We start from the raw sequence: 57,671 nt of genomic DNA on the forward strand, positions 1-57,671 counted from the left end.
GATCAGGTGCCGTTGCGTAGGCGACGAAGGAGCAAGCAACGGCACCTGATCGACGGGACCGCCATGGGCGCGAACTCGAGCGCGCCAGCGCTCCAAAAGTTACTGTGCGGGGATGGAGATAGCAGGCAAGGTCGCGATCGTCACCGGCGCGGGTGCGGGTATCGGTGCCGCACTCGCCTATCGTCTCGTCGCCGGTGACGCGAAGGTCGTCGTCGCCGATCTCGATGCGGACAGCGCGGCGAAGGTAGCGGCCGACCTCGGTGACAACGCGATCGCGGTCGGCGGCGATGTGGCCGACGAGCAGGTCGTGGCGGAGTCGATCGCCACCGCCGAACGCGAATTCGGTCCGGTGGACCTGTATTTCGCGAACGCGGGCATCGGCGGCGGTCCCGGCCTGGACAGCACGGAGGCCCAGTGGGCGAGCACCATCGAGGTGAATGTGATGGCCCACGTGCGGGCCGCGAAACTGCTCGTTCCCGGTTGGCTCGAGCGTGGCAGTGGCTACTTCGTCTCCACCGCCTCCGCCGCGGGGCTGCTCACCCAAATCGGTTCCGCCCCTTATTCGGTGACCAAACACGCTGCGGTGGGCTTCGCCGAATGGCTCTCGGTGACCTACGGCGACAAGGGCATTCGCGTGAGCTGCCTGTGTCCGATGGGTGTGGACACCCAGCTGCTCACCGGTGCGCTCATCCCCGACGACCCGGAGGCGGGCGCGCTGGCGATCAAGGCCGTGAAGACCGCGGGCGCGGTGCTCTCCCCCGAAGAAGTCGCCGAAACTGTCGTCGAGGCGATGGCCGCCGAACACTTCCTGATCCTGCCGCACCCCGAGGTACTGCAGATGTACCGCAACAAGGGTTCGGACTACGACCGGTGGATTTCCGGTATGCGCCGGTTCCAGACCATGCTGCGCGCGTGAACAGCGGACGGTGCGCCCGAAAAAATTCGGCGAGGTAGCGGCGAGATCGCTCGATTCCTGCCACGATAGTCTCCAAGCCGCCGGTCACGATCCGCTGATCGGTGAAGGTCTACGCGGAGATCCGGCGATGGCGCACCTGATGTATTTCAAGAAGATTCGCGACGAGCTCACCGAGGTCGAGTACCTATGGGGGCCGAGCCGAGAACAACTCGACTCGTCCCTGGTCATCGACAAGAAGACCTTCGCCGCCCTCCCCGGACCACCCGACTCGCCCGCGGGCCAGATCATCCTGCGCGCCCGCCGCGGCAGCGAGTGGCCCGAGGTCGGCGTCATAGCATCCTGAACGCTGTGCCACGACGGGCTTCAGAGTCGACACCGCCCCGAGGTCGGCGTCATAGCCGCGTAAACGCTACTCGGTGACGAGCTCCGCGGCCGCTGTCCGCACCACCTCGGGGATCGCCACCGGTTTGCGGGTGTCGGCGTCGACATAGACGTGGACGAATTCGCCGGTGGCGGCGAGCTCGAGCCCGCCGTCGCCCGCGCGGAAGATCGCCAGGTCGTAGGTGATGCTCGAGGTGCCGAGGCGGGCGATCCGCAGGCCCACCTGGAGCTGGTCGGGAAAGCTGACCGAGCCGTGGAATCGGCACGACGTCTGCGCGACGACGCCGAGCGCGGGCAGCTCGGTGATGTCGGTACCGGTGGCGCGCATCAGCCAGGCGTTCACCGCGGTGTCGAAGTAGGAGTAGTAGGTCACGTTGTTCACGTGGCCGTACTGGTCGTTGTCGGCCCACCGGGTCGGCATCGGCCACAGGACGGGATAGCTCATCGGGCCATCATGCCGCGCTCCCCTGCCGGTGGTCGCGCGGGCTCACCCCGAAGTGCCGTTTGAAGGCGGTGCTGAGGGCGAAGGCGCTGCCGTATCCGACCTGGTGAGCGATGGATTCCACCGTCGCGTCGGATTCGGCGAGCAGATCGGCGGCGAGCGAGAGCCGCCATTCGGTCAGAAAGCTCATCGGCGGTTCCCCGACCAGCTCGCTGAACCGGCGGGCCAGCGCGGCCCGGGACATGCCGACCGCTTCGGCCAGGGCGACCACCGTCCACGGATGGGCCGGATTGTGCTGGAGCAGGCGCAGGGCCTTGCCGACCAGCGGATCGCTGTAGGCGTGGTACCAGGCGGGGGCGTCGTCGCGGGCGAACCAGGCACGCAGGGCGGCGATGAGCAGCAGGTCGAGCAGGCGGTCGAGAACGGCGGTTTGCGCGGGCAGGTCCTTGGTCGCTTCGTCGACGAGCAGATCGAGCAGGCGGGTATCGAGCTCGCCGCGCGGCAGCACCGCGACCTGCGGCAGCGCACGCAGCAACCGTCTGCTCACCGCGCCCGCGGATTCGTAGGTTCCGGTGACCATCAGCGTCTCACCGTCGATATCGGTGCCCCACTGGCGCACGCCCAGACTCAGTGTCTCGCACAGGATCTCGCCCTCGGGCGTCGTGGTGACCTGCCCCGGCTGGATGACGACCTGGGGTTCGGTCGCCGGATCGTCGGCCACCGTATACGGCTGCGGCCCACGGAAAACCGCGACGTCGCCCGCGCCGAGTTGCCGCGGCGGCATGGAATCGGTGCTGACCCAAGCCTTTCCGCGGATCATCGCGAGCACCGTGAGCGGGGCTTCGTCCTGCACGCGCAGCGACCACGGTGGGTTCAGCAGCGAACACATGAGGAACGCACCGCGGGCGCGTGGACCTTCGAGCAGACCGGCTAACGCATCCACCACTCCACAGTAGACGACAACCCGTAGACGACAACGCATGTTCGTGAGCGGCACGACGATGTCGCCGCGGGCCGCGCGACGGTGTACTTGTCTTATGACAAACACCGCTTCTCACCAGCAGCTTTCCCTCATCACCGGCGCTACCGGCAAGACCGGCAGCCGGGTGGCAGCCCTCCTCGAAGCCGCGGGCCGACCGGTCCGCCACGGCTCACGCACCGCGGCGATCCCCTTCGATTGGACCGACCGGCAGACCTGGGCGCCCGCGCTCGCCGGCGTCGACTCCGTCTACCTCGCCTTCCAGCCCGACCTCGCCGTACCCGGGGCCCCGGACATCATCCGCGCGTTCACCGCCGCCGCCCGAGCCGCGGGCGCGCGCTCGGTGGTGCTGCTGTCCGGTCGCGGCGAACCCGAAGCGCTGGAATGCGAAGAGATCGTGCGGAATTCGGGTCTGAGCTGGACCATCGTGCGCTGCGCCTTCTTCGCGCACAACTTCAGCGAAGGCGCCTTCGTCGACGACGTGCTCGCCGGTGCGGTGGCGCTGCCCAACGGCGATGTGCCGGAACCGTTCGTGCACGTCGACGACATCGCCGAGGTGGCGGCGGCCGCGCTCACCGACGCGCGCCACGCGGGTCAACTCTACGAACTCACCGGCCCCCGCGCCCTGACCTTCGCCGACGCGGTCGGCGAGATCGCCGCGGCCACCGGTCGCGAGATCGCCTTCGTTCCCGTCTCCCGGCCGGAATTCGTTGCGGCGCTGAGCGAATACCAGGTCCCCGATGACGTGATCAGCCTGCTCGACTACCTGTTCGGCACCATCCTCGACGGCCGCAACACCGCCACCGCCGACGGTGTCCGCCGAGCCCTCGGGCGCGAGGCGCGCGATTTCACCGACTACGCCAAGGAAACCGCCGCCACCGGCGCCTGGACGCCTCGGCAGTAGTCGGACAGTTGATCACCAGGCCCGCACCGAGACAGCGCCCGAACGGCGAACTCGTAGGGCCTGGTGATCTTGAATTGCCGGGTACCCCCGCGCCGAGGCGGTACCGTCGAAGTGGTGGGTTCAGCGACGATCGACCGCAAGTTCCGGACGGCCCGCGCCGCCGTGTTCGCGGCCTTCACGCTGAACGGGGTGCTGCTCGCGATGTGGGTGGTCCACATTCCGGCGATCACCGACAGAGCCGGGGTGTCGGCCTCGATGCTCAGCGTGCTCGTGCTGCTGATGGCCGGCGCCGCGCTCGTCGGTATGCGGCTCGCGGGCCCGGCTGCCGACCGGTTCGGCAGCCGCACACTGGTCGCCACGGCCGCGTCGGCGATCTCGGTGACCGTGCTCGGCCCAGGACTGGCGACCAGCCCGATCACCTTGGCGATCGCTGTGGCGTGCTTCGGGTTCGGCATGGGCGCCCTCGACGTGTCGATGAACACCCAGGCGGTGTACGTCGAACGGGCGTATCACCGGCCGATCATGTCCGCCTTCCATGCGATGTTCTCGGCGGGCGGGTTCGTCGGGTCGTTGGCGGGCGCGGCCGCGCAGTACGCGCAGTGGCCGCCGCAGCTGACGTTGACGTGCGCCGGGATCGCGGGATTGGTCGTCACCGCTGCCCTGGTGCCGCACCTGCTCGGCCGACAACAGCCCGAATCACCCTCGCACCTCGAAGATTACGACAACGAGGGTGCGCGATCCGCGAACAGCGCGCGAGAGCGGCCGACAGCCGACGCAAGCGAACCGGCGGACCTGCGACACTGCACCGACGCGAGCAGCTCGACAGGTTCGCTGCCCGGAACCTCCGGTCCCGCCGCTTCTGTTCGGCCCCGCGCCGAGAATCGCACCGACCAGCACGGCGAACGACACCAGCGGGCCCGAAAAGTGCTCTCGCTCGGGGCCGTCGCGTTCGTGCTGCTACTCGCGGAGGGCGTGGCGGCCGACTGGAGCGCGCTCCAGGTGCGCGAGCGCCTCGATACTTCCGAAGCCGATGCCGCCCTTGCCTTCGGCGCCTTCTCCGCGACGATGACCCTCGGACGATTCCTCGCGGACAGGGTGACCGGTGCGATCGGCCCGGTCGCTATCGTTCGCTACGGAAGTCTCCTCGCCGCAGCGGGATTCGCGGTGGTCATCGGATCGCCGTGGTTGCCACTCACCCTGCTCGGCTGGGCGATGTGTGGCCTCGGCCTGGCGGGCGGCGTCCCCCAGATCTTCTCCACCGCGGGCAATCTCGGCGGCACGACAGCAGCCACGGACATGTCGCGCGTCTTCACCATCGGCTACCTCGGCCTGCTCGCGGGCCCCGCGATGATCGGCTGGCTCACCGCCGTGATCCCGCTCACCGCGGCGCTGACCGTTCCGCTGGTCCTCACCCTGGCCTGCGCGGCCACGGCGAACGTCGTCAGTCGGTGAAGGTGATCCGGACCGAGACCGGCGTGCTCTGCAATGCGCGGAAGGTGGCCGCGGTCAGCCCGGCGAACACCGGATTGGGTGCGAAGGTGCGAGCCCGCGCGACGACATCGTCGGCCGGGCGCAGCTCAGCGGTCCCGGTTCGCCACCGTTTCCCCTGGCGGACCCGCACTGTCGGTTCCGCGCCGATATTGGCGGCCCACCCCGACTTGGTCCCGTGCTGGCTGATCACCCACGCGCCGCTGTCGTCGAACGCCACCGAGACCGGCACCACCCTGGCCTGCCCGGATTTGCGTCCGATCGTCTCGAGCTCGGTCGCGAACGAGGTGCGGATGCCGATCCGGCTCAGCGCGCGGACCGCCGGGTTGGCGACGTAGCGACCCACCGCCCGCTCGACCTCGAACTTGCGCCGCTTCGGGTCCTTGTTGTTCATGGTCGATCCCCTTCTGCTTCGAAACGCGTCGACGCCGTGATGCTTCAGCATGGCCGCTACCGTGAGCCACGGTGTGCGGTCGGGGTCGGGCTCGTCGCCCGCCCCGAGCAGATGCAGCTGATCAGTGTGCCACTGCAGGTCGAGGGCACCTTCGAGGCTCTTGACATTGGACAGTGTGGATACGCGCGCGGGCAGGCGCAGCGAGATCTGCGGGGAATGCAGTCGCGCGGTGCGCTCGTGCAGGATGTCACCCGCGGCATTCGGTGCCACCGCACTCGGCCTGCCGAGGCCGACCACATCGCACTCTCCCGACTCGACCGCGTCGACCATAGCGACGCGGGAACGGAATCCGCCGGTAACGGCCAGCGGCACCGACCCGGCGGCCGCCCGGACCGACTCGGCGTACTCGAGGAAGTACGCCTCGCGCGCGACGGTGCTCGCCGAACGCGCCGCCGGCCTGCCCATCATCGCCGGCGATTCGTAACTGCCGCCGCTGATCTCGATCAGATCCAGCTGCTCGGCGGCGAGGCGGCGCACCACCTCGCGCGACTCGTCCTCGGTGAAGCCGCCGCGCTGGAAGTCCGCGGAGTTGAGCTTGATCGCGACGGCGAACGACGTCGATACCTCGGCCCTGATCGCGCGCACCACCTCCAGCACGAATCGCGCCCGCCGTTGCGGGTCGCCACCCCAGCGGTCGTCGCGCTGATTGGCCAGCGGCGAGAGGAACTGCGAGACGAGGTAGCCGTGCGCGCCGTGGATCTGCACGCCGTCGAAGCCCGCGCGCTCGGCGATCCGCGCGGTGGCGGCGAATCGGTGCACGATGTCGACGATCTCGGCGTCGGTGAGCGCGCGCGGCGCCGGGATGCCGGGCAGACCGAGCCCGATCGCCGAGGGCGCTACCGGCTGCGACCGGGTCGCGAGCGGATTCGCCTGCCTGCCGGGGTGATTGATCTGCATCCAGAGCCGGGCGCCACCGTCCTTGGCGGTTCGTGCCCAGCGGCGCAGGTCGTCGAGGTGGCGTTCGTCGGCGATCACGACATTGCCCGGCTCACCGAGGTGGTCGTGGTCGACCATCACGTTGCCGGTGACCACCAGACCGAAACCGCCGGTGCCCCAACGGCTGTAGAGCCGCTCTAGCCGTTCGTCCGGCGCACCGGCGGCGGTACCGAGCCCCTCGCTGAGCGCGGCCTTCATCAGCCGGTTGGGCAGCACTTGGCCGCACGGCAGGGCGAGCGGATCGCTCAGGGCTGTCATCGTCGGCTCCTCCGCGGATCACGTCGAGTACACCGATCGGTGTACTTACTCGACGGTAGTACACCGATCGGTATACTTCAATCGGACCGATCGAAAGGATGTCGATGGCAGCGCGCGACGGACTCGTCCAGAGCACGATCGACCTGGTGCGCCGCAACGGCGTCGCCGGGACCGGTGTCGCGAACCTGCTCGACCACAGCGGGCTCTCCCGCCGGACTATCTACCTGAACTTCCCCGGCGGCAAGTCCGAGTTGATCACCGAGGCCACCCGAGTCGCGGGCCGGGCGATGACCACGCTGATCGAGACCTTCAGCAAGAACACCAAGCCGGAGGAAACCATCGCGTCGTTCGCCGACGCGTGGAAACAGGTCGTCGAGTCCAGCGACTTCCTCGCCGGCTGCCCGATCGTGGCCGCGGCACTCGGACGCTCGGAGTCACCCGCGGCGGCCGACGCGGCAGGCGAGGCGTTCGACGACTGGGAGCGGACACTGGAGACCCGGCTCCGCGCGGAGAACATCGACCCCGACACCGCCAGCTCCCTGGCGACGACCGTCATCGCCACGATCGAGGGCGCGGTGGTGATGTCGCTGGCCAAGCACAGCACCGAGCCGCTCGACCGCGTCGGCCGTCACCTCACCGAGCTGGTCAGGGCGCACATCCGCCCTGTCGGCACACCCTGACCCGCACGCCCGACGGCTCTCCGGCCGAGGCCGGAAAGGCCGTCTGCGCACGGGAACGCTAGAGGTACATGCCGACGTCGGTCGGGTGGTCGATGGTGGATCGGATCTGGATCCCGCCGTCGCGGTGAGCGACCAGTTCGGCCAGGGTCGCGCCGTCGGGAAAGCTCGACTCGGCGGGAACGCCGTCCTGGCGGGCCAGCCACTCGTCGGCTTCCGTCGCCGAGAGCCGGCCGACCTCGAGTTGGGCCAGGCAGCGGCCCGGCCGCACCACGGCGGGGTGCAGCCGGGAGAGGTCTTCGTTGGTGGTGATCGCGATCAACACATTGCGGCCCTGGCCCAGCATGCCGTCGGTGAGATTGAGCAGACGCGAAAGCTTCTGCCCCGCTGCTTCTTTCGCCTCGCCACGGATCAGTTCGTCGCAGTCCTCCAGCACCAGCAGCCGCCAGCGGCCGTCCTCGTCGTCGCCGTCGGCGCCCGCCGCGACTTCCATCAGGTAGCCGGGATTGCTGAACAGTTCTTCCGGATCGACGACACAGTCGACCTGACACCACGGCGCCCACGACCGCGCGAGCGCACGCAGCGCGGTGGTCTTGCCGGTGCCGGGCTCGCCGTGCAGCAGCACCAGCCGTCCCTTGATATCGGCGACGCCGAGTCCCATCAATCGCTCCATGCTCGCGGACACCGAGCCGGTGTAGTTGCCACGGATCTCCGCCCACGCGGGCGCCGCGATCTGGCGCCGTCTGCGCGCGGGGCGCCGGACGTCCATGTGCCAGAATCCCATCTCGACCGTGGCCGCACTGTCGCGTGACAGTGCTGCCCCGTCGGTGGCCTGCGCCAGCACATCGACGGCGAGTTCGTCGCTCACCGCGGTCACTTCGATCGTGGCCGAACCGCTCGCCCACCGCACGGCCCGCAATGCCCAGCCGTCACCGGCGGCGAGCAAGGCGCTGCTGTCGTCGTCGGCGACCGAGCGCACGATCCGCGAGTCGGCGGGCCGCAGCGCCGCGTCGGGGCGCACCCGGTCGAGGTGGGCCTGGCGGGCGAACGGCTGGTCGCCGCGCAGGAACGGGGCAAGGGCTAGCGCGTCGATCGCGTCGCGGGTCGAATAGGTGGAGTCGATGGTCGCCGACCACGGAAACGGCTCGCCCTGATCCTGCGGCTGACGCGGCGAATCGACGAGCCTGAGCTGTTCATTACGTGTGGACACCGAGCCCATGATCGTGGCCCCCGGCCCGGAATGTCCAATGACTTACGGCGCGCACCGGCGCGAAAACTCGCTGGCACCGTAGGCGAAGGCGTCGGTACGGTCGTAGGGTGACGTCCACTCAGCGCGACCAGTCCCCGCCGGAATCCACCACGACGGCCGGGATCAAGGAGTGGATCGGACTGGCCGTCCTCGCCCTGCCGACGCTGCTCATCTCGATGGACCTGAGCGTGCTGTACCTGGCGATCCCGCGCATCAGCGAAGCACTCGAACCCAGCAGCTCCCAATTGCTGTGGATCCTCGACATCTACGGCTTCCTGGTCGCCGGCTTCCTCATCACCATGGGCACCCTCGGCGACCGCATCGGCCGGCGCAAACTCCTGATGATCGGCGCATTGGCCTTCGGCGTCGCCTCCGTGATCGCCGCGTACTCGACCAGCGCCAACATGCTGATCGGCACCCGCGCGCTGCTCGGCATCGCGGGCGCGACGCTGATGCCGTCCACGCTGGCGCTGATCCGCAACATGTTCCACGACGACCGCCAGCGCACCGCCGCGATCAGCGTGTGGATGACCAGTTTCATGGTCGGCATGGTGATCGGACCGCTCGTCGGTGGCGCGATGCTCGAGAACTTCTGGTGGGGTTCGGTATTCCTGGTGGCAGTGCCCGCGATGGTGCTGCTGCTGGCGACCGGCCCGTTCCTGCTGCCCGAGTACAAGGACCCGAATCCGGGCAAGCTCGACATTCTCAGCGCGGTCCTGTCACTGCTGTCGGTGATGGGCGTCATCTACGGCATCAAGGAGCTCGCCAAGGACGGCTGGTCGATCGAGGCCGTCGGCGTGCTGGTCGGCGGACTGGTACTCGGCACGGCGTTCGTCCTGCGTCAGCAACGCCTGACCGATCCGCTGATCGACCTGCGCCTGTTCGGCAATGTCCGGTTCAGCGGATCACTGATCGCGTTGATGGTCGCCATGCTGGCGATGGGTGGGCTGTTCCTGCTGCTCGCACAGTATCTGCAACTGGTGCTGGGCCTTTCGGCGTTCGAGGCCGGTCTGTGGACCGTGCCGCAGGCGGCGGCGATGGTCGTGGCTGCCGGGGTGGTGAGCGCGCTCGCGCCCAAGATCAGGCCCGCGTACCTGATGACCGGCGGCCTGATCATCGCCATGGCCGGGTACGCGCTGTTCACTCAGCTCGCCGGCGCCGACGACCTGGCACTGATCGTCACCGGCATGGTGGTGTTCTCCCTCGGCCTGAGCCCGATGTTCGTTCTCGGCCTCGACCTGATCGTCGGCGCGGTCGACCCGGCGCGCGCCGGTGCCGCCTCCGCCATCTCCGAAACCGGTCAGGAATTGTCGGCGGCGCTGGGCGTGGCGGTGATCGGCAGCATCGGTACCGCCGTCTACCGCGGGCAGATGTCGGAGCAGCTGCCCGCCGGACTCCCGCCGGAGGTCGCGCAGGTGGCCGAGGACACCCTCGCGGGCGCCCTGCACGTCGCGACGACACTGCCCGAAACGCTGGGCGCCGAGTTGTCCACCGTCGCCCGCGAGGCCTACACCCAAGCGCTGCAGGTGAACTCGGTGGTCGGCATCGGGCTCACCGCCGTCGCCGCCGGGCTGGTCATGGGGCTGCTCCGGCACATCCCCGCGCCGAACGAGAAGACATCCGACATCGACTGACCGAGGTGGTTCGGACACAACAAATCCCGCCCGATGCTGACCGGGCGGGATTCGTCTCTCGCTGAGTTGTCCCCTCCGCGAGGTTCGTAGTCGGCCGATTCGGCCGAGGCCCTGACCGCTACTTGGTGGCCGGGGCGGGGTTGTTCGGCATCGGGGAGTTGATGGTGGTGAAGTACTGCACCGCGGCCATGATCGCGACGGGGGCAGTGATGAAGATCTGGCCCGCGAGGGTGCCGAGCGCGCCGATGGCCATGATGCCGGCGATGCAGCCGACGGCCGCAGCCGGAATGAACGGGCCGAACATGCCGACGATGGTGGCCGAGGCGATGGTGGCGCCCGCGATGCCGCCGAGCACACAACCGATCGCGCCGCCGCCGAGGCCGCCGACCAGGGTGGCGATGCTGGCGCCCAGGGAGATGGTGCCGGTCATGCGGCTCCAGGCGGCCTGCTCACGGTCGTACTCGCTCTTCCACGGAGCCACGTTCTCGTAGGGCAGCGCGACCGGCTTGTAGGTGGCGTGCGCCAGGTCGAACTGCGGGGTCAGCGTGGCGGTGCGGCCGGAGATGTCGGCGGCGATCGGGAACACGAATTCGTCTACGCGGAAGGCCAATTCGGTACCCGCGACGGTGGTGCCGTTGGCGGCCTTGATCTTGAAGACGCCGTCCTCGACCACCATCGAGCCCGCGTCGGTGCCGATGATCGTCGAGGTCTCGGTGGTGGTGGACGTGTAGTTGATCGGCTCATCCGCGGCAGGTGCTGCGTGGCTGGTTCCGGCAGCGATGCCGAGGGCAACGCTCACGCTGGAGGCCAGCAGGGCGAACTTGGTGATTTTCACGGGGGTGAACCTTTCGTGTTCCTCGTGGTGAGATGCGCGGCGCACAAGCTGCGGTCCGGGCGAGATGTGACCATAGCGAGGTAAGCCTCACCTATCAAGACCTTGCTTAGGCTAACCTCCAAGACGACCCAGTTTCGCCGCGAGAGAGAACCCTGATGAGAAATCCGCGTTGGTGCGGGTGGCTTCTTGCCGCATTCGCGCTGGTCGCAGTCTGTGCTCTCAGCCTGCTGGTCGGCACGAAAGCCATTGCGATCGGCGATGTCTGGCAGGCACTGTTCGGCGTGAGCACCACTCCCGATCACGTGACCGTCACCGAGTACCGCGTGCCACGCACTCTGCTCGGACTACTGGTCGGGCTCGCGCTCGGCGTCGCGGGCTGCTTGATGCAGGGCCTGACCCGCAACCCGCTGGCAGACCCCGGCCTGCTCGGCGTCAACGCGGGAGCGGCCTTCGCGATCACCATCGCCGTCGCGATGTTCGGCGTGAGCGAGATCACCTCGTACGTCTGGTTCGGGTTTCTCGGCGCCGCCCTGGTGTCGGTGGTCGTCTACCGCGTGGGCACCGCCGGACGATCCGGCACCGACCCGGTGCGGCTGACACTGGCAGGCGTCGCCGCCACCGCGGTTCTCGGCGGCCTGACCAGGGGCTTGATCCTGATGCACCCCAAGGCTTTCGACGAAATGCGTCAATGGGATTCCGGCGGACTCACCGGACGCGGATTCGAGATCCTCTACGGCGCGACCCCGTTCATCGCCGCGGGCCTGATCATCGCGGCGCTGTGCGCGCGCTCGCTCAACGCGGTCGCGCTCGGCGACGATCTGGCGCACTCGCTGGGTGTGCACGTGGGGCGCACACGCCTGTTCACCGCGCTGGCGGTGGTGCTGCTGTGCGGCACCGCGACCGCCGCGGTGGGCCCGATCGCGTTCGTCGGCCTCGCTGTTCCGCATGTGGCCCGGTGGCTGATCGGACCCGACCAACGCTGGATCTTCGCCTATTCGCTGGTGCTGGCGCCGATCCTGGTGCTGTCGGCCGACATCGTGGGCCGCCTCGTCATTCGTCCCGATGAAGTTCCCGCAGGCCTGGTCACCGCGTTCCTCGGGGCGCCGGTACTGATCTGGCTGGCCCGTCGCGCAAGAGTAGGTGCCGCCGCATGAGTTCGACGATCGATTTCGGCCGCGCGATGCTGGTGGTCCGGCCGCGCGGAACACGCTTCTCCGCCCGGATCGGCGTGCGCACCCTGGTGGTTTGCGCTGTCCTGCTCACGATCTCGGTGGTGACAGCGGTGCTGGCCCTCGGCAGCGGTGACTACCTGATCCCACCCCTGCGGGTGCTCCGCGCGCTGGTGATCGGCGACGAGCGATTCGACCGGCTGGTGGTGTGGGACTGGCGGCTGCCGCGCATCCTGCTCGCGCTGATCCTCGGCGCCGCGCTGGGCGTGAGCGGCGCTATTCTGCAATCGGTGACCAGGAATCCGCTGGGCAGCCCGGACATCGTCGGGTTCAACACCGGCGCCTACACCGGCGCGCTGATCGCCATCCTGACCCTGGGTGGTGGGCACCTGCAGACCGCGACCGGTGCGGTGATCGGCGGGCTCGGCGCCGCGCTGGTCATCCACCTCCTCGCGTTCCGGCACAACGTAGCCGGGTTCCGGCTGATCATCGTCGGCATCGGCGTCAGCGCCATGCTCGCCTCGATCAACACCTGGCTGATCCTGCGCGCCGACCTGGACGCGGCGATGTCGGCGGCGGCCTGGGGCGCGGGCACGCTCAACGGACTCTCGTGGCCGCAGGTCGGTCCCGCGGTGGTGATCCTCGCGCTGCTGGCGATCGCGCTCATCCCCGCGGCCCCCCGCTTACAGATCCTCGAGCTCGGTGACGACACCGCCCGGGCGTTCGGCCTCGACGTCAGCCGGGCGATGCTGTGGCTGATCGTGCTCAGCGTCGCGTTCACGGCGGTGGCGACGGCGGTCGCGGGCCCGATCGCGTTCGTCGCCCTCGCCGCACCGCATCTGGCGCGCAAGCTGGCCCGCACACCGTCGATCGCGCTCGCGCCCTCGGCGGCGATGGGAGCGATGTTGCTGATCACCTGCGACTGGATCGCCCAGCACGCGTTCGCCCCGACGACCGTGCCGGTCGGCCTCGTCACCGTCTCGGTCGGTGGCCTGTACCTGGCGTATCTGCTGGTCGCCGAGGCGCGACGGAACTAGGAAAGCGAAAAGATGAACGACACTTCACGCCTGCGCGCCGACCGGGTCCGCCTCGGCTACAAGGGCACCACGATCAGCGACCAGCTGTCGGTGGATATCCCGGACGGCAAGTTCACGGTGATCATCGGCCCGAACGCGTGCGGCAAGTCCACGCTGCTGCGCGCGCTTGCCCGGCTGCTCACCCCCGAGTCGGGGACCGTGCTGCTCGACGGCAAACCGATCAGTTCCTACCCGGCGAAGCAGGTGGCCAGGCAGATCGGTCTGCTGCCCCAGACCTCCACCGCGCCGGACGGCATCCGGGTCGCCGATCTCGTTGCCCGCGGCCGCTATCCGCATCAGACGCTGCTGCGGCAGTGGTCGAAGGCCGATGAGGAAGCCGTCACCTCGGCGATGACGGCGACCGGTGTCACCGAGTTGTCGGCGCGGATGGTCGACGAACTGTCGGGCGGTCAGCGCCAGCGGGTGTGGATCGCGATGGTGCTCGCCCAGGACACCCCGCTGATCCTGCTCGACGAGCCGACGACCTACCTCGACATCGCCTATCAGATCCAGTTGCTCGATCTGTGCCGGTCACTGAACCGCGAATCCGGGCGGACCGTCGTGGCCGTGTTGCACGACCTCAACCATGCCTTCCGCTACGCCGATCACCTCGTAGCCATGCGCGACGGGCGGGTGGTCGCGACGGGTGCGCCCGCCGACATCGTGACCGCCGAGCTCGTCGACGAGGTCTTCTCGTTGCGGTGCCGCATCGTCGACGACCCGGAAACCGGTACGCCACTGGTGATTCCGCTGGCGCAGGATGCCGCCAAGGTGCGCTAGAGCTGCGGCGATGCGGCAGCCGAACATAGGTATTCCACAATTAGTTAAGTTAGGCTAACCTAACTGATTGTGAATGTGACGAGGGAGGGAGTTGCCGTGACAGATGGTCTCGAGTTGCCGCTGACCGGACCGCAGCTCGGCATCTGGAACGCGCAGCGCTTCGATCCCGAGTCCGGGCGCTACCTGGTCGGCGAGGTCCTGGAGATCACCGGGGACGCGCCGATCGATGTCGACCTGCTGAGCGAGGCGATCCGCCGCACCGTCACCGAGGCCGAGAACATGCGGCTGCGGTTCACCGAAACAGCCGACGGGCCAAGGCAATTCGTGAGCGATGCCGAAGCGGTGCTGCGACCGACCGTCGATCTACGGGCGGCCGCGGAGCCGATGGCTCTGGCCTACGAGGCTGTCGCGCTGGAGCGCGAGCAGGCCGCGCAACGGTGCCGAGGCATGGTCGACCGGCAGCTGTACAACTACACGCTGATCCGGATCTCCGACTGCGTGGTCTGGTGCGTGCAGCTCTACCACCACCTCATCGTCGACGGTTACAGCGCGGCGCTGCTCTCGCGCCGAGTCGCCGCCCACTACACCTCCCTCCGACGCGGAACACCCTCGCCGAAACAAACTTTCGGAACCATCGCCGAGCTGGTCGCCGAGGAGCAGGCCTATCGGGCAGGCCCCGAATTCGAGGCCGACCGCGCGTACTGGCGCGACCAGCTCACACCGTGGCCCGATCTCGACGGCCGCGGTCGCCACCTGGGCGGTGCGGTCGAGCGGACGATCCGCGCCGAGGCCATCCTGTCCACCGAACTGCTCGCGGCACTGCGCGAGAGCGCCGAACGGCACGGCATCACGTGGGCCGACGCGCTCGTCGCCTGCTACGCCGCGTTCCTGCACCGCCAACTCGGCACCGCCGATGTGGTGGTCTCGATGCTGCTGATGGGCCGGGTCGGCCGCGCCGCCCTGCGCACACCGGCCATGGCGGTGAACGTGCTGCCCCTACGGGTCACGGTGAGCGCGGGCGACCGGCTCGGTGAGCTGGGCCCCCGCATCGCCGACATCCTGCGCGAGGTCCGCAAGCACCAGCGCTACAGCGGCGACGACCTCGCCCGCGACTTCCACGGCCACGGCGCGGGCGAACTCCTGCACGGAATCGGCATCAACCTCAAGGTCTTCGACTTCACCCTCGATTTCGACGGTGCGCGTGGTGTGCTGCGCAATGTGGCAGGCGGGCCCCCGGAGGACCTCGGGCTGACCGTCACTCCGCTGCCCGACGGCACGGTGCTGCTCGGATTCGAATCCGACGCGCGAACCAACGACGCGGACACGGTGTGCGGGCGGATCGCCCGGTTGGTCCGGGTGATCGAGTCTTTCACCGGGTCGGACAAGATCGCGGTGGGTGCGCTCGAACTGCTCGATCCCGCCGAGCGCACGCGGCTGCTGGCCGCGCGCTCGACAACAATGCAGTTCCCGGACAACGAAACCCGGGCTCTTCACGACGAGCCGTCGGTCGCGACGATCCCCGACCTTCTCGAACACGTGCTCGCCGAGCAACCGGATGCCGTGGTGCTGAGTTCGGCTCAAACCGAGTACACCGCCGCCGAACTTCGAGTCCGGGTGAACCGGCTCGCGCGGTTCCTGCGCGGGGCCGGGGTCGGGCCGGATGCGATCGTCGGCCTCGCGCTACCCCGCGATGTGGAATTCGTGGTCGCGTTGCTCGCCGTCTGGCGCGCCGGTGGCGCCTATCTGCCCCTGGATCCGGAACATCCGGTCGCCCGGCTGCGGGCGACGATCGCGGACGCGGGCCCCGCTGTGGTGCTCAGTGCCGGTGAGTTGGCGGCCCAACTCGGTGCCGACGCCGTCGCGATCGACGACGCCGGCTTCCGTGCGCGGCTCGACGACCACGCGGACACCGACTTCGCGCTCGCGGTGAGGCCCGAGCACGCGGCCTACGTCATCTACACCTCGGGTTCGACCGGTCAGCCGAAAGGTGTTGTCGTACAGCACGGCTCCCTGGCCGCACTCGTCGCCGCGCACCGCGCCGGGATCCACAGCGCCGCCGCCGGCCGTGCGGGCAACCGTCAGCTGACCATCGCGCACACCACCTCCTTCGCCTTCGACGCCTCGCTCGACCCACTGCTGTGGATGACCGCCGGACATCGGATCCACGTGTACGACAGCGATACCCGGCGTGACCCGGCCGCCCTGGTCGAGGCTTTCGCCCGGGACGGCATCGACGTCGTCGACGGCACTCCGTCGTTGGTCGCCGCCCTGCTCGAACACGGCTTGACCAGCGAACTACCGTCGCCGGCACAGTCGAGCCCGGTCGGCCGGAAGTCGGCGACAGCGAGCACCGAGGCGATCGGGAAGATCTCGACAGCGACGGATCTCGCGAGCGCCGACAGCGCCGATGAGACAGCGTGCCCGCCGCTGACGCTGGTGATCGGCGGCGATGCGTGCTCGGCGGAGCTATGGGGCGCGATCGATCGTGGCGGGTTCGCGGCGGTCAATCTGTACGGCCCGACCGAGGCAACGGTGGATGTGATCGGGGCACCGATCGACGGCGCTGGTCCACGGATCGGGATGCCGGTCGCGGGCTCGCGGGCTCACCTGTTGGACAACGGATTGCAGATCGTCGCCGACGGTCAGGTCGGCGAGCTGTATCTGGCCGGTCCGCAGATCGCGCGCGGCTATCTGGGCCGGTTCGCCACTACCACACAGTCTTTCGTCGCCGATCCGTACGGCCCGCCGGGAGCGCGGATGTACCGCACTGGCGACCGGGCGCGCTGGGTGCCCGGGCTCGGCTACGAATACCTGGGCCGGGTCGACAACCAGGTGAAGATCCGCGGCCACCGCGTCGAACTCGGTGATGTGGCAGCGGCACTCGAAGGTCTGACCGAGATCCGTACCGCGGCAGCCGATATCCGGGACATCGCCGGGCGCCCCACCCTGATCGGCTACGTCGTCGCCGCGACCGGCGACCTCGATACCTCGGCCGCACGTACCCGCCTGGCCGACCTGGTCCCCGAGCACATGGTGCCGGCTCGACTCGTCGTCCTCGACGCCCTGCCCACCACCGTCAACGGCAAACTCGACCGCACGGCGCTACCGGACCCCGCGACCGACGAGTCCGGACGCGCACCGGCCACCGACGCCGAACATGCTGTCCACCAGGCGATCTCGAGGACCCTCGGCCTCGACACCGTCAGCATGGACGACGACTTCTTCGCCGTCGGCGGCGACAGCATCACCGCCATCACCGTCAGCAGCGGCCTGCGCGCCGAGGGCCTCACCCTCCTGCCCCAGCAACTACTGACCCGGCGCAGCCTCGCCGCGCTGGCCGCGGAGGCGGCGCCCGAGCAGCAACATCCCACGACCGCCGTGGGATTCGAGTCGCCGGCCGCTGTCTCGTCGCCGCTCCCGACAGCGCCCGGTCGCCTGATCGCAGCGCTCACGCAGAGCGACCTGGACGAGTTCGGCGATACCTACGGACCGGTCGCCGATGTGCTCCCGCTGTCGCCCCTGCAGGAGGGATTGCTGTTCCACGCACTGCGCGACGGCGCCGACGACGTGTACACGATGACGGCCCGCTTCACCCTCGACGGCGCCGTCGATCCGGAGCGCATGGGTGCGGCGTTCGCGAGCATGCTGCGGCGGCATCCGAACCTCGGCGCGGCGTTCAGTTATGAACAGTTCGACCAGCCGGTGCAGATCGTTCCGCGGGCACCGGGCGTCTCGTGGCAGGTCGAGGATCTGCGCGAGTCACCTGATCCCGCAGCGCAAGCACGGCTTTCGGTGCGGCGCGCCGGCGCCGCACCGTTCGACATCGATCGACCGCCGCTGATCCGCGGCCTCCTGATCCGCCTCACCGACACCTCGCACTGGCTGGTTCTGATCGCCCATCACCTCCTGGCCGACGGCTGGTCGGTACCGACGATGGTCCGGGAAACCCTCGCCCTCTACACCGGCGAGACCCTCTCGGCCCCGGCCTACTTCGGCGACTACCTCACCTGGCTCACCACCCGCGACACCACCGCGACCCTGCACTGGTGGACCGAAAACCTCACCGGCCTGCGCGCACCGACCCTGCTCGCCGCCACCCCTACATCCGCAACCGATCCGGCCGCGTTCGCACCGGGCGGTGCCGGAGCACCGGCGCCCGCCGTCTCGACGCCGGAGCCGACTACGAACGGCGAAGGAGCACCGCGCCCGGCGGATTCGGCGACGGCCCAGCGACAGCGTCCGGTCGGCCTGCGGGTTCCGCTCGCCGCCGACGTGGCGACGGCCTTGGCCGAGAACGCCCGGCGGCACGGGCTGACCGTGAACACCGTGCTGCAGGGCGCGTGGGCGATGGTGCTCGCGGATCACTTCGGGCGCACCGATGTGGTGTTCGGGACCGTGGTTTCCGGGCGTCCCGCCGATCTCGACGGAGTCGGCGGAATGGTCGGATTGTTCAGCAATACCGTGCCCGTGCGGGTGTCGCTCGGGGCTGGTCGGCCGGTGGCCGAGCAGTTCGGGGAGTTGCAGCAGACCTCGTTCGACGGCCAGGCCCGGGGATACCTCGGGTTGGCCACCATCGAGCGGGCGCTGGGATTCGGGCGGCTGTTCGATTCGCTCGTCGTGTTCCAGAACTTCCCGAAAGCCGGTCTGTTGCAGCCCGATCCCGGTGGGGTTCAGGTGGTGGACGTCGATGTCGATGGGCTGACCGACTTCCCGGTCACGGTGACCGCGTTGCCCGGCGCCGAGTTCGCGCTGATGTTGCACCACGATGTGGCCGCAGTGCCCGGCCCGGTCGCCACGCGGCTCAGTGATCGCCTCGGCGCCGTATTGTCCACGCTGGCCGCCGATCTCGACGGTTCCGTCGAGGAAGCCATGGCTGCCGCGATGCCGTCGGAAACACACGGCAGCACGCTGGCAGACTGGTCGGTGACGGCGACGATCTCCGCCGATGCGCCGGCCGTCACCGCGAACGGCGTGACGCTCTCGTTCGGCGCATTCGACAGCCGGGTCCATCGGCTCGCGCGCTGGCTCATCGACGAGGGCGTTCGGCCCGAAACTGTGGTCGCGGTGGCGATGACGCGGGGGATCGAGTCGATCGTCGCCGCGCACGCGGTGTGCCGGGCCGGCGGGGTCTACCTGCCGCTGGATCCCCACAGTCCCGCGCAGCGCGCCGACAGGATCCTCGCTACATCGCGCGCGGCGCTGGTTCTCACCACCGCGGCCGACAACTTCACGACCGATCGCGCATCCGTGGCACAGGTCGAAGCATTGGATCTGTCCGGTTTCGCCGATACCTCGGTCTCCGACCTCGACCGACTCGCGCCCCTGCTCCCCCGCAATGCCGCGTACCTGCTGTTCACCTCGGGCTCCACCGGCGAACCCAAGGGCGTGAGCGTCTCCCACGAGGCCATCACCAGCACCTTCGAGTGGATGCAGCGACGGCACCGGTTCGGCGCGGGCGACACCGTCTTGTACCGCACCGCGGCGACGTTCGACGCCTCCCTGCTCGAGCTGTTCCTGCCGCTGCTGGTCGGTGCGCGCGTCGTGGCGGCACCGGTGTCGGGTCGACTCGACCGCGACCCGCACTACCTGGCCGACCTGATGTCGACCGAGCGGGTCGGCATGGTCCAGCTCACCTCGTCGATGCTCACCGTGCTCGCCGAGGAAGCCGACCTGAGCGGCTGCACCGCGCTGCGCTGCGTGATCACCGGCGGCGAACCGCTACCGCCGCCGACCGCGGCGCGGATCAGAGCGCTCACCGGCGCCCGCGTCCACAACCTGTACGGGCCCACCGAGGCCGCGGTGTGCATCACCCACCACGAGACCTCCGGCGCCGACCGCGGCAATGTCCCGATCGGTCTGCCCGCCGGCGGTGCCGATGTGCGTGTTCTCGACACCGAGCTGCGCCCGGTCGCGGTCGGTGTGATCGGCGAGTTGTATCTCACGGGAACGCAATTGGCGCGCGGATACCTCGCCCGCCCGGCCCGGACCGCGGGTTCGTTCGTCGCCGACCCGCTGGGGCACGGCGAACGCATGTACCGCACCGGCGATCTCGTGAGCTGGGGCCCGCACGGCGAACTCGACTACGTGGGCCGCGCCGACAGTCAGGTGAAGCTGCGCGGGCAACGCATCGAACTCGGCGAAATCGAAGCGGCCCTGCTGAGTTGCCCGGGCGTGGCCCACTCCGCGGTGATCCTGCGCGAGGACACCCCGGGCGATCAACGCCTCGCGGCCTACCTGGTCGCCAAGGCGGACACCGACATCGACATCGCCACCGTCCGTTCCGGCCTACGAGCACGGGTGCCCGCCTACATGGTCCCCGCCGCGTTCGTCGTCCTCGACCACATCCCCCGTACGACGAGCGAGAAGATCGATCGCAAGGCCCTGCCGGTCCCGAACTACGCGGTCAACGCTGCCGAGAACCCCACGGCCACATCGAGTAACGCCGGGTCGGCTTCTGACATCCCCGTGCCGGCGGCTGCCCCACACGACCCGCAGGATTCGCCGAGCGCCCGCGATCTGATCGCCGACACCTCCACGACCCGCGAGCCAGGCAGCGACTCCGCGCACGCTGAGCGGGCACACCGCGCGGCAACTGATCACCGCAGCGCGATCTCCACCGCGACCAGCACCGGCCATAGCCAAGCCACCGACCTGGTCCGCACCATCCGCACGGCGATGGCCGCCGTGCTCTCCACCACCGACATCGCTGCCGACGCCGATTTCTTCGAGGCGGGCGGCCACTCGCTCACCGCCGTTCGGGTGATGGGCAGGCTCCGGCGCGCAGGGCTCGCGGTCGTCCTCGACGATGTCTTCGAAGCACCGACACCACGAGCACTCGCCAACCGGATCGCTGAGAACAACAACAACTCTCGAACGGGCGATGCGGAAAACACGGATGCCTGGGGTTCGCGACTCGACCATGTCCTCGAACTCCGCACCACCGGTTCGCGCGATCCACTGTTCTGCGTTCACCCCGTCGGCGGCACCGCCTGGCAGTTCGGCCCCCTCGCGAAACTCCTGAGAGCCGACCGCCCGATCATCGGCCTACAGCTACCGACTTTGAGCGACAACACCTTCCGTGCCGAGACCATCGACGACCTGGCCGCCCACTACGTGTCGACCATCCGCCGAATCCAACCGCACGGCCCCTACCACCTGCTCGGCTACTCCCTCGGCGGCACCATCGCCCACGCCATGGCCGCCGCGCTGACGGCGGCGGGCGAGCAAGTCGCGTTCACGGGATTGGTCGACGCCTTCGCCCTGTCCGATCTCACCGAACAGGCCACCCGCGCACTCACCGACCCCGCCGATCTGGACCAGCTGCTCCCCGAAATCCCGGATGACGCACCAGAACTGGCTACCAAGCTGCGCGACGCCGCGAGCACCCTGCTCGGCCTGGTCACCGCGTCCACCGCGGCCGACTACGACGGCCCGATGGCGCTCTACGCCGCCGACACCGGAACCACACCGGGCCGCACCGAGGCGCAACTGGCGGGATGGCAGTCCGCACGAGCCCGGCTCGTGGTGCGCCGACTGCCCTACTCCCACTTCGAGATCGTGTCGCCCACCGGCTGGGCCGAGGTCGCGGCACTTCTCGACACAGACCCGGTGATCGGCGGCTGAGCATGCAGCGCACCGCTTTTCACCGTTCGAAAAGAAAGATGAGGACAACCCCTTCCATGTTCACCACACGATCATCGGGCAGGCTCCGCGCCACCCTCGCCCTGCTGGTTCTCGCGCTGATCGCAGCGCTCACCGGCTGCAGCACCTCGTCGGGCGACACCGCCGCACCCAGCGGCCCCCGCGAGGTCCAGACTCCGAAGGGCCCGGTCTCCGTCCCCGCGGATCCGCAGCGCATCGTGGTGCTCAACGGCACCCTGGCCGGCTACCTCTACGACCTCGAGGCGCCGGTCGTCGCCGCCGACCCGCGGCTGCTCGGCGTCGCCAGCAAGCCGGGTGAGTTCCCGTCCGGCTGGGCCGAGGACGCGGCGAAGCAGGGCACCAAGGCCCTGCCCACCGGCGAGAACATCAACCTGGAGTTCATCGCCGCCCAGCGCCCCGACCTGATCATCGGCGGCGGCCAGGGCTACCCGGCGCAGCAGTCGGTGAACGCCTACGACCAGCTCAGCGCGATCGCCCCGACCGTGCTGGTGCCGACCGAGACCACCTACTGGCAGGACCAGCTGCGGGTGATCGCCGACGTGGTCGGCAAGCCGGCCAAGGTCGACCAGCTGATTACCAACTACAAGGACAAGCTGGCCAAGGCCAAGGCCGCCATCAAGGCGCCCGCGGGCAACACCGTCATCATGCAGTCGCTCAAGAGCCAGAAGCCGACCGCGTTCGTGCCCACCGCCGCACTGCCCACGCTGCTGTCGGAGGTCGGGTTCACCCTCGACCAGCAGCTCGAAGCCAAGGCGGGCAACCCCGCTCGTGAAGGCAGCGCCGACTTCATCAGCTTCAGCCCGGAGCTGCTGAACACCGCCGTTGACGCGCCCGTGCTGTTCATGATCCCGCTCAACGGCGGCCGGAGCCTGGCCGAGCTGCGGGCCGACCCGATGTACGCGTCGCTGCCCTCGTTCAAGGCGAACACCGTCTTCGAGCTGCCCGCGACCAGCTCACGTCCTGACTACCGCACGGTCATGACCACGCTCGATCTGCTCGTGGAACGCTTCAAGTGACAGCGGTCGGCGGCCTGCTCATCGACATCAGCCCGCTGCGGACCTCGCGTCCGTTCCGGTGCGCGTTCGCGGCGCGGCTGGTGTCGGTGCTGGGGCTCGGGCTGCTCATGGTGGCCCTGCCGTTGCAGGTCTATCAACTGACCGGGTCGACCCTGCAGGTCGCCGGCATCGCGACGACCACCGCGGCCGCGTTGTTCGTCGGCAGCCTCGCGGGCGGTGTGATCGCCGACCGTTATGACCGGCGCAACGTGATCCAATGGTCGCGCAGTGCAGCCGGTTTCGGATTCCTGATCCTCGGTATCAACGCGGTGCTGCCGGATCCGATGCTGTCGGTGATCTATCTGGCCGCCGTCATCGACGGACTCGCGGGCGGCGTCAGCGGCTCCGCGTTGATGGCTCTTGTCCCGATGCTGGTCGGTCGCGAGAAGATCGCGGCGGCGGGCGCTTTGACCGCGCTCACCACTGACCTCGGGACCATGATCACGCCCGCGATCGCCGGTGTGCTCGTCGCACAGGCGGGGGTGTCGGTCGCGTTCTTCCTGTGCGCGGGCGCCACCGTCGCCACGGTCGGGTTGATCACCGCGATCGGGCCCGCGCCGCCGCCGGCCCGCGCCCTGCAGAACCCGGTGCGCGAGCTGGCGATCGGCATTCGATTCGCGGTGCAGCACAAAACCATTCGCATCATCCTGCTCACCGGCTTGCTCGCCATGCTGGTCAGCGGCCCGCTGGTGCTGCTACCCGCCTTCGCCGAAGTCGAACTCGGCGCAGGCCCCGGCACCCTCGGCCTGCTCTACGCCGCGCCGGGCGCTGGCGCCGTGATCGGCTCGCTCACCAGCGGCTGGATGAGCCGCACCCGCTACAACGGGCTCGCTCTGCTGATCTCGCTGGCCCTCATGCCGCTGGGTGTGATCGCCGCCGGGCTGTGGTCACACGCGGCGCTGGTGTTCCTCGGACTGGCCGGATTCGGCCTGGCCAGGGCGGTGAACATCGTGCTGCGCTACACCCTGCTGCAACAGCAGGCGCCCGAGGAACTGCGCGGCCGGATGGCCGGACTTCTCATGGTGCAGTCGGTGACCGGCACCGCGATCGGTTCGATGGCCGCCGGATTCGTCGGCCAATTCTTCGCACCGGGTTCCGCGCTCGTGTTCTACGGCGTCGCGGTCCTGGTTCTCACCGGCGTGGTGGCGCTTGCCGCCGGGCCGCTGCACGGAAAGGAACAGCAGTGACAGATCGCAGTGGCTACGCCGCGCGCATCGCCGAGGTGCTCGCCAGTGAGCACGGCGCGAAGGTCCCGTATCCGATCGGATTGCAGGAAGTGGAGGTGATCCGCACGGTCGCGGTCGGGGCCGGGCTGCTCCGGATCACCTTCGGCGGGCCCGATATCTCGTCCTTCCACAGCTATGTGCCGGATGAGCATGTGCGCCTGGTCTTTCCGTGCGAGGACGGGGTACTGCGGCTGCCCGCGCGCGACGGTCAGTCACTCGAGTGGGGCAACCCGCGCCCGGTGTCGCGCGAGTACACCGTGCGCCGCCACAGCGTCGCCGACAACGAACTCGACATCGATTTCGCGATCCACCCCGGCGGCTTGGCCTCGGAGTGGGCGAGCGCGGCGACCCCGGGCACCAAGATCCACATCGCGGGCCCTCCCGGTGGCGTCGTCGTCCCGGAGTCCTACGACCGGTTCCTCTTCGTCGGTGACATCACCGCGCTGCCCGCCATCGCGCGCTGGCTGGAACGACTGCGGCGGACCGCGCAGGGCTGGGCGTTCATCGAGGTGACCGGACCAGAGGAAGAGATCGAGATCGATGCGCCCGCGGGTATCGAGGTGCGCTGGCTGCACCGCGGCGACCTCGAGCCGGGCACCGGTGACGCACTGGAGAAGGCCGTACGTGGCGTGGAAGTGGCTGCCGGACAGCGGGTCTACGCCTGGGTCGCCGGTGAGGCCGGCTGTCTGCGCGGTATTCGCAAGGTGGTGCGCGGCGAACTCGGGATCGGGCCGAAGGACTCACTGATCGCCGGCTACTGGAAGCGCGGCGTCGCCGACTTCGATCGAGAGGAATGAGCGATGACCGACGAACAAGTCATCACGGATGTGGCAACGGCGCTCGGCGTCGACCGCTCGGAACTGGCCACCGACACCGACCTGCTCGATGCGGGCCTGGACTCGGTTCGCATCATGTCGCTCGTGGAGAAATGGCGGTCGGCCGGACATGCAGACATCGACTTCCCCACACTCGCAGGTGATCCCGTGCTCGGGTCGTGGATCGAACTGCTGGCCTGATCGCGCTGTCCGGATCCGGGCCCGCGGTGGCAGTACGACTGTGCCACCGCGGGCCCGGCGCGATGTCGTGCGCCTCGTCAGCGAGAACCCTCCACCCGCGCGAGGCCGGTGCCTGTCAGCTGCCGTGCGCACCATCGGCGAGCGCCTGCCGCAGATCCTTGCGGCTGGTCTTGCCGACGCCGGTTTCCGGGAATTCGTCGACGACCACGACCGTGTCGGGCATCTTCCACGCCGCCACGCCGCGCGAGCGGACGAACTTGCGCACCGAGATCAGCGTGGGCCGCTGCGCCGGGTCGATCGGCTGAACGAACGCGCAAATCCGTTGACCCAGAACCGGATCCGGCGTGCCGACGATGACAGCGTCGCGGACCGCGGGATGTTCGAGCAGGTGCGCCTCGAGCTCTTCGGCCGATACCTTCTCGCCGCCCCGGTTCACCCAGTCGCCCGCGCGGCCCGCGACCACGAGATTGCCGTCCGGGCGCACGGACACGATGTCGCCGGTGCGGTACCAGCCGTCGGCGGTGAAGCTGCGGGCATCGGCGTCGGGATTGTCGTAGTAGCCGCGAATGGTGTACGGGCCCTGCGTGATCAGGTTGCCGGTAGAGCCTGGCGCCACCTCGGCGCCGTTGTCGTCGACGACGGCGAGCTGGTCGTACTCCGACATCGGGCGACCCTGCGTGCTGACCACCACGTCGATCGGGTCGTCGAGCCGCGTGTAGCAGACCAGCCCCTCGGCCATGCCGAACACCTGCTGCAGGGTCACACCGAGCGCGGGACCGATCCGGCGGGCGAGCTCGTCCTGGCACCGCGCCCCACCCACCTGGAGTACCCGCAGACTGGACAGATCCGCGGTCTCGCCCGCCTCGGCACGCTCGGTCCACAGCCGCGCCAGCGGGGGGACCAGACCCGTGATGGTGACGCCGAATCGCTCGATCAGCGGAAAGGCCGTCGCCGGAGTCGGATCCGGCGTCATCGCCACCGCGCCACCGGCCCACAGCGCACCGAGGATGCCCGGCGAACTCATCGGGAAGTTGTGCGCGACCGGCAGCGTCGCGAGATAGACAGTGGCGCTGTCGAGCTCACAGATCTCGGCGCTGCGGCGCACGCTGTACAGGTAGTCGTCGTGGGTACGCGCGATGAGCTTCGGGATACCCGTACTCCCGCCGGACAGTTGCAGGAACGCCACATCGCTCGGCGACGGGCCCGCCAATTCGGTAGGGGTGTCCCGGAATTCGTCGATATCGTGCGCGTCACCGGGCAGCGACGGACAGTCGACCAGCACCAGGTGGCGCAGACTCCCGACCTCGCCGCGCACCTCGGCGGCCAGCGCCGCGTAGTCGAAACGCTGGTGCGTGCCGCAGGTGATCATGGCCTTCGCCCCGGCGGCCTCGGCGATCGGCACCAGCTCGGCCTTGCGATGGGCGGGCAGACAGAACACCGGCAGCGCACCGAGCTTGAACAGCGCGAAGATCGCCTCGACGAATTCCGCGCGGTTGGGCAGCTGCACCAGCACCCGGTCACCGGGCGCGATGCCGAGGCGGGCCAAACCGGTGGCGAGCGAGCGGGAACGATGCTCGAGTTCGGCGTAGGTCCAGCTGTTCGCGTCGTCCAGGACCGCGATCCGGTCCGGCGCCGCGACCGCGCGCGCGGTGAGCACGTCGCCGAATGTCTCACCGGTCCAACAGTTCTGCTCTCGATATCGTTGTGCCAGCTCAGCGGGCCACGGAGTGAATCCGGGGAGCACGGGATCGGTCAAGTCGAGCACCTCTTTCCAGCGGATCTTCGAAGTTCCTCGCCGGAAGCTGTAAGGGAAGCTAACCAACCGACGATGAAATCAGGTTAGGCTAACCTCATGCATAGTGGTGAGTCCAGAGGGCGAATCGTCGTCGTGACCGGCGCCGCCGGAGGAATCGGCGCCGCGGTCGCCGCCCGTTTCGCCGGCGAAGCGGGAGTTCTCTCGCTGTGGGACCGCGACCCCGCCGTTCACAAGGTCGCCGCCGAACTCACGGCACGATCCGCTCATGGCGTCGAACTGGACATCAGCGACGGCGCCGAAGTACAGGCCGCCTTCGACCGTCTCACCACGGAATTCGGAACACCCGATGTCGTCGTGCACGCGGCCGGGCTCATGGTCGGCGGCTCCGCACTCGAACTCGACCCACAGGAGTGGGCACGCTGCCTGACCGTCAACGCCACCGGCACGATGCTGATCACCCAGCGCGCAGCCGCCGAGATGGTCCGCGCCGGTCGTGGCGCGATCGTGGTCGTCTCCTCGAACGCGGCCGCCACGCCACGCGTCGCCATGGCCGCCTACGGCGCCGCCAAGGCCGCCGCCACCGCATTCACCCGCTCGCTGGCCCTGCAAGTCGCGCCGCTCGGCGTGCGGGTGAACCTGGTCTCGCCCGGTTCCACCGATACCCCGATGCTGCGTGAGATGTTCGGCGGCACCGTCGACGACGCGGCCGAGCATGCGCTGCTCGACGGCGATCCGAGTGTCTACCGCCTTGGAATTCCGTTGCGCCGCATCGCCACTCCCGCCGATATCGCGGGCTCAGTCCACTTCCTGGCGTCCGAGGACGCCCGCCACATCACGATGCACGACCTGCGGGTCGACGGTGGCGCAACGCTCGACATGTGACCGAGAGGAATGATCACCATCAGTACCGACAGCTCAGACCCCGCTTTCCTGCTGTCCCGTCCGCAGCGGACCGTGTCCGCCACCGCGGGCGGGACCGTCTTCCGCTCGGCACACGACGCGATCACCGCGCTGCGCAGCGGCCGGATCAGCCACATCGTCGGCGCGCTACCGTTCACCCCCGGCGCTCCGACCGCGCTGTGGGCGCCGGATTCGGTGACGATCACCGAGGCGCCGCACCAACCCGGTTCGCGGGCGCTGCCCCGCTTCGAACTCGATGCCGCGCTGCCCGCGCCGGAGGAACACCGCCAGCGCGTCGCCACCGCAGTCGAACTGCTCGGCAATCCCGCGCATCCGTTGCGAAAGGTGGTGCTGGCCCGCGCTGTTCGCGCTCGAACGGCGAAACCTGTTCGAGCACTGGATATCCTGGACCTGATGGTCGCCTCGGACCCGATGTCCAACGGGTTCCTGGTCGACCTCTCCGCCGCGGGCGGACGCTATCCCGGCCGACACCTGGTCGGCTCCAGCCCCGAGATCCTGATACGCCGCAACGGAAGTCAGATCCTGAGCCACCCACTGGCAGGCTCGGCCCGGCGAATCCTCGACGACAGCGGCGCCGACCGCACCGCCGCCGACGCACTGCTCGCCTCCACCAAAGACCATGCCGAGCACCGCTTCGTGACCGACCAGGTTTCCGCCGTGCTGCGTGACCGGTGCGCCGAAGTACAAACTCCCGCACCGGAACTCACGACCACACCGGCGATGTGGCATCTGGGCACGCCGATCACCGCGACAGTCCCGCTCGCCGGACCGTCGGCGCTGGAGTTGGCAGTAGCACTGCACCCGACCCCCGCGATCTGCGGCACGCCCACCGCGGCGGCCGCCCGCGTGATCGCCGAACTCGAGGGCGAACGCGGCTTCTACGCCGGTGCGGTCGGCTGGTGCGACGCCGACGGCAACGGTGAGTGGATGGTGAGCATCCGCTGTGCCGAGCTGTCCGCCGACGGCACCACCCTGCTCGCGCACGCGGGCGGCGGGATCGTCGCCGCCTCCGACCCTGCCGCCGAATTGGCCGAGACCACCGGCAAATTCCAGCGCATCCTCGGGCCGCTCGGTATCGCCGACCTGCCCGTCACCGTCGGCTGACCCCGCCGACCCAACGCTCAACGGAGACTCCCCATGCCCATTCCCCCGATCGCGCCCTATCCCATGCCGACCGCGGACGAGTTCACCGCCGACCAGGTCGACTGGACCGCCGAGGCCGGCCGCAGCGCACTGCTGATCCACGACATGCAGCAGTACTTCCTCGACGCCTACGACCTCTACCGCGATCCCGCGCGCACCCTCATCGCCAACATCGCCACCCTGCGCGATCACTGCCACCGGTTCGACATCCCGGTCATCTACACGATGCAACCCGGCGACCAGCATCCGTCACGGCGCGGGATACTCGCCGACTTCTGGGGCACCGGCATGTCCGAGGGCGCCGATACCGAGGTGATCAACGCCATCGCCCCCGACCCACAGGACATCCAGGTCACCAAGTGGCGCTACTCCGCCTTCCAGCGCACCGATCTGCGTGAGCTACTCGGCTACTACGGTCGCGATCAGCTCCTCATCACCGGCGTCTACACCCACATGGGCTGCATGCTCAGTGCCGCGGAGGCGTTCATGGGCGACGTGCGCCCCTTCCTCGTCCACGATGCCACCGCCGACTTCAGCCGCGACGAACACATCATGGCGCTGAACTACGTCGCTCGCCGTTGCGGTGCCGTCACCAGCACCGATGAGCTGATCCGTCAGCTCGACACCACGAACGTGGAATCCACCGAACGCCGATCCGCCTGATCGGTACCGACCAGGGGCCCTGCCGTTGCGATGAACGGCAGGGCCTTTTGCCCGCCGAGTCACCCCTGAACCTGCCCCAAAGAAGAAGGAACACCGTTCATGTCAGTTCATCGAATGACGGCGCGCATGCGTGCCGCCGTCGCACTCCTGATCGTCGCGGTGGCCGCGACGGCAGCGGGCTGCGGCAGCTCCACTGCCGACCAGGCCGCCGGCACCGGCACTCGCCAGGTGGAAACCGCCAAGGGCCTCGTCACCGTGCCCGCCGACCCGCAGCGCATCGTGGTCCTCAACGGCGCTCTCGCCGGATACCTCTTCGACCTGGACGCCAAGGTGAAAGCCGCGGATCCGCGCATTCTGGGCATCACGCTGAAGCCCGGCGAGTTCCCCCCGTCCTGGGCGGCGGATGCCGCGGAACAGAGCACCGAGGCGGTGCCCTCCGGTGACGACCTGAACTTGGAGTTCATCGCCGCCCAGCGGCCGGACCTGATCATCGGCGGCGGGCCCGGATACCCCGGCATGCAGTCGATCAAGAACTACGACAAGCTCACGGCCGTCGCGCCCACCGCGCTCGTACTCTCCGACGCCGCCAACTGGCAGGACCAGTTGAAGTCGGTGGCCCACATCGTGAACCGCCCCGACAAGGTGGACAGCATGATCACCACCTACAACGACAAGGTCGCGAAGGTGAAGTCCGGCATGAAGCTGCCACAAGGCGCGACGGCCGTGATGCAGTCCCAATCGGACGGCAAGCCCATCCTGCTGGCCCCCAACACCCCGCTGGCCACACTGCTCGCCGAGGTCGGATTCACCATCGACGACAAGATCGAAGCGAAGGCAGGCAACCCGCCCCGGCCCGCGGCAGCCGACTGGGTGACCTTCAGCCCCGAACTACTGAGCACTGTCGTCGACGCTCCGGTGCTGTTCGTGATCTCGGTCGACAACGGCCGCGATATCGCCCAGCTGAAGGCAGATCCGGCGCTCGCGATACTGCCTGCCTTCCAGAAGAGTCAGGTCTACGAGCTGCCCGCGGACAGCAAGCGGCCGGACTACCGGGTTGCCATGGCGACCCTCGACCTGTTGGCGCAGCGCTTCCAGTGAGACAGCCGTCGGCGGCCTGCTGATCTAGCGCGCCGACGAAGCCCAGGGCTCGGTGGCCAGCACCGTCTGGTCGTCGACGCGATCACCTGCCTGCTCGGCGGAGTGGGTGATCGAAGTCGGGATCTTGGGAAACGCGTGGGCATGGTGGCGCCCGATCCAGGTGAGCAGCTCCTCACGGACCGCGCAGCGCAGGGTCCACGCGTCGTCGGCATCGGCGGCCGACATCGTCGCGCGGACGACGATGTCGGTCGGCGTGCTGTCGGTTACCAGCAGATTCCAGTTGCGGCCGTCCCATTCCCGGCACTCGCGCAGGTAGGTGTGCAGGTGCTCGCGCAGTGCGGGTACCGGGGTGCTGTGGTCGAGGTGCAGCAACACTGTGCCGGTGACCTGCGAGCCGCCCCGCGACCAGTTCTCGTAGGGCTGGCTGTTGAAGTAGGACACCGGCATGGTGAGCCTGCGGTCGTCCCAGATCCGCACGGTCAGGAAGGCCAGGGTGATCTCCTCGACAGTTCCCCACTCCCCTTCCACGACAACGGTATCGCCGATCTTGACCGAGTCGCCGAAGGCGATCTGCAACCCGGCCATGAGATTGCTCAACGTCGACTGGGCGGCGACACCGACGATGATGCCGATCACGCCCGCCGAGGCCAGCATCGACGTGCCGAGGGTCCGCAGACTCGGGAACAGCAGCAGGATGGCCACCGCGGCGGTGGTGACCACCAGCACCGAAGTGACGATGCGACGCACCAGTCCGAGCTGGGTGCGCAACTGGCGCACGCGCGAAACCTCGCTGGCGCGTTGGGCATAGCGGCCCAGCAGGCTTTCGGCCACCACATCGGTGGCCCGGATGACCAACCACACCGCGGCGATGATGGCCGCCGTCGCCAGGAAGCTCCGGATCACCACGTCCTGGCACAGGTCGAGCTCGGCGAGCGGATAGACCGCGTGCAAGGTGACCGTCCCGAGCAGAATCTGCAGCGGCAGTTGCAGTCGCCGCAGCGATGGCAGATGGACGCTGGGACTGCGGCGCGCCGCGTAGCGCAGCACACGCTCTACCAGCAAACCCACCGACACCGTGATCGCCGCCGTGGCGAGCAGCACGATGATCGGCCGTAATATCTCCTCCACGAGATCGAACTCCTCCCGTTGTCGGCTTGCCTCAGCTGCGGCATACCCACACCCGCCGGCCACAGACATGACCGTCTGATTGCGAGTCGTGGAGTCGGCACAACGACAAGAGGCTCCGCTGTTCGGCGCGAACAGCGGAGCCTCTTGCGGTTGTCTTCGGCTGTCTTACAGCGCTTTCAGTTCCTCGGTGACCGCACCGACGGACTTCTTCGCATCACCGAACAGCATCGAGGTGTGGTCGGCGTAGAACAGCGGGTTGTCGATACCGGCGAAGCCGGAGTTCATCGAGCGCTTGAGCACGATGACGCTCTTGGCCTGGTCGACATTGAGTACCGGCATGCCGTAGATCGGGCTCGACTTGTCGTCGCGGGCCGCCGGGTTGGTGACGTCGTTGGCGCCGATGACCAGGACCACATCGGTACGGTTGAACTCACCGTTGATGTCGTCCATTTCCTTCATCGCGTCGTAGGACACCTCGGCCTCGGCCAGCAGCACGTTCATGTGACCGGGCATGCGACCGGCGACCGGGTGGATCGCGTACTTGACCTCGACACCCTTGCCCTCGAGCAGCAGCGCCATCTCCTTGACCGCGTGCTGGGCCTGCGCCACGGCCATGCCGTAGCCCGGGACCACGATCACCTGGTTGGCGTAGGCCATCTGGATCGCGGCGTCGGCCGCGGAGGTGGCCTTCGCCGTCTTGGCCTCGCCGTCACCCGAACCTGCGACCGCGCCGCCGCCACCGAAGCCACCGGCCACGATCGCGGGGATGGAGCGGTTCATGGCCTTGGCCATCAGGTTGGTGAGGATGGTGCCCGAGGCGCCGACGATCATGCCCGCGACGATCATCGCGGTGTTGTTCAGCGCCAGACCGGCGGCCGCGGCCGACAGACCGGTGAGAGCGTTGAGCAGCGAGATCACGACCGGCATGTCCGCGCCGCCGATGGGCAGCACGACCATCAGGCCGAGCACACCGGCGAGCACGAGCAGGCCGATCATCCACAGCTGCGAGACGCCACCGTTGTCGGCGCCGAGGCCGATCACGACGGCGCACACGATCGCGCCGACGAGCAGGATCAGGTTCAGCGGCTGCTGCAGGCGGCCGACGCTGATCGGCTTGCCGGACAGGAGTTCCTGCAGCTTGGCGAAGGCGATGATCGAGCCCCAGAAGGAGACCGAGCCGATCACAGCGGCGAACAGCGAACCGATGATGATGTGGATGGTCGGTTCCTCGTGCAGCTGCGAAAAGCCCGCGCTGTCGACGAATTCGGCCCACGCGATCAACGCGACCGTGCCACCACCGACACCGTTGAACGCCGCGACCAGCTGCGGCATCTCGGTCATCTTGGTGCGGATGGCGGGCGGAACACCCAGTGCCACACCGACGATCAGGCCGGCGGCGATGAGAATCCAGTTGAGCAGGGCGGCGTGGCGCACCGAGATCAAGGTGGCGACCACCGCGATACCCATACCGACAGCGGCGATCTGGTTGCCGCGCACCGCGGTCTTCGGGCCGGTCAGGCCCATCAGGCCGTAGATGAACATGGAGAAGGCCACAATGTAGAGGCCGTTGACCAGGTAGGTCATGTTGTCGACTGCGTGCATCACTCGGCCGCCTTCTTCTTACCCTTGAACATGCCGAGCATGCGGTCGGTGACCACGAAGCCACCGATGACGTTCAGTGTTCCGAACACCACCGCGACGAACAGGATCACCTGTACGAGCAGCGAGGGGTCCTTCACATTGCCCAGGGTCACCAGCGCACCGAGCACGACGATGCCGTGAATGGCGTTGGTGCCCGACATCAGCGGGGTGTGCAGGGTGTTGGGCACCTTCGAGATCACCGCGAAGCCGACGAAGCCGGACAGTACGAGGATCGCGATATTGGCGAGCAGTTCGGTGTACATCAGGCTTCCACCTCACGGGTGACGCAGGAATCCGCCAGGACCTGATCCTCGAAGTCGGGGGCGAGCTTGCCGTCGACCAGCATCAGTTCCAGCAGCGCCGAAATGTTCTTCGAGTACAGCTCGGAAGCGTGCTCGGGCATCGTGGCGGGCAGGTTCAGCGGCGAGGCGATGGTCACCTCGTGCTTGACCACGACCTCGCCGGGCTCGGTGAGCTCACAGTTGCCACCGGTCTCCCCGGCCAGGTCGACGATCACGCTGCCGGGCTTCATGCCCTCGACAGCGGCCGCGGTGACCAGGCGGGGTGCGGGGCGACCCGGCACCAGCGCGGTGGTGATCACGACGTCGAAGCCCTGGATGGCGTCTTCGAGCGCCTTCTGCTGCTGAGCCTTCTCCTCGTCGGTGAGTTCGCGGGCGTACCCACCCTCACCGGCGGCGTCGATCCCCAGATCCAGCCACTGCGCACCGACCGAGCGCACCTGATCGGCGACCTCGGGACGCACGTCGTAACCGGTGGTCCGCCCGCCGAGACGCTTGGCCGTGGCCAGCGCCTGCAGACCGGCGACGCCGACACCGAGCACCAGCACGGTGGCCGGCTTCACGGTGCCCGCGGCGGTGGTGAGCATCGGGAAGAACCGGGTCGACTCCGACGCGGCGAGCAGCACGGCCTTGTACCCGGCCACGTTCGCCTGCGAGGACAACGCGTCCATCACCTGCGCGCGCGAGATACGCGGAATCGCCTCGACGGCGAACGCCTGCACACCGGCGGAGCGCAGCGCGCCGATCTGATTCTCGGCATTGCGCGGCGCCAGGAAACCGATCAGGGTCTGCCCGGAGGACAGCTTGCCCACCTCGGCATCACTGGGCGGGGCGACCTTGACGACGACCTCGGCCGACCAGGGGTCACCGATGGTCGCGCCTGCCTCTACATAGGCAGCGTCGGGAATGAGAGCGCCGAGGCCGGCACCGGCTTCCACGATCACCTCGACACCCTGCTTGGACAGGGCGGGGATGATCTTGGGCACCAATGCGACTCGCCGCTCACCCGGGCCGGACTCGCGAACGACTCCGACACGCGCTCCGCGCGGCGAACCCTCGCCCACGTTTTGCGTTGTCTCCACTAGTCAGACTTCCTTTTCGTGCTGGCTTCGAGCCTGGGAACAACGGGGCGCCGAAGTTACCTGTGAGTAAGTTCGACTGAAATCCTGGCAACTGTACTCGGCTCGCGGTGAGCCTAGCGGAGATGCCCGTCACAACGGAGAACTGGACTGACGACCACAAAACGGACACCGCGGCCCTCGTCAGCAGTGACAACCCGCTCCCGGCCCGGCGGACACCGGCCGGTGCCCACACCGAGATTCGTCACCGCAGGTGGGGACATGCAAGAGCGCACATCCACGTCGGTTACTGACCTCGACGTCCGGCTCCAGGCCGAACACCCGCGTATCCGGCGAGACGTGATGCGCGTCATGGTAGCGACCGGTTCGGGCTGTTGCGCGACCCAGATCACACCGTAGGGTCGAGGCCGTGAACGACTGCGCCTTCTGTCGGATCGTGGCGGGTGCCGCACCGGCAACCATGGTCTACTCCGATGACGCGGTCTGCGCGTTCCTCGACATCCGTCCCATCACCCGTGGCCATACCCTGATCGTTCCCAAGGTCCACGCGACCGAACTCGACGATCTCGACCCCGACCTCGGCGCCCGGATCTTCCGCACCGGCCACCGTCTGGCCCGTGCCCTGCGCCTGAGCGGGCTCGCGAGCGACGGTGCCAACCTCATCCTCAACGACGGCACCGCCGCGTTCCAGACCGTCGGCCACGTCCACCTGCACGTGGTCCCGCGCAAGCACGGTGACAAACTCACCTTCGCCAAGGGTTTCCTCTTGCGTCGCCCGCACGAACCGAATTCGACCGCAGCGGCGATCCGCGCCGGCCTCACCGCGCTCGACCAGAGCGAAGCAGAAGGAGCACAGGGATGATCGAGACGCCGGGGCGCGAACAACTCACCGACCTGCTCGCCGAGCAGTGGGAAGCCATCGCGCTGCTGGTCACCGACCTCGACGAAAAGGCTTGGCGCCGAACGTCTCCGCTGCCCGGCTGGACCCTGTTCGACGTGGTCGCGCACGTGATCGGCACCGAGTCGTGGTTACTCGGCGAGACACCGCCGCCGCACGATCCCCTGCGTCCCAAGACCGACGTGCGAACCCTGCCGCATGTGCGCAACGAAGTGGCCGTGCTCAACGAGATCTGGGTCGACCGGTTGCGCCCACTCTCCGGGAAACGGCTGCTCGCGCTGTTCGACGAGACCACCGAACGTCGCCGGGCGGCACTGGCCGCCATGGACGACGACGCCTGGCAGGCGCCGACCGTCTCACCGGTGGGTCAGGTCCCCTACGGGCGGTTCATGCGGGTGCGGCTGTTCGATTGCTGGATGCACGAACTCGACCTCGCCGACGGGATCGGGCGCAGCGTGCCCGAGGGTGGCGCGCGGGCCGAGGCCGCGTTCACCGAACTGACCCTCGGTCTCGGCCGTGCGGTGGTGAAAGGCGCCAAGGCGCCGGATGGTTCGCTGATCACACTGGACCTGACCGGTCCGGTGACCCGGCAGGTACACCTGTCGGTCGCCGGTGGGCGCGGAACGGTTCTCGACGAGGTTTCCGAAGAGCCGACCACCGTGATCCGTGTGGACTCCGGGCTTTTCGCGCGACTACGCGGCGGGCGCACCACCGCCGACCGGCACCCCGGCGAAGTCGTCGTCGAGGGTGATACCGCGCTCGGTGAGCGGCTCGTACAGAATCTGGCGTTCACTATCTGATGCGGCTCTTCCTGGCGTCGTACAGATTCGGCGGTTTCGCCGACCGGCTCGTCGGGCTCGTCGGTGCGCCGGGACGCGTCGCGGTGATTCCGAACGCGTGTGACGCGTGGCCCGATGCCTGGTCGGCGGCGGTGACGAGCGATGTGAAACCGCTGGAGCAACAGGGCTATTCGCCGGACGTGCTGGATCTGCGCGAGTACGCCGGGCAACCGGAGCGGCTGGAACGGCACCTGCGCGGGTTCCCGATGGTCTGGGTGCGCGGCGGCAACACGTTCGTTCTCCGCGCCCAATTCGCCCGCAGCGGAGCCGATTCCGTGCTGCCCGCGTTGTTGCGCGAGGACGCGCTGGTCTACGCGGGCTACAGCGCGGGCGCGTGCCTGCTCGGACCCGACCTGCACGGGCTGGAAACCATGGACGACCCCGCCGAGGTGCTACCCACCACCGGCATCGAACCACAGTGGGACGGACTGGGTGTGGTCGATCGTCGCCTGATCGTCCACCTCGACTCCCCCACCGACCCGGATGGCGACTCCGTCGCGATGCTGGCCCACTGCGTCGCCGAGGACATCCCGCACTGGGCGCTCACCGACGACGACGTGGTCCTCGTCGACGGCGATCGCACCGAGGTGCTCCGGGGTTGACGCCGCCGGCACACCGACGCGCGATCACGCGGCGGTCGTCGCCGTCACCGCCGACCGGCGGCGGAAGACGAGCCAGCGCATCGCGCAGTACATGTACACGGCCTCACAACCGCCCGCGAGCAACCTGGCCAGGTGATACTCCAGGCCGAGCGCGGTGAGACCCGAGCCGACGCCGAGGATGAACGCCAGGTAGTTCACCACGACCACCACCACATACACCGCGGCCTGCTTGCCCATCGGCGCGTGGGAGTGGAAGTTGAAGGTGCGATTGAGCAGGAAGCTCAGCCCGAACGCCACGATGTAGGCGAGGGTGATCGACAGCCAGACGGGCAAGCCGAAACCGCCGTGCAGCAGTGTGAGCAACAGCAGGTCGACACCGAAGGTGAAGCTGTTGATCAGCGCGAAGCCGAGGAACGTCGCGGGCACATACCGGTCGAGCCCCCACGGCAGCCGGGCGACGACCGCCGCACACCAACGGGTGAACCGGTCGGCCACCGATTCGGTGACACTCGCCTGATGCTGCACGCGGCCAGCCTGCCAGCGGCAGATGAAGCCAGGGTGAGCAACCGGCAAACGGGTGGGCCGAGCGGCTAGCGGCTGACCGCCGCGATCGGGCGAGTATCGAACGAGGCCCACGCGGCGAGGCAGCGGCGGCGGGTGAGCTCATCGGCCTCGGCGAGCAGAGCGTCGCGCAGCAACGCGGGGTCGGCCGCCCAGCGTGCGGCGATCTCGGCCAGCGCCCGGACGTCGAACATCCCGGTCGACTCCAGCGCGGACAGCCATTCGTGATGTGCGCCGGTGTGCACACGACGCATCACCTCGGTGTCGATGCCCGCGTCGGCGAACTCCGCGGCCAGCAGAGCACCCACCAGCTCGCCGCGGTCCTGCGGTTCCTTCATCATCGCCAGTCCTCCCTACGAAAAGCGGTGCGGCGCAACAACGTCGCATGATCGATGCGCGCGGCGCGCACCCGTGGAGCAGAACTCGAAACACGCTGGGCGGCGAGGCGATTCACCGTCGAACACACCCTGTCAGGGCATTGTGACGGATTGGACGGCGTATATACCAACGGGGCGCGCCAGATCACATCGATGCGCGGATTTCCTTGTTCGGACCCACATCACATCCGGTCGATCACCAGGCATTCTTCTGCCCCGGCGTGGTTCACGTGCGCGCCCGGTCCGCGATCGACCAGGACGAACTGCCCGCGACGGACGGGGTGCGCGGGTTAGCGTGAACAGGTGGACGAGCGCAGCGGTGACCTCGATTCGTTGATTTCGGCGTTGCCGGACGGGGCGGTCGTCATCGACCCCGATCTGCTGGCGGGCTACCGACAGGACTGGGCGCGCGATCCCGACGCCGGCACGCCGCTGGCGGTGGTGCGGGCGCGCGGTACCGCCGATGTCGCCGCCACGCTGCGGTGGGCGCACGCGAACAAGGTCCCGGTGGTGCCGCGGGGGGCCGGGACCGGCCTGTCCGGTGGGGCGACCGCGGTGGACGGCGGAATCGTGCTCAGCACCGAGCTGATGCGGGAGATCAGCGTCGACGCGGTGACCCGGATCGCGGTGGCGCAACCCGGACTGCTCAACGCCGAGGTGAAGCGGGCTGTCGCCGCGGAGGGGCTGTGGTATCCGCCGGACCCGTCCTCGTTCGAGATCTGCTCGATCGGCGGCAACGCGGCGACCAACGCGGGCGGGCTGTGCTGTGTGAAGTACGGCGTGACCACCGACTATGTGCTCGGCATGGAAGTGGTGCTGGCCGACGGGACCGTGGTGCGGCTCGGCGGGCCGCGACTCAAGGACTCGGCCGGGTTGTCGCTGACGAAACTGTTCGTCGGGAGCGAGGGCACGCTCGGCGTGATCACCGAACTCACCCTGCGCCTGCTGCCCGCACAGCCTCCGCAGTCGACCGTCGTGGCCAGTTTCGGCTCGCTCACCGCGGCGACCGACGCGATCCTGGCGATCACCTCGACCCTGCGCCCGGCCATGCTCGAATTCATGGACACCGTCGCGATCAACGCCGTCGAGGACGAGATGCGGATGGGGTTGGACCGCACCGCCGCCGCGCTGCTGGTCGCCCGCTCCGACGCCCCCGGCGAATTCGCCGCGCACGAAGCGCAAGTGATGGTGGGCCTGTGCGAGAAGGCCGGCGCGACGGAGGTTTTCCATACCGCCGATGCCACCGAAGGTGAGGCCTTCACCGCCGCACGACGATTCGCGATTCCCGCCGTGGAGAAGATCGGGCCGTTGCTGCTCGAAGACGTCGGCGTGCCGTTGCCCCGGCTCGGCGACCTGATCGCCGGCGTCACCGCCATCGGCGAACGCAACGACGTGCTCGTCTCGCTCATCGCGCACGCGGGCGACGGCAACACCCACCCGCTGATCGTGCACGACCCCACCGACCCCGACAACACCGCACGCGCCCACCGCGCCTTCGGCGAGATCATGGACCTGGCCATCGCCCTCGGCGGCACCATCACCGGCGAACACGGCGTCGGCCGCTTGAAAAAGGCCTGGCTGCCCGACCAGGTCGGCCCCGACGTCATGGCCCTGACCCGCCGCATCAAGGACGCACTCGACCCCGAAGGCATCCTCAACCCCGGCGCGGTCCTCTGACCGGGTTAGCATCCGAGGCATGACCACCAGGCTCGAGCACAACGTCGCCGACACCCGCTACGAGATCTACCACGACGATGTCCTCGCGGGATACGCCGACTACGCCGAACGCGAAGACCCCAGGGTTCGCGACTTCCACCACACCATGACGTTTCCGGAGTTCCGGGGCCGAGGAGTAGCGGCCGAAGTCGTGAAATACGGGCTCGACGACTCCCGCGAACACGGCTACCAGATCATCCCCACCTGCTGGTACGTCGAAAAATATATCGCCGAACATCCCGAATACGCCGACCTCGTCCCGTAACAGCTATCCGGCACTGCCCGCCACATTCGTGTTGTGTACCGAACTGACCCACCAGGTGTCGTTGTGTTCGGTGAAAACCCATGTGCCGCAGTTGGTTACCGAGAAACTCGGGGTGCGTAGTGTCTGCTCGACAGTGACGATCGCGTGCCCACCGGAAAGGAAGCGCACGGCGAGAATCGTGTAATTCGCTTCGGCGTCCGGGCTGTTCCGCAGTGCGGTCCGGTGATAGGCATGCAGTTCATCCCAGCCCAGAAAGACAGAGCCCGCCGGATTGATGAAAGCCACATCGGCGGTGAAGACACTGTCGAAGGCGTCTGCGTCTTTTGCCGCGAGTGCGGCTTCGAGAGTTCCGAACACGCCGGTGATCGCGGCTAGTGCGACGTCCTGATCCTGGACGGCTACGGCAGCCTTCGGGCGCGCGCCAGGTGCATCAACAGTCATCGTCCCAACATACGTACGCCGTCTGCCGGCGGCCCGAACCCGCGTGCCCACACAGCAATCGACCGGGTGCTCCGGCCTACTCCTCGCAAACGGCCTGTACGAGGAAGAGTAGGCGATGTGGAACACCCGGTCGGTGCGGGGAATCAGCCCTTGAGCAGGTTACGAGCCATCACCAGACGCTGGATCTGGTTGGTGCCCTCGTAGATCTGGGTGATCTTCGCGTCGCGCATCATGCGCTCGACCGGGAAGTCGGTGGTGTAGCCGGCGCCACCGAAGAGCTGGACGGCGTTGGTGGTGACCTCCATGGCCACGTCCGAGGCGAAGCACTTGGCGGCGGCGGAGATGAAGCCGAGGTTCTTCTCGCCACGCTCGGCGCGGGCGGCCGAGGTGTAGACCATCAGGCGGGCGGCCTCGATCTTCATGGCCATGTCGGCCAGCATGAACTCGGTGTTCTGGAAGCTGGCGATGGTCTTGCCGAACTGCTTGCGATCCTTGGTGTAGGCGATCGCGGCGTCGAGCGCACCCTGGGCCAGGCCGACGGCCTGCGCGCCGATGGTCGGGCGGGTGTGGTCGAGGGTCTGCAGCGCGGTCTTGAAACCGGTGCCGAGCTCGCCGACGATGCGGTCGCCGGGGATGCGGCAGTTCTCGAAGTACAGCTCGGCGGTGGGCGAACCCTTGATGCCCAGCTTGTGCTCGAGCGGGCCGACCACGAAGCCCTCGTCATCCTTGTGGACCAGGAACGAGGAGATGCCGTTGGCACCCTTGTCGGCGTCGGTCACCGCCATCACGGTGTACCAGGAAGACTTGCCGCCGTTGGTGATCCAGCACTTGGAGCCGTTGAGGATCCAGTCGTCGCCGTCGGCCTTGGCGCGGGTGCGCATCGCGGCGGCGTCGGAACCGGCCTCACGCTCGGACAGCGCGTAGGAGGCCATCTCGCCGTTGACGATGTCGGCCAGGACCTTGGTCTTGAGCTCTTCGGAGCCGTTGAGGATCAGGCCCATGGTGCCGAGCTTGTTCACGGCGGGGATCAGCGAGGACGAGCCACAGACGCGGGCGACTTCCTCGATCACGATACAAGTGGCGACCGAGTCGGCGCCCTGGCCGCCGTAGGCCTCCGGCACGTGCACGGCGTTGAAGCCCGCGGCGTTCAGCGCGGTGAGCGCCTCCTCCGGGAAGCGGGCGTTGCCGTCGACGTCCTTGGCGTAAGGAGCGATTTCCTTCTCGGCGAGGCCGCGGATGGCGCCGCGCAGCTCGTCGTGGAAGTCCTCGAGCTTGAACAGATCGAAGTCGGGGTTACCAGCCATCGGGGGCACACTCCTGGTCGTGGTCGTGATCGCTGCGGTCTCACAGCGCGTGTGGCGTCGGCACGCAGTGCCAATCTACTGAGGATTATACGCGCGACACTCTATCGCTACATGCGGATATATGGGTGGCACTCAGTGTCACCGCTGAGCGCTTCGGCTCGGGGTGGCGCTCACAGGTTACCGAGGCGCGCGGTGAGTAGATCGGCCACCTTGCGTGGCGGCATGTCGCGGGGGAACACGGCGAGCACCAGGTCGTCGGACTCGCTCGGCGCCCTGCGCCCGCGCGGGATCATGGCCAGTTCAGTGCGCAGATCGGCGACCGCCGCCCCCGATTCGCCGCGCACCATCCGCCGCAGCAAGTAGTTGTGCGTGGCGGTGACGGCGGCCGTGTACTGCACCCGGACCAGATCGGGCACCTCCGGCAACCGGCCGCGCAGGAACTCGGTGAACAGCCGCTCGTACCGGAACACCGTCACGATCTCGCGCTCGCGCAACGCGGGCACCCGCCGCACCACCTGATACCGCCGCGCCGCGATGTCGCGCCACTGCGTGAACCGCTCGAACACCCCGATCACGGCCTCGCACACCGCTTCCCACGGATCCCCGTCGACCCCTTCCAGGAATTCCTGCGCCGAGGCGAGCTGGAACTCGTGATCAGCGAAGATCACATCCTCTTTGGACCGGAACTGCCGAAAGAAGGTCCGCCGCGAGATCCCCGCCGCCACCGCGATCTCATCCACCGTCGTCGCCTCGTACCCCCGCTCGGCGAACAACCGCAACGCCTGATCAACCACCGTAAGCCGAAACTGCGCCGCATCATCGTGTGCCACGGACGTCAACCGTAGTCACTGCTCCGCAAGCGCCTCACCCGACGTCGACGAACCTCGTCAGCCCAGGAGCTTGGTGCGCAGGGCTTCGTCTTTGTCGAGGACCATTTTCTCGAGGCCGGCCTGGAACTGTTCCATGCGGGTGCGCAGGGAGTCGTCGGAGGTGCCGAGGATGCGGGCTGCGAGCAGGCCTGCGTTGCGGGCGCCGCCGATGGAGACGGTGGCTACCGGGACTCCTGCGGGCATTTGCACGATGGAGAGGAGGGAGTCCATGCCGTCGAGGTATTTGAGGGGGACGGGGACGCCGATGACGGGGAGGGGGGTGGCCGAGGCGACCATGCCGGGGAGGTGGGCGGCGCCGCCCGCGCCCGCGATGATCACCTTCAGGCCGCGGCCCGCGGCCTCACGGGCGTAGTCGAGCATGCGCTGGGGGGTGCGGTGGGCGGAGACGACGCCTACTTCGAAGCGGATGCCGAATTCGGCGAGGGCCTCGGCGGCGGCTTCCATGGTGGGCCAGTCGGAGTCGCTGCCCATGATCAGGCCGACCTGGGGTCCGTTGGTGCTCACGTGGGTTCCTTAGGGGTCGAAAACTGTGGTGGCAGAAGTGGTGTCACGCGCCGTGCGGGTCCCAGCCGTCGGTCCAGACGGCATGCGACATCCAGTGCGCCGCCCGCTCGGCCTTTTCCCGGACCTCGATGGCGTCGTCACCGAGGACGTTGAGGTGACCGATCTTGCGGTCGGGCCGTTCACCCTTGCCGTAGAGGTGCACCTTGGCCTCGGGCAGGCGGGCGAACAGGTGGTGCAGGCGCTCGTCCATCGACATCTCGGGAGCCTCGGCCGCACCGAGGATGTTCGCCATCACCGTCACCGGGGCGAGCGGCGTCGTATCACCGAGCGGGTAGTCCAGGACCGCGCGCAGGTGCTGCTCGAACTGGCCGGTGCAGGCACCGTCCATGCCCCAGTGGCCCGAGTTGTGCGGGCGCATCGCGAGCTCGTTCACCAGGAGCTCGCCGTCGTGGGTCTCGAACAGCTCGACGGCCATGACGCCCACCACACCCAGACCCGCGGCGAGCTCCAGCGCCATGGTCTCGGCGCGCGCGGCGAGGTCCTCGTCCAGATCCTGGGCGGGGGCGATCACCACGGCGCACTGACCGTTGCGCTGCACGGTCTCCACGACCGGCCAGGTCGCGGCCTGCCCGAACGGCGACCGCGCGACCATCGCCGACAGTTCCCGCTTCAACGAGACCTTCGACTCGGCCAGCAACTGCACACCGTGCGCGAGCTGGTCGGTGACCAACCGGGTGGCCTCGGCCGCGTCGGCGGGCATCCACACGCCACGACCGTCGTACCCGCCGCGCACGGCCTTCAGCACGAACGGCCAGCCGTGCTCGTCACCGAAGGCCACCGCGTCCGCGGGCGCGGCGACCTCGACGAACGCCGGAACCGGCAGACCCAGCGCGGACAGCTTCGTGCGCATGGCCAGCTTGTCCTGGGCGAAGATCAGCGCCTGCGGCGGCGGCGCCACGTTCACGCCCTCGGCGACCAGCACGTCGAGGTGCTCGGTCGGCACGTGCTCGTGATCGAAGGTGAGCGCGTGCGAACCGCGCGCTGCCTTTCGCAGCGCGGACAGGTCGTCGTGGCTGCCGAGCACGACGTCGGGGGTGACCTGGGCGGCGGGGTCGTCCGGCCGCTCGGCGAGCACCCGTAGACGCTGGCCCAGGGCTACCGCGGCCTGGTGCGTCATACGCGCGAGCTGACCCCCACCGACCATCGTGACGGTGGGCATGGCTGACGGATCGAATGAACGTGCACTCACGTCGTGCAATGTTGTCATGTCGAATGCGAATGTTTGCGACCGGTACACTCAGAACTCGTGTCAATCGTCGACGACGTGGTCAGCGTCCTTCCCCCGCGCCTGCGAGAAATCGCGATCAGGCATAAAGAGCTGATCAAATTCGCCCTCGTCGGCGCCACGACGTTCGTGATCGACAGCGGCCTGTACTACCTCCTGAAATGGACGATTCTCGCCGACAAGCCGCTCACCGCCAAGATCATCTCGGGCGTGGTGGCGGTGATCGCTTCCTACATCCTCAACCGAGAATGGTCGTTCAAGAATCGGGGCGGCCGGGAGAAGCATCACGAGGCGCTGCTGTTCTTCGCGGTGAGCGGGATCGGGGTGGTCCTGGCCAATATCCCGCTGTGGATCTCGATCTACGGGCTCGATCTGCGCGAACCCCATGTGAGCTTCGTCGTCGCGAACGTGGCCGATTTCTTCAGCGCGTTCATCATCGGCAACCTGCTGCAGATGGCGTTCCGTTTCTGGGCGATGCGGCGCTGGGTGTTCCCCGACGAGATCGACGAGATCGTGGCCGAGTTCGAGGAACTGGTCGAAGAAGAGCACCTCGGCCGAGCCTGAGTCAGCGCGGCTCGGTCAGGGTCGCGTTCTGCGGGCGGTTGAGCTTGGAACCCAGGAACACCGCGAACAGGGCCGGACGGCGACGCTGCAGCTCGAGCCGACCGCCGTCGGCCTCGACCAGCGCGCGGGCCAGCGCCAGACCGACACCGGTCGACCCGCCCGCTGAGAACCCACGATCGAAGATGTGCGGCGCCAGTTCGTCGCGCACACCCTCGCCCTCGTCGGACACCTCCACGCAGATCAGCGGGTCGCGAGAGCTCATCGTCGGGACCGTACGCACCGAGATCGTGCAGGTGCCGCCGCCGTGCATCAGGGCATTGTCGACCAGCACCGCGACCGCCTCGCGCAGCCGCGAACCGGTGATCGGGGCCTGTAGGGACTCGTCGCCGAGCAGCAGCAGTTCGCGCCCGGTCTCGTGGAACGGGTGGGTCCACTCGGTGACGACACCGCGCAGTTCCGCCATCACCGGCACCGGATCGCGGTCGGTGGCGTCTTCGTCGCGGGAGGCGCGGACCAGGTCGTCGATGGCGTCGGTGAGCCGGTCGACCTGCGCCATCGCCTCCTCGGCCTCGTGCACCACCTCGGGGTCGGCGTGGGTGGACAACTCGTCCAGGCGCAGGCGAACGGCGGTCAGGCGGCTGCGTAGCTGGTGGGAAACGTCGGCCACCAGCGCGTGCTCGCGTTGCAGGCGGCCGGCGATCTCGACGGTCGCCGAATCGAGCACATCGGAGACCCGGTCCAGTTCGGCGATGCCGTGTCGGCGCGGATCGGGCCGGAAGTCACCCATCGCCAGCCGGGCCGCCCTGGCGGCCACATCGCGCAGCGGGTCGGCGACGCGGCGCGCGGTCACCACCGCGACCGAGAACGCCGCACCCAGCGAGGCGAGCACGGCCAGCGCCACCGCGGCGACCGCCTGCTCCTGCCGGGAATGCATCGGCCCGGCGGGCACCTCGAGCCGCAGCGAACCGGACGTGCCCATCGACAGCGATTCGACCAGCGGATCCGCCACCTCCGCGACGCCGATATCGGTGCGCGCGGCATTGTCGTGCGGGGCCGGATAGACGATGGTGAGCTTGCCGCCCTCGGGGACCAGCGCGCTCATGGCGCGCACGTCGAGACCGTCGTGGACGGTCCCGTCGACCCGTTCCTGGGCGATCACCTCGGTCGAGATCCGGTCGAGGCGACTCTGCAGATCGTTGCGGGTGATGTCTTCGACCCACAGCCACGCGGTGTAGATCAGCGGCACGCCGAGCACCACCGTGGTGATGGTCAGCACGGTCAGGATCGAGCGCAGGATGCGACGGCGCACTGCGGCGTCAGCCTCGGTGCGAGGTGGGGCCGTCGGTATTGAGCCGGAACCCCACACCGCGCACGGTGACGATGCGGCGCTCCGCCATCGGGCCCTCGTCGCCGATCTTGCGACGCAACCAGGACATGTGCATGTCGAGCGTCTTGGAGCCGCGCAGGTCGGCGTCGCCCCAGACCTCGCGCAGGATGGTCTCGCGCGCCACCACCTGGCCCGCCCGGTCGATGAGGACCTTGAGCAGCTCGTACTCCTTGTTGGCCAGGTTCACCTCGGCCCCGTTGACCAGCACCCGCCGCGCCGCGGGTTCGAGCCGGATCGCGCCGACCTCCACCGCGTCGTCCCCGATTCCGCTGCGCCGCAACAGGGCTCGCACGCGGGCGAGGAGTTCGGCCAGCCGGAACGGTTTGCCCACGTAGTCGTCGGCGCCCGCGTCGAGGCCGACGACGAAGTCGACCTCGTCGGTGCGGGCGGTGAGCATCAGCACGGCCAGATCGGCCCCGCTCGCACGCACCTGCCGACACACCTCCAGCCCGTCCATGCCGGGCAGACCCAGATCGAGGATCAGCAGGTCGTGGTTGCCCTCGAGGGCACGTCGCAACACCGCCGGGCCGAAGCGTTCGACGGTGACGGTGTAGCCCTCACGCCCCAGTGCACGCGACAGGGGTGCGGCGATCGCCTCGTCGTCTTCGGCCAGCAGAACAGCGGTCATCTGCACAGGTTAAATGTTTCTGATCAGCGAGGACGGGCAGCTCACCGGTAGCCGCCGCCCCAGTGCTGCTCGTTGGCGGACCGTCCCGCCTCGAAGACCTGGTGGTAGAGCAGCGAATGGACCTGCTGGACCTGGGGCACGTCGTCGTACTCGAGCGGCTCCTCCGAGGAGGAGCCGATGATCAGGGTGCCGGTGCCGAGCGCCCGGTCCAGCAGACCGTGGCGGAACTGCACACTGGAGATCCGGCTGAGCGGGATATCGATGCCGGTATGGGTGAGCACGCCCTGGCGCACCAGCACCCGCCGACCGGTGACGATGAAATGCGTCGACTTCCAGGCGATCACGCGCGCGACGACCCGCCACGCGACCAGCCCGAGCCAGGCCAGCCCGATCAGGATCAGCAACACCGTGCGCACGTGACCGGTGGTGTTGCGCCAGGCCAGGCCGCCGAGGAATCCGGCGATCGCGGTCACGACGATGAGAGTGACGATGGGCCACACCAACATCTTCCAGTGTGGGTGGCGGTGCAGGATCAACTGCTCGTCGGGCGCGAGGACATCCTCCGGGTAACCCATGACCGAACAGTACCGCGCTGGGACGTCGGGTTCTGCGACAGTCGCACCGCATTTCTCGATGCCACGGCCGAGGCGATACTGTGGATTACACGCTAGATGCCAGGTTTTGCCCTTATCTGCTTGCTCGATACCGACAGTGGAGGCACGCGTGACCGAAGATCTGACTCAGCTCGAAATCCTCACGGCCCTCGAACCAGTGGCCGAACAGAACCTCAACCGGCACCTTTCCATCGCCAAGGACTGGAATCCGCACGATTACGTGCCGTGGGAGGAAGGCCGCAATTTCGCCGCGATGGGCGGAAGCGATTGGGAGCCATCACAATCCAGGCTCACCGATGTCGCCAAGGCGGCGATGATCACCAATCTGCTCACCGAGGACAACCTGCCGTCCTACCACCGCGAGATCGCCGAGAACTTCTCCCTCGACGGCGCGTGGGGCACCTGGGTGGGCCGCTGGACCGCCGAGGAGAACCGCCACGGCATCGTGATCCGCGACTACCTCGTCGTCACCCGCGGCGTCGACCCGGTGGCGCTGGAGGAAGCGCGGATGGTCCACATGACCCAGGGCGCGCACGCACCGGCGAACTGGGGTGGATTCCTGGTCAACGTCGCGTATGTGACGTTCCAGGAGCTGGCCACCCGGGTGAGCCACCGCAATACCGGTCGGGTCTGCGACGACCCGATCGCCGACAAGATGCTGGCCCGCGTCGCCACCGACGAGAACCTGCACATGATCTTCTACCGCAACCTGTGCGCGGCGGCGCTCGACCTGGCCCCCGACCAGGCGATGCCCGCGATCACCAAGGTGCTCACCAATTTCCAGATGCCGGGCGCGGGCATGCCCAACTGGCGGCGCAACGGCGTGCTGATGGCCAAGCACGGCATCTACGACCTGCGCCAGCACCTCGACGAGGTGGTGCGGCCGGTGCTCAAGCAGTGGAACGTCTTCGACCGCAACGACTTCGGTGCGCGCGGTGAGGCAGCGCGCGATGAACTCGCGCTGTTCATCGACAAGCTGGAGAAGGATGTGCTGCGGTTCGAGGAGCAGCGCGACCGGCTGCTGGCGCGCGAGCGCGAGGTGGCCGAGCGCGCGACCGCGGGTGCGGCCGCACACTGATCCGTCTCGGCGACGGGCCCGGCTCCGGGCCCGTCGTCAGTACTGTCCGCGCAGGTGGGAAACGTCGCCGGCCGATACCGCCCGCTCACCGATGAGCAGCCGCCCGGTGTCGTCGACATCGCTCGCCACCCCGGTGAGCACCGTCCCGCCGGGCAGTTCGGCACGCACTTCCATGCCGATGGTGGCGCATCGCTCACGGTATTCGGCCACCAGATCGACGGTGTTCCAGCCCGACCGCTCCCACGCGGTGAAGCGGCGCGAGAACTCCGCCAGGATCGCCGCGACCAGCGCGGTGCGGTCGACGTCGGTCGCACCGGCCAAGCTCAGCGAAGTCGCATGGGCGACAGGCAGTTCCGATTCGGCGAGGTCGACGTTCATTCCGATGCCGACCACCACCGCGGGCGCGATGCCGGTCGCGGCGACCTCGGCCAGGATGCCCGCGAGTTTGCGGCCGTCGAGCAGAACATCGTTGGGCCACTTCAATTCCGGTGCGACACCAGCCGTGCCACGCAGTGCGTCGACCACCGCGATGCCGGTGAGCAACGGCAACCAGCCGAGCGCGGCGGGATCGATGCCGGGCAGGCGCACCAGGATCGACAGCGAGATCTGCGCGCGGGGCGGACTCACCCACGTGCGGGCATGTCTGCCGCGACCGCTCACCTGCTCCTCGGCGAGCAGAGCCTGACGATCGGCGGACGGGTCGGCGGCGCGAGCAACCAGGTCGGCGTTGGTCGATCCGGTCGATTCGACTACATCGATCCGGTCGTAGAACGACAGGCCCGGCGAGCTGCGCAGACCCTGTACATCGATGGGTGCCCTGTTCATTCTCGGCAGGTTACTGGAGTTCTCTGTGAACGGTCATGACCATAGCTAGCTGGGGTTTCTCTACTGGCCGGTAAGCGAGACTGCCGTGGTGCGCGGAGGTGTCACTCGTTACACTCGCAACCCATGACGAGTGTCCAGCAGCAGCCCGCATCGGAATCGGCGGGCGCCCCCGATATCCACACCACCGCCGGGAAGCTGGCTGATCTGCGGAATCGGCTGGAAGAAGCGCAACACCCGATGGGTGAGACCGCGGTCGACAAGGTGCACGCCAAGGGCAAGATGACCGCGCGTGAGCGCATCCTCGCCCTGGTCGACGAAGGCTCCTTCGTCGAACTCGATGCCCTCGCCAAGCACCGCAGCGTGAATTTCGGCCTGGAGCACAACCGCCCGCTCGGTGACGGCGTCGTCACCGGCTACGGCACCATCGACGGCCGCGACGTGTGTATCTTCTCGCAGGACGTCACCGTGTTCGGTGGCTCGCTCGGCGAGGTCTACGGCGAGAAGATCGTCAAGGTGATGGACCTGGCGATCAAGACCGGCCGTCCGCTGGTCGGCATCAACGAGGGCGCGGGCGCGCGTATCCAGGAGGGTGTCGTCTCCCTCGGGCTCTACGGCGAGATCTTCCACCGCAACGTGCAGGCCTCCGGCGTGATCCCGCAGATCTCGCTGATCATGGGCGCCGCCGCCGGTGGTCACGTGTACTCCCCCGCGCTCACCGACTTCGTGGTGATGGTCGATCAGACCTCGCAGATGTTCGTCACCGGGCCCGACGTGATCAAGACCGTCACCGGTGAAGAGGTCTCGATGGAGGACCTGGGTGGCGCGCACACCCACATGGTGAAGTCCGGCGTGGCCCACTACGTGGCCTCCGGTGAGCAGGATGCCCTCGACTACGTCAAGGACCTGCTGAGCTACCTGCCGAGCAACAACCGCGCAGAGGCCCCGCGCCACGCTCCGACCGACCCGATCAACGGTGCGATCGAGGATGCCCTCACCGACGAGGACATCGAGCTCGACACGATCATCCCGGACTCGCCGAACCAGCCCTACGACATGCACGAGGTCATCCGCCGGCTGCTCGACGACGACGAGTTCCTCGAGGTCCAGGCCGAGCGCGCGATGAACATCATCTGCGGCTTCGGCCGGGTGGACGGGCGCAGCGTCGGCATCGTCGCCAACCAGCCGACCCAGTTCGCCGGCTGCCTCGACATCGACGCCTCGGAGAAGGCCGCGCGCTTCGTGCGCACCTGCGACGCCTTCAACATCCCGATCATCACCCTGGTGGACGTGCCCGGCTTCCTGCCCGGCACCGGCCAGGAATACAACGGCATCATCCGCCGCGGTGCGAAGCTGCTCTACGCCTACGGCGAGGCCACTGTGGGCAAGATCACGATCATCACTCGCAAGGCCTACGGCGGCGCCTACGACGTCATGGGTTCCAAGCACATGGGCGCCGATGTGAACCTGGCATGGCCCACCGCCCAGATCGCCGTGATGGGCGCCTCCGGCGCTGTCGGATTCGTCTACCGCAAGCAGCTGCTCGAAGCCGCCAAGAACGGCGACGACGTCGATGCGCTGCGCCTCGAGCTGCAGAACGAGTACGAGGACACTCTCGTGAACCCGTACGTCGCCGCCGAGCGCGGCTACGTGGACGCGGTCATCCCGCCCTCACACACCCGTGGCCAGATCGTGTCGGCGCTGCGGCTCCTCGAGCGCAAAATGGTGACCATGCCGCCGAAGAAACACGGCAACATTCCGCTCTGAAAACGCGATATCCCGGATAGGCCGCGCACACTTGTTGTGGAAGACAACTATTGATCGGCGCGGCCACACCGGGAATGATCGCGTCAACCGCGCTGTGAAGCGAAGTAAGTGCAGGAAGGATCTGGCACTGTGACAACTGTGGCAGAAGAAGACGTGTTGACAGTCGCCGAGCTCGAGCTCGTCGTCGAACCACTCGTCGAAGAGGTCGACCTGCCGGCGGGCACGGTGGCGCAGGCCACCGTCGACGCCGCGGGCGAACCACTGTTCCGTATTCTCAAGGGCTCGCCCACCGATCAGGACATCGCGGCTCTGGTCGCCGTGCTGAGCGCGGCGACGGCCGACGCACCCGTCGGCGGATCGAACGGACCGGCCGACGCATGGGGCACATCGACGATGATGCATCGGGGCACGAACCCGTTCTCGCCGTACGTGTACCCGATGCTGTCGCACCTGCGCTGAGGTGACCGAAGCTGGTGCGGCGGTCACCGGAGCCGCTGCTGCGGTGACCAGGCTGATTCTGGCGTCGGCGTCGCCTGCCCGGCTCGGGATCCTGCGCACCGCGGGCATCGATCCCGTGGTGCGGGTCTCGGGTGTAGACGAGGACGCGGTGTCGGCGGCTCTGCCCGCCGGTACCTCCTCGTACGATGTCGTCGTCGCCCTGGCTCGTGCCAAGGCGGCCGACGTCGCCGCGTCGATTCCCGAATTCGGTGCCGACTGTGTCGTCGTCGGCTGCGATTCGATGCTGCTCGTCGACGGGCAGCTCCAAGGCAAACCGCACACCCCGGAGGTGGCGCGCGAGCGCTGGGCCACGATGGCGGGCCGCAGCGCGGATCTGATCACCGGGCACTGCGTGCTGCGGCTGCACGACGGCGAAATCGTCGCCGAGTCGGCCGAATGCAGCAGTACCACGGTGCATTTCGCGAAGCCGACGCCGGATGAGCTCGATACCTATATCGCGTCGGGCGAGCCGCTGAAGGTCGCGGGGGCGTTCACCCTGGACGGGCTGGGCGGCTGGTTCGTCGACCGGATCGAAGGCGATCCGTCCAGCGTCATCGGGATCGGACTACCGCTGTTGCGCCGGCTGCTCGAAGACGTCGGTGTCGGTGTCACGCAACTGTGGCGGGATCCGCGGGACTGACGGCGCGATCACGTGCTCATCCCCCGGCTCCACGGCCGGGGTGCGGTCGGGCGCGGCCATCGTCAGATCGAGCCGGGCCGTACACAGCTCGGGCTCGACGAAGGGGTGCAGCTGCACGTCCACCCGGCCGCGGGCGCCGTTGCGTTCGAGCACCTCCCGCATGAGCCCCATGTGCACGCCGCACACCACTTCGGCGTGTGAGCGGGCCAGTTCACGCAGCGGGCAGGCCGTCAGGTTGATCTGGACGTGCTCGGAGGTCTCACCGGCGGGTTCCTTCTCGGGTGCGAACCCGAGCTCCGACATCAGCGACATGGTGATGTCCCTGGCGTCGGCGAGGGTTTCCACCGGCTGGGTGCCGATGTCCATCCGGGCACCCCAGGCGCGACCAGCGGCCACGGCGGCGGCGGAACGGGCGATCGGATCGGGGCCGAGATGGTCTGCCAGTACCTGCGCGAGCTCCTGATATCCCACCGAGCGCTGCACCGCGCGATAGCCGATGCGCGGTCGGCCGCGGCCGCGTGGCGGTTGCTGGAACTGGCGAACCAGCGATTCGCGGGTGAGGACGTCGAGGTGGAATCGGACGGTGGTGACGTGCTGTCCGGTGATGCGGGCCAGTTCCTGGGCATCGAGGGGCTCGGTGGCGCCACGTAGGATCGCGAGCAGTCGCCGTCGCGGCCAAGAATCGGACATAGCTCACCCCTCCTCTCCAGAGACTTTATCGGACATCCGTGCGCTTTATTCGCCCATTGTGTCGATTCGTGATGTGCCACCACACACTTACCATCGGCTGCGACCACACAGTGGTCGCACCCACCCAACTCGCGTGAAGGACCACACCGTGCCCGTCGCCCCGGATCCGCACCCCGCCTTCGGTTCCTACGCAGTCCCGCATCGATTGGTAACCACAGAATGGCTGTCCGCAAACATCGGCGTGCGTGGTTTACGAATCATCGAGTCCAACGATGACATCCTGCTCTATGACATCGGCCATGTCCCAGGCGCGGTCAAGATCGACTGGCGCGGCGACCTGAGCGACCCGGTGACCCGCGATTATGTCGACGGCAAGCGCTTCACCGAGCTGATGCGCGCCAAGGGCATCGAGCGCGACGACACGATCGTGATCTACGGCGACCGCGGCAACGCCCAGGCCGCGCACACCGCCTGGATCTTCACCCTGTTCGGCCACGAGGACGTGCGCCTGCTCGACGGCGGCCGCGACGCCTGGATCTCCGAGGAACGCGACACCACATTCGACCAGCCCTACCCCACACCCAGCGACTACCCCGAGGTCACGCGCGACGACACGACCGCCCGCGCGTTCCGCGAGGACGTACTCGCCAGACTCGGCGAACCCCTCGTCGATGTGCGCTCGGCGCAGGAGTACTCCGGCGAGCTCGAGGACAAACCGCGCAACCAGGAGTACGCCGCCCTGCGCGGCGGGCACGTGCCGACGGCGGTGAACATCCCGTGGACCGAGGCCGCCACGATCGACGGCCGCTTCCGCTCCCGCACCGACCTGGACGAGGTCTACGGCACGCTTCCCGCCGACGACCTGGTTGTCTACAGCGGGGTGGGCGAGCGGTCCAGCCACACCTGGTTCGTCCTGACATTCCTGCTCGGCCGCAGGTCGGTGCGCAATTACGACGGATCGTGGATCGAATGGGGCAACTCGGTGCGGGTACCGATCGTCACGGGCACCGAACCAGGTGTCGCGAATCGGATCATTTGAAACATGTTCACATCACTGGACGCCGCGTAGTGTGACCTGCGACCTACTCGACAGTAGGGCTAGCCGAGTTCGAGCAGGGTTGGCACACTGCCTACACTCGCCCGAGACGAAAGTTGTCGATACCGGGCACGGGGCCTAACCGGCGACCCGTTCCCCGACGCGACCAAAGATTGCACACAGGAGGCTCAGTGCCCAGCCATGCCAGCGCACGGATCACGAAGGTACTCGTAGCTAACCGCGGCGAGATCGCGGTTCGCGTGATCCGGGCTGCCAAGGACGCGGGAATCACCAGCGTCGCGGTGTACGCCGAGCCCGATGCCGACGCTCCCTTCGTGAAGCTCGCCGACGAGGCGTTCGCCCTCGGCGGTCAGACCTCTGCCGAGTCGTACCTCGTGTTCGACAAGATCCTCGACGCCGCGGCCAAGTCCGGCGCCGACGCGATCCACCCCGGTTACGGTTTCCTCTCCGAGAACGCCGACTTCGCCCAGGCCGTCATCGACGCCGGGCTGATCTGGATCGGCCCGTCGCCGCAGTCCATCCGCGACCTCGGTGACAAGGTCACCGCGCGCCACATCGCCGAGAAGGCGAAGGCGCCGATGGCCGCGGGTACCAAGGACCCGGTCAAGAACGCCGACGAGGTCGTCGCGTTCGCCAAGGAATACGGCGTCCCGGTGGCCATCAAGGCCGCGTTCGGTGGCGGTGGCCGCGGCATGAAGGTCGCCCACACCATCGAGGAGATCCCCGAGCTGTTCGAGTCGGCGACCCGCGAGGCCATCGCCGCCTTCGGTCGCGGCGAATGCTTCGTCGAGCAGTACCTCGACAAGGCCCGCCACGTCGAAGCCCAGGTCATCGCCGACCAGCACGGCAACGTGGTCGTCGCCGGTACCCGCGACTGCTCGCTGCAGCGCCGGTTCCAGAAGCTCGTCGAGGAGGCGCCCGCGCCGTTCCTGTCCGACAAGGTGCGCGCCGCGATCCACGAGTCGGCCAAGCGCATCTGCCGCGAGGCGGGCTACTACGGTGCGGGCACCGTGGAGTACCTGGTGCAGGGCGAGACCGTGTCGTTCCTCGAGGTGAACACCCGCCTGCAGGTGGAGCACCCGGTCACCGAGGAGACCGCGGGCATCGACCTGGTGCGTCAGCAGTTCGCGATCGCCAACGGCGAGGAACTGTCGATCAAGGAAGACCCCACCCCGCGTGGCCACTCGTTCGAGTTCCGGATCAACGGCGAGGACGCCGGTCGCGGCTTCCTGCCCGCTCCCGGCCCGGTGAACGTCTACCGCGAGCCCACCGGCCCCGGTGTGCGCGTCGACTCCGGTGTGGTCCAGGGCAGCGTCATCGGCGGTCAGTTCGACTCGATGCTGGCCAAGCTGATCGTCACCGGCGAGAACCGTGAGCAGGCGCTGCAGCGTGCCCGCCGCGCGCTGGCCGAGTTCGAGGTCGAGGGTCTGGCGACGGTGATCCCGTTCCACCGCGCGGTCATCGAGGATCCGGCCTTCATCGGCGACGGCGAGAAGTTCGACATCTACACCAAGTGGATCGAGAACGAGTGGAAGAACACCGTCGAGCCGTACACCGCCGGTGGCGTGTCCGACGATGACGACGACGATCTGCCCCGGCAGAAGGTTGTCGTCGAGGTCGGCGGACGTCGCGTCGAGGTGTCGCTGCCCGGTCAGTTCACCCTCGGTGGCGGTGCGGCCGGTTCGGCGGGCAACGGTGTGGTGCGCAAGAAGCCGAAGGCGCGCAAGCGTGGCGGCGCCGGTGCCGGTGCCGCGTCGGGTGACGCGGTGACCGCGCCGATGCAGGGCACCGTCGTGAAGGTCGCGGTCGAAGAGGGCCAGACCGTCGAGGCGGGTGACCTGATCGTGGTGCTCGAGGCCATGAAGATGGAGAACCCGGTCAACGCGCACAAGGCCGGTGTCGTCACCGGGCTCGCCGTCGCGGCGGGTGCGGCGATCACCCAGGGCACGGTCCTGGCGGAGATCAAGTAGACAACAGCTAGCTGTCCACAACGGGCGTCGGTCTCCACGGACCGGCGCCCGTTGTCGTTCGCCGAGCGGCCGCGAGGAACCGAGCTGACGGATTCGTGTCCGGCACCGCGGAGACGGATCGGTGAACGGGCGCGGAAGATCATGCGTCTCGCCCGGCTGGGTGACCTGCTTCTGTCGTATCGTGGGTCGGGTGACCAGTACTGCGCACACCGATCTGGACCCGCTCTCGACGCCGGGTTCGGCAACGGTGGCCGAGGTCATCCAGGCTCGCCGGGAAACCGGTAGCCGTACTGACGGCAATCGCCTCGCGCTGGTGATCGAGGGCGGTGGCAGCCGCGGTGTGTATTCCAGCGGCATGGTGCAGGCGCTCGAGGAACTGGGTCTGGCGAAGGTGTTCGACGCCGTGTACGGCACGTCGGCCGGGGCGATCAACGGCGCCTGGTTGCTGTGCGGGCGCGCGGCGACGGGGATGCGGTCGTGGACCGATCCGGCGATCATGCGCCGCGTGGTCGATCCGGTACGCATCTTCCGCGGTCGCCCCGTGTTCGATCTGCACTATCTCGTGCATCGCGTGTACGACGGCATCGAACCGATGGACTTCCCCGCGATTCTGGCCAACCCCACCACCTTCCACCCCATCGCGACCGATATCCGCACCGGGCAGTCGGTGGACCTCGGGCCCTACATCACCGACAAACAGAGCCTCATGACGGCGCTGCGGGCCTCTGCGGGCCTTCCGCTGCTGGCTGGGCCACCGGTCGCCCTCGCGGGTGGCAGCTACTTCGACGGCGGCCTCACCGAAACCGTCCCGATCCGCACCGCCGTGGCCGCGGGCACCACCCACGCCCTGGTCCTGCGCACCCGCCGGACCGATGAAGTCCGCCCGCCCGCGCCCCTGCTGCACCGGGTGGTCGGCGGCGGCTACATGCGTGCCATCGCGCCCGGTGCGTTCCGGGCGTGGAGCAAGCGGCCGGGTCAGCAGGCGATGGAGGACAGCTACCTCGACGGCCTCGGCGATCATGTCCTCCAGGTCCACCCACCCGCCGGTTCCCCCGCCATCGACAGCGCGGCCCGCGACACCGACCTGCTCACCCGCGCGCTCGACATCGGCCGCACCGCGGTTCACTCCCTGCTCGGTGGCGGCACCCTCCGCACAGCCTGATTCCGGCTCGGCCGACGACACCTGGGCCCGTGCCCGGAGCCGCCGCCCGCGTGCGGCTTCGGCAGCGGTCGGCGGCCATGGCCCAGCGGTCGAACACTAGGCTGCTCGCGTGGAACCGATCGAGATCAACGCAGGGTCCTGGTATCTGCGCGCGCTGCGCGCCGACGAGCGCATCGACGACCGACCCGCGCTGGCCGACGGCGGCATCACCGATCCCGGCTACGTGGCCACCCGGTCGGCGCAGTGG

54 protein-coding genes (1 of these 54 running past the window's edge) are annotated in these 57,671 nt (G+C 68.3%); 32 read left to right on the plus strand and 22 right to left on the minus strand.

All coding sequences use genetic code 11. The features are described from left to right. The first annotated feature begins 112 nt into the window (after positions 1-112). The gene (locus ACWDXS_RS32945; protein WP_378995492.1) at positions 113-916 is read left to right on the plus strand and encodes an SDR family oxidoreductase; all 804 of its coding nucleotides are present in this window, start codon (positions 113-115) and stop codon (positions 914-916) included. Positions 917-1,043: 127 nt separating this feature from the next. After that, positions 1,044-1,259: a hypothetical protein gene (locus ACWDXS_RS32950; protein ID WP_378995490.1), complete on the plus strand. Its 216-nt coding sequence runs from the start codon at positions 1,044-1,046 to the stop codon at positions 1,257-1,259. A gap of 66 nt (positions 1,260-1,325) precedes the next feature. Here ACWDXS_RS32950 and ACWDXS_RS32955 read toward each other — a convergent pair whose 3' ends face one another. Together ACWDXS_RS32955 and ACWDXS_RS32960 are read right to left on the minus strand one after the other, a co-directional pair. Continuing rightward, complete coding sequence (locus ACWDXS_RS32955; protein WP_378995488.1) at positions 1,326-1,742, minus strand: acyl-CoA thioesterase; 417 nt, start codon at positions 1,740-1,742, stop codon at positions 1,326-1,328. Positions 1,743-1,749: 7 nt separating this feature from the next. Beyond that, positions 1,750-2,682 carry an AraC family transcriptional regulator gene (locus ACWDXS_RS32960; protein WP_378995486.1) on the minus strand — a complete coding sequence of 311 codons (933 nt, stop codon included), beginning with the start codon at positions 2,680-2,682 and terminating at the stop codon, positions 1,750-1,752. A 94-nt stretch (positions 2,683-2,776) separates the two neighbouring features. On the opposite strand from ACWDXS_RS32960, the gene ACWDXS_RS32965 reads away from it, so the two are divergent. Both ACWDXS_RS32965 and ACWDXS_RS32970 read left to right on the plus strand, forming a co-directional pair. After that, positions 2,777-3,622, plus strand: a complete 846-nt coding sequence (locus ACWDXS_RS32965) for an NAD(P)H-binding protein (RefSeq protein WP_449971833.1) — start codon at positions 2,777-2,779, stop codon at positions 3,620-3,622. A 114-nt stretch (positions 3,623-3,736) separates the two neighbouring features. Then, entirely contained in the window at positions 3,737-5,074 is a 1,338-nt protein-coding gene (locus tag ACWDXS_RS32970; protein WP_449971836.1) for an MFS transporter, read from the plus strand. Here the strand turns inward: ACWDXS_RS32970 and ACWDXS_RS32975 are convergent. Then, on the minus strand, positions 5,064-6,758 hold the full coding sequence (locus ACWDXS_RS32975; protein WP_449971839.1) for a nitroreductase family deazaflavin-dependent oxidoreductase: 1,695 nt from the start codon (positions 6,756-6,758) through the stop codon (positions 5,064-5,066). The genes ACWDXS_RS32970 and ACWDXS_RS32975 overlap by 11 nt on opposite strands. Positions 6,759-6,862: 104 nt before the next feature. Between ACWDXS_RS32975 and ACWDXS_RS32980 the strand changes: the two genes are divergently transcribed. Continuing rightward, the gene (locus ACWDXS_RS32980) at positions 6,863-7,438 is read left to right on the plus strand and encodes a TetR/AcrR family transcriptional regulator (protein ID WP_378635667.1); all 576 of its coding nucleotides are present in this window, start codon (positions 6,863-6,865) and stop codon (positions 7,436-7,438) included. Positions 7,439-7,496: 58 nt separating this feature from the next. Here the strand turns inward: ACWDXS_RS32980 and ACWDXS_RS32985 are convergent, their stop codons facing one another. Continuing rightward, positions 7,497-8,654 (minus strand): DUF5925 domain-containing protein, encoded by a 1,158-nt coding sequence (locus ACWDXS_RS32985; RefSeq protein ID WP_449971843.1) that lies wholly within the window; start codon positions 8,652-8,654, stop codon positions 7,497-7,499. A gap of 98 nt (positions 8,655-8,752) precedes the next feature. Here ACWDXS_RS32985 and ACWDXS_RS32990 point away from each other — a divergent pair, with 98 nt between their 5' ends. Then, positions 8,753-10,318 (plus strand): MFS transporter, encoded by a 1,566-nt coding sequence (locus ACWDXS_RS32990; protein WP_387448008.1) that lies wholly within the window; start codon positions 8,753-8,755, stop codon positions 10,316-10,318. 118 nt (positions 10,319-10,436) lie between these two features. Here the strand turns inward: ACWDXS_RS32990 and ACWDXS_RS32995 are convergent, their stop codons facing one another. After that, complete coding sequence (locus tag ACWDXS_RS32995) at positions 10,437-11,153, minus strand: hypothetical protein (RefSeq protein WP_379314198.1); 717 nt, start codon at positions 11,151-11,153, stop codon at positions 10,437-10,439. A 155-nt stretch (positions 11,154-11,308) separates the two neighbouring features. On the opposite strand from ACWDXS_RS32995, the gene ACWDXS_RS33000 reads away from it, so the two are divergent. The 8 genes from ACWDXS_RS33000 (at position 11,309) to ACWDXS_RS33035 (ending at position 25,137) form a co-directional block, all read left to right on the plus strand. After that, positions 11,309-12,307: an iron chelate uptake ABC transporter family permease subunit gene (locus ACWDXS_RS33000; RefSeq protein ID WP_378662344.1), complete on the plus strand. Its 999-nt coding sequence runs from the start codon at positions 11,309-11,311 to the stop codon at positions 12,305-12,307. Beyond that, the gene (locus tag ACWDXS_RS33005; protein ID WP_378995472.1) at positions 12,304-13,359 is read left to right on the plus strand and encodes a FecCD family ABC transporter permease; all 1,056 of its coding nucleotides are present in this window, start codon (positions 12,304-12,306) and stop codon (positions 13,357-13,359) included. The genes ACWDXS_RS33000 and ACWDXS_RS33005 overlap by 4 nt, the downstream gene beginning before the upstream one ends. A 12-nt stretch (positions 13,360-13,371) precedes the next feature. After that, complete coding sequence (locus tag ACWDXS_RS33010; protein ID WP_449971849.1) at positions 13,372-14,178, plus strand: ABC transporter ATP-binding protein; 807 nt, start codon at positions 13,372-13,374, stop codon at positions 14,176-14,178. Positions 14,179-14,274: 96 nt separating this feature from the next. Continuing rightward, on the plus strand, positions 14,275-21,801 hold the full coding sequence (locus ACWDXS_RS33015; protein WP_449971852.1) for an amino acid adenylation domain-containing protein: 7,527 nt from the start codon (positions 14,275-14,277) through the stop codon (positions 21,799-21,801). A gap of 56 nt (positions 21,802-21,857) precedes the next feature. Continuing rightward, complete coding sequence (locus tag ACWDXS_RS33020) at positions 21,858-22,856, plus strand: ABC transporter substrate-binding protein (RefSeq protein WP_379314607.1); 999 nt, start codon at positions 21,858-21,860, stop codon at positions 22,854-22,856. Then, entirely contained in the window at positions 22,853-24,082 is a 1,230-nt protein-coding gene (entS, locus tag ACWDXS_RS33025) for an enterobactin transporter EntS (RefSeq protein WP_378995466.1), read from the plus strand. Before ACWDXS_RS33020 ends, entS begins: the two co-directional genes overlap by 4 nt. Next, entirely contained in the window at positions 24,079-24,918 is an 840-nt protein-coding gene (locus ACWDXS_RS33030) for a siderophore-interacting protein (RefSeq protein ID WP_449971856.1), read from the plus strand. Before entS ends, ACWDXS_RS33030 begins: the two co-directional genes overlap by 4 nt. Before the next feature lie 3 nt (positions 24,919-24,921). Beyond that, on the plus strand, positions 24,922-25,137 hold the full coding sequence (locus tag ACWDXS_RS33035; RefSeq protein ID WP_358061797.1) for a phosphopantetheine-binding protein: 216 nt from the start codon (positions 24,922-24,924) through the stop codon (positions 25,135-25,137). Positions 25,138-25,252: 115 nt separating this feature from the next. On the opposite strand, the gene ACWDXS_RS33040 is transcribed toward ACWDXS_RS33035, so the two are convergent. Then, entirely contained in the window at positions 25,253-26,902 is a 1,650-nt protein-coding gene (locus tag ACWDXS_RS33040) for a (2,3-dihydroxybenzoyl)adenylate synthase (protein ID WP_449971859.1), read from the minus strand. An 87-nt stretch (positions 26,903-26,989) separates the two neighbouring features. Between ACWDXS_RS33040 and ACWDXS_RS33045 the strand changes: the two genes are divergently transcribed. The 4 genes from ACWDXS_RS33045 (at position 26,990) to ACWDXS_RS33060 (ending at position 30,718) form a co-directional block, all read left to right on the plus strand. Further along, the gene (locus tag ACWDXS_RS33045) at positions 26,990-27,775 is read left to right on the plus strand and encodes an SDR family oxidoreductase (protein WP_379312305.1); all 786 of its coding nucleotides are present in this window, start codon (positions 26,990-26,992) and stop codon (positions 27,773-27,775) included. Positions 27,776-27,784: 9 nt separating this feature from the next. After that, positions 27,785-28,918, plus strand: a complete 1,134-nt coding sequence (locus tag ACWDXS_RS33050; protein ID WP_449971863.1) for an isochorismate synthase — start codon at positions 27,785-27,787, stop codon at positions 28,916-28,918. A gap of 33 nt (positions 28,919-28,951) precedes the next feature. Then, positions 28,952-29,620 carry an isochorismatase family protein gene (locus tag ACWDXS_RS33055; protein WP_378995455.1) on the plus strand — a complete coding sequence of 223 codons (669 nt, stop codon included), beginning with the start codon at positions 28,952-28,954 and terminating at the stop codon, positions 29,618-29,620. Between the two features lie 99 nt (positions 29,621-29,719). Beyond that, on the plus strand, positions 29,720-30,718 hold the full coding sequence (locus ACWDXS_RS33060; RefSeq protein ID WP_449971866.1) for an ABC transporter substrate-binding protein: 999 nt from the start codon (positions 29,720-29,722) through the stop codon (positions 30,716-30,718). Between the two features lie 24 nt (positions 30,719-30,742). On the opposite strand, the gene ACWDXS_RS33065 is transcribed toward ACWDXS_RS33060, so the two are convergent. From ACWDXS_RS33065 to ACWDXS_RS33080, 4 genes are all read right to left on the minus strand, one after another. Continuing rightward, entirely contained in the window at positions 30,743-31,846 is a 1,104-nt protein-coding gene (locus tag ACWDXS_RS33065) for a mechanosensitive ion channel family protein (protein ID WP_449971870.1), read from the minus strand. Between the two features lie 165 nt (positions 31,847-32,011). Next, positions 32,012-33,430 carry an NAD(P)(+) transhydrogenase (Re/Si-specific) subunit beta gene (locus tag ACWDXS_RS33070; RefSeq protein WP_378995500.1) on the minus strand — a complete coding sequence of 473 codons (1,419 nt, stop codon included), beginning with the start codon at positions 33,428-33,430 and terminating at the stop codon, positions 32,012-32,014. Positions 33,431-33,447: 17 nt separating this feature from the next. Beyond that, positions 33,448-33,750, minus strand: a complete 303-nt coding sequence (locus ACWDXS_RS33075) for an NAD(P) transhydrogenase subunit alpha (protein ID WP_056818017.1) — start codon at positions 33,748-33,750, stop codon at positions 33,448-33,450. Beyond that, the gene (locus ACWDXS_RS33080) at positions 33,750-34,868 is read right to left on the minus strand and encodes a Re/Si-specific NAD(P)(+) transhydrogenase subunit alpha (protein WP_449971875.1); all 1,119 of its coding nucleotides are present in this window, start codon (positions 34,866-34,868) and stop codon (positions 33,750-33,752) included. The genes ACWDXS_RS33075 and ACWDXS_RS33080 overlap by 1 nt, the downstream gene beginning before the upstream one ends. A gap of 406 nt (positions 34,869-35,274) precedes the next feature. On the opposite strand from ACWDXS_RS33080, the gene ACWDXS_RS33085 reads away from it, so the two are divergent. Genes ACWDXS_RS33085 through ACWDXS_RS33095 form a run of 3 tightly spaced genes read left to right on the plus strand, consistent with a single transcriptional unit; the run spans position 35,275 to position 37,204 of the window. Beyond that, positions 35,275-35,727, plus strand: coding sequence for an HIT family protein (locus tag ACWDXS_RS33085; protein WP_378995446.1), 453 nt, complete (start codon positions 35,275-35,277; stop codon positions 35,725-35,727). Next, positions 35,724-36,563, plus strand: coding sequence for a maleylpyruvate isomerase N-terminal domain-containing protein (locus ACWDXS_RS33090; RefSeq protein WP_449971878.1), 840 nt, complete (start codon positions 35,724-35,726; stop codon positions 36,561-36,563). Before ACWDXS_RS33085 ends, ACWDXS_RS33090 begins: the two co-directional genes overlap by 4 nt. Continuing rightward, a complete protein-coding gene (locus tag ACWDXS_RS33095; RefSeq protein ID WP_449971882.1) occupies positions 36,563-37,204 on the plus strand; it encodes a Type 1 glutamine amidotransferase-like domain-containing protein in 642 nt (213 codons plus the stop codon). The genes ACWDXS_RS33090 and ACWDXS_RS33095 overlap by 1 nt, the downstream gene beginning before the upstream one ends. A gap of 24 nt (positions 37,205-37,228) precedes the next feature. On the opposite strand, the gene ACWDXS_RS33100 is transcribed toward ACWDXS_RS33095, so the two are convergent. Together ACWDXS_RS33100 and ACWDXS_RS33105 are read right to left on the minus strand one after the other, a co-directional pair. Next, entirely contained in the window at positions 37,229-37,729 is a 501-nt protein-coding gene (locus ACWDXS_RS33100; protein ID WP_378995440.1) for a GtrA family protein, read from the minus strand. A 65-nt stretch (positions 37,730-37,794) separates the two neighbouring features. Further along, positions 37,795-38,106, minus strand: a complete 312-nt coding sequence (locus tag ACWDXS_RS33105) for a hypothetical protein (protein ID WP_378995438.1) — start codon at positions 38,104-38,106, stop codon at positions 37,795-37,797. 339 nt (positions 38,107-38,445) lie between these two features. On the opposite strand from ACWDXS_RS33105, the gene ACWDXS_RS33110 reads away from it, so the two are divergent. After that, complete coding sequence (locus ACWDXS_RS33110) at positions 38,446-39,819, plus strand: FAD-binding oxidoreductase (protein ID WP_378995436.1); 1,374 nt, start codon at positions 38,446-38,448, stop codon at positions 39,817-39,819. A 19-nt stretch (positions 39,820-39,838) separates the two neighbouring features. Further along, positions 39,839-40,123 carry a GNAT family N-acetyltransferase gene (locus tag ACWDXS_RS33115; RefSeq protein WP_378995434.1) on the plus strand — a complete coding sequence of 95 codons (285 nt, stop codon included), beginning with the start codon at positions 39,839-39,841 and terminating at the stop codon, positions 40,121-40,123. A 3-nt stretch (positions 40,124-40,126) separates the two neighbouring features. Here ACWDXS_RS33115 and ACWDXS_RS33120 read toward each other — a convergent pair whose 3' ends face one another. The 5 genes from ACWDXS_RS33120 to ACWDXS_RS33140 all read right to left on the minus strand — a co-directional run bounded on the left by ACWDXS_RS33120 (position 40,127) and on the right by ACWDXS_RS33140 (position 44,529). Continuing rightward, positions 40,127-40,564 carry an SgcJ/EcaC family oxidoreductase gene (locus ACWDXS_RS33120; RefSeq protein ID WP_449971888.1) on the minus strand — a complete coding sequence of 146 codons (438 nt, stop codon included), beginning with the start codon at positions 40,562-40,564 and terminating at the stop codon, positions 40,127-40,129. A gap of 143 nt (positions 40,565-40,707) precedes the next feature. Beyond that, positions 40,708-41,868 carry an acyl-CoA dehydrogenase family protein gene (locus ACWDXS_RS33125; RefSeq protein ID WP_449971891.1) on the minus strand — a complete coding sequence of 387 codons (1,161 nt, stop codon included), beginning with the start codon at positions 41,866-41,868 and terminating at the stop codon, positions 40,708-40,710. 170 nt (positions 41,869-42,038) lie between these two features. Continuing rightward, complete coding sequence (locus ACWDXS_RS33130) at positions 42,039-42,698, minus strand: TetR family transcriptional regulator (RefSeq protein WP_387448033.1); 660 nt, start codon at positions 42,696-42,698, stop codon at positions 42,039-42,041. Between the two features lie 57 nt (positions 42,699-42,755). Continuing rightward, positions 42,756-43,262, minus strand: coding sequence for a 5-(carboxyamino)imidazole ribonucleotide mutase (gene purE / locus ACWDXS_RS33135; protein WP_378635602.1), 507 nt, complete (start codon positions 43,260-43,262; stop codon positions 42,756-42,758). 43 nt (positions 43,263-43,305) lie between these two features. Beyond that, the gene (locus tag ACWDXS_RS33140; RefSeq protein ID WP_378995425.1) at positions 43,306-44,529 is read right to left on the minus strand and encodes a 5-(carboxyamino)imidazole ribonucleotide synthase; all 1,224 of its coding nucleotides are present in this window, start codon (positions 44,527-44,529) and stop codon (positions 43,306-43,308) included. 39 nt (positions 44,530-44,568) lie between these two features. On the opposite strand from ACWDXS_RS33140, the gene ACWDXS_RS33145 reads away from it, so the two are divergent. Further along, a complete protein-coding gene (locus tag ACWDXS_RS33145; RefSeq protein ID WP_378995423.1) occupies positions 44,569-45,111 on the plus strand; it encodes a GtrA family protein in 543 nt (180 codons plus the stop codon). A gap of 1 nt (position 45,112) precedes the next feature. On the opposite strand, the gene ACWDXS_RS33150 is transcribed toward ACWDXS_RS33145, so the two are convergent. The 3 genes from ACWDXS_RS33150 to ACWDXS_RS33160 are packed head-to-tail and all read right to left on the minus strand — an operon-like array spanning position 45,113 to position 47,701. After that, entirely contained in the window at positions 45,113-46,420 is a 1,308-nt protein-coding gene (locus ACWDXS_RS33150; RefSeq protein ID WP_378995421.1) for a sensor histidine kinase, read from the minus strand. A gap of 7 nt (positions 46,421-46,427) precedes the next feature. After that, entirely contained in the window at positions 46,428-47,126 is a 699-nt protein-coding gene (locus tag ACWDXS_RS33155) for a response regulator transcription factor (protein WP_056818039.1), read from the minus strand. A 41-nt stretch (positions 47,127-47,167) separates the two neighbouring features. Next, positions 47,168-47,701, minus strand: coding sequence for a PH domain-containing protein (locus tag ACWDXS_RS33160; RefSeq protein WP_378635591.1), 534 nt, complete (start codon positions 47,699-47,701; stop codon positions 47,168-47,170). A gap of 148 nt (positions 47,702-47,849) precedes the next feature. On the opposite strand from ACWDXS_RS33160, the gene ACWDXS_RS33165 reads away from it, so the two are divergent. Then, positions 47,850-48,818 (plus strand): acyl-ACP desaturase, encoded by a 969-nt coding sequence (locus ACWDXS_RS33165; protein WP_449971899.1) that lies wholly within the window; start codon positions 47,850-47,852, stop codon positions 48,816-48,818. A gap of 36 nt (positions 48,819-48,854) precedes the next feature. Here the strand turns inward: ACWDXS_RS33165 and ACWDXS_RS33170 are convergent, their stop codons facing one another. Then, entirely contained in the window at positions 48,855-49,643 is a 789-nt protein-coding gene (locus tag ACWDXS_RS33170; protein ID WP_449971902.1) for a biotin--[acetyl-CoA-carboxylase] ligase, read from the minus strand. A gap of 123 nt (positions 49,644-49,766) precedes the next feature. On the opposite strand from ACWDXS_RS33170, the gene ACWDXS_RS33175 reads away from it, so the two are divergent. The 3 genes from ACWDXS_RS33175 (at position 49,767) to ACWDXS_RS33185 (ending at position 52,545) form a co-directional block, all read left to right on the plus strand. After that, a complete protein-coding gene (locus ACWDXS_RS33175; RefSeq protein ID WP_378995413.1) occupies positions 49,767-51,407 on the plus strand; it encodes an acyl-CoA carboxylase subunit beta in 1,641 nt (546 codons plus the stop codon). A gap of 129 nt (positions 51,408-51,536) precedes the next feature. Then, positions 51,537-51,866, plus strand: coding sequence for an acyl-CoA carboxylase epsilon subunit (locus tag ACWDXS_RS33180; RefSeq protein WP_378995411.1), 330 nt, complete (start codon positions 51,537-51,539; stop codon positions 51,864-51,866). Positions 51,867-51,909: 43 nt separating this feature from the next. Continuing rightward, positions 51,910-52,545 carry a Maf family protein gene (locus tag ACWDXS_RS33185; protein WP_449971962.1) on the plus strand — a complete coding sequence of 212 codons (636 nt, stop codon included), beginning with the start codon at positions 51,910-51,912 and terminating at the stop codon, positions 52,543-52,545. Here ACWDXS_RS33185 and ACWDXS_RS33190 read toward each other — a convergent pair. Beyond that, positions 52,471-53,235 carry a helix-turn-helix transcriptional regulator gene (locus tag ACWDXS_RS33190; RefSeq protein WP_449971905.1) on the minus strand — a complete coding sequence of 255 codons (765 nt, stop codon included), beginning with the start codon at positions 53,233-53,235 and terminating at the stop codon, positions 52,471-52,473. The genes ACWDXS_RS33185 and ACWDXS_RS33190 overlap by 75 nt on opposite strands. Positions 53,236-53,383: 148 nt before the next feature. Between ACWDXS_RS33190 and ACWDXS_RS33195 the strand changes: the two genes are divergently transcribed. From ACWDXS_RS33195 to ACWDXS_RS33210, 4 genes are all read left to right on the plus strand, one after another. Further along, positions 53,384-54,274 carry a sulfurtransferase gene (locus ACWDXS_RS33195; protein WP_378995498.1) on the plus strand — a complete coding sequence of 297 codons (891 nt, stop codon included), beginning with the start codon at positions 53,384-53,386 and terminating at the stop codon, positions 54,272-54,274. Between the two features lie 188 nt (positions 54,275-54,462). After that, on the plus strand, positions 54,463-56,262 hold the full coding sequence (locus tag ACWDXS_RS33200; protein WP_378995405.1) for an acetyl/propionyl/methylcrotonyl-CoA carboxylase subunit alpha: 1,800 nt from the start codon (positions 54,463-54,465) through the stop codon (positions 56,260-56,262). A 190-nt stretch (positions 56,263-56,452) separates the two neighbouring features. After that, on the plus strand, positions 56,453-57,424 hold the full coding sequence (locus tag ACWDXS_RS33205) for a patatin-like phospholipase family protein (protein ID WP_378995403.1): 972 nt from the start codon (positions 56,453-56,455) through the stop codon (positions 57,422-57,424). Positions 57,425-57,533: 109 nt separating this feature from the next. Then, positions 57,534-57,671 carry the 5' portion of a hypothetical protein gene (locus tag ACWDXS_RS33210; protein ID WP_449971909.1) on the plus strand. Its footprint extends 225 nt past the window's final position, so the window shows 138 of its 363 coding nt (coding positions 1-138); the start codon lies at positions 57,534-57,536; its stop codon lies off the right edge, out of view.

This window comes from Nocardia sp. NPDC003183, from assembly GCF_053590715.1.

Excerpts from the sequence above, each read along its gene's own strand:
- ACWDXS_RS33045 (WP_379312305.1), top strand. The coding sequence starts at position 26,990 with ATGCATAGTGGTGAGTCCAGAGGGCGAATCGTCGTCGTGACCGGCGCC.
- ACWDXS_RS33125 (WP_449971891.1), bottom strand. The coding sequence starts at position 41,868 with ATGGCTGGTAACCCCGACTTCGATCTGTTCAAGCTCGAGGACTTCCAC.
- ACWDXS_RS33140 (WP_378995425.1), bottom strand. The coding sequence starts at position 44,529 with ATGACAACATTGCACGACGTGAGTGCACGTTCATTCGATCCGTCAGCC.
- ACWDXS_RS32985 (WP_449971843.1), bottom strand. The coding sequence starts at position 8,654 with ATGGGCTCGGTGTCCACACGTAATGAACAGCTCAGGCTCGTCGATTCG.
- ACWDXS_RS33160 (WP_378635591.1), bottom strand. The coding sequence starts at position 47,701 with ATGGGTTACCCGGAGGATGTCCTCGCGCCCGACGAGCAGTTGATCCTG.
- ACWDXS_RS33105 (WP_378995438.1), bottom strand. The coding sequence starts at position 38,106 with ATGATGAAGGAACCGCAGGACCGCGGCGAGCTGGTGGGTGCTCTGCTG.
- ACWDXS_RS32955 (WP_378995488.1), bottom strand. The coding sequence starts at position 1,742 with ATGAGCTATCCCGTCCTGTGGCCGATGCCGACCCGGTGGGCCGACAAC.
- ACWDXS_RS32950 (WP_378995490.1), top strand. The coding sequence starts at position 1,044 with ATGGCGCACCTGATGTATTTCAAGAAGATTCGCGACGAGCTCACCGAG.
- ACWDXS_RS33155 (WP_056818039.1), bottom strand. The coding sequence starts at position 47,126 with ATGACCGCTGTTCTGCTGGCCGAAGACGACGAGGCGATCGCCGCACCC.
- ACWDXS_RS33000 (WP_378662344.1), top strand. The coding sequence starts at position 11,309 with ATGAGAAATCCGCGTTGGTGCGGGTGGCTTCTTGCCGCATTCGCGCTG.
- ACWDXS_RS33055 (WP_378995455.1), top strand. The coding sequence starts at position 28,952 with ATGCCCATTCCCCCGATCGCGCCCTATCCCATGCCGACCGCGGACGAG.
- ACWDXS_RS33075 (WP_056818017.1), bottom strand. The coding sequence starts at position 33,750 with ATGTACACCGAACTGCTCGCCAATATCGCGATCCTCGTACTGTCCGGC.
- ACWDXS_RS33020 (WP_379314607.1), top strand. The coding sequence starts at position 21,858 with ATGTTCACCACACGATCATCGGGCAGGCTCCGCGCCACCCTCGCCCTG.
- ACWDXS_RS33095 (WP_449971882.1), top strand. The coding sequence starts at position 36,563 with ATGCGGCTCTTCCTGGCGTCGTACAGATTCGGCGGTTTCGCCGACCGG.
- ACWDXS_RS33035 (WP_358061797.1), top strand. The coding sequence starts at position 24,922 with ATGACCGACGAACAAGTCATCACGGATGTGGCAACGGCGCTCGGCGTC.
- ACWDXS_RS33090 (WP_449971878.1), top strand. The coding sequence starts at position 35,724 with ATGATCGAGACGCCGGGGCGCGAACAACTCACCGACCTGCTCGCCGAG.
- ACWDXS_RS33010 (WP_449971849.1), top strand. The coding sequence starts at position 13,372 with ATGAACGACACTTCACGCCTGCGCGCCGACCGGGTCCGCCTCGGCTAC.
- ACWDXS_RS32975 (WP_449971839.1), bottom strand. The coding sequence starts at position 6,758 with ATGACAGCCCTGAGCGATCCGCTCGCCCTGCCGTGCGGCCAAGTGCTG.
- ACWDXS_RS33175 (WP_378995413.1), top strand. The coding sequence starts at position 49,767 with ATGACGAGTGTCCAGCAGCAGCCCGCATCGGAATCGGCGGGCGCCCCC.
- ACWDXS_RS33170 (WP_449971902.1), bottom strand. The coding sequence starts at position 49,643 with ATGAACAGGGCACCCATCGATGTACAGGGTCTGCGCAGCTCGCCGGGC.
- ACWDXS_RS32965 (WP_449971833.1), top strand. The coding sequence starts at position 2,777 with ATGACAAACACCGCTTCTCACCAGCAGCTTTCCCTCATCACCGGCGCT.
- ACWDXS_RS32945 (WP_378995492.1), top strand. The coding sequence starts at position 113 with ATGGAGATAGCAGGCAAGGTCGCGATCGTCACCGGCGCGGGTGCGGGT.
- ACWDXS_RS33120 (WP_449971888.1), bottom strand. The coding sequence starts at position 40,564 with ATGACTGTTGATGCACCTGGCGCGCGCCCGAAGGCTGCCGTAGCCGTC.
- ACWDXS_RS32980 (WP_378635667.1), top strand. The coding sequence starts at position 6,863 with ATGGCAGCGCGCGACGGACTCGTCCAGAGCACGATCGACCTGGTGCGC.
- ACWDXS_RS33005 (WP_378995472.1), top strand. The coding sequence starts at position 12,304 with ATGAGTTCGACGATCGATTTCGGCCGCGCGATGCTGGTGGTCCGGCCG.
- ACWDXS_RS33115 (WP_378995434.1), top strand. The coding sequence starts at position 39,839 with ATGACCACCAGGCTCGAGCACAACGTCGCCGACACCCGCTACGAGATC.
- ACWDXS_RS33070 (WP_378995500.1), bottom strand. The coding sequence starts at position 33,430 with ATGACCTACCTGGTCAACGGCCTCTACATTGTGGCCTTCTCCATGTTC.
- ACWDXS_RS33060 (WP_449971866.1), top strand. The coding sequence starts at position 29,720 with ATGTCAGTTCATCGAATGACGGCGCGCATGCGTGCCGCCGTCGCACTC.
- ACWDXS_RS33050 (WP_449971863.1), top strand. The coding sequence starts at position 27,785 with ATGATCACCATCAGTACCGACAGCTCAGACCCCGCTTTCCTGCTGTCC.
- ACWDXS_RS33190 (WP_449971905.1), bottom strand. The coding sequence starts at position 53,235 with ATGTCCGATTCTTGGCCGCGACGGCGACTGCTCGCGATCCTACGTGGC.